The sequence below is a fragment of the Bosea sp. 685 genome, assembly GCF_031884435.1.
GTDB lineage: Bacteria > Pseudomonadota > Alphaproteobacteria > Rhizobiales > Beijerinckiaceae > Allobosea.
The window spans coordinates 5,892,501-5,948,707 of record NZ_CP134779.1; the positions used below are offsets into that span (position 1 = coordinate 5,892,501).

Here is a 56,207-nt window from a genome sequence, read left to right on the forward strand (position 1 = left end):
GTCGGCGTCTCGATGCTCAGCGGGCGCAGATCATTGGGGTCGCGCGCGGCGAGCTCCTCCTCGATCCGAGCCAGCGGCGCCAGAGCGTAGCGGATGGCAAGCCCCCCGGCGAGCAAGGTCAGCACGCTCATCGCGGCGATGATCAGCACGGCTCTCAGCGTCAGATCGCGCGCGAGCGCGATGCGCGCCTCGCGCGTCTGCGCCAGAACGACATAGGCCCAGCCGGTTACGGACGGCGTCGACAGATACCGGCCGATGGCGGCGATCCGGACGGGAGAGCCCTGATAGGAGCCGTCCGACAGGATCGCGCCCTTCTGCGCGGTGGTGACGCTCTCGGGAAAGGCCAGGTCCGGATAGCCGGCGACCACGATGCCGCGCGTATCGGTGACACTATAGAAGACGAGGTCGTAAGCGGAGAGCGAGGCGAGAGCGGCGGCCGGCGGATCCAGCGCGATGACGCCGCCCTGGACGAAGATGTTCTCCGCGAGCTGGATCACCCCTCCGACGAGGAGCCGGTCATAGGCCTCGTCGGCCGCGACGCGGGCATAGGAATAGGCGGCGACGCTCAACGCGACCGCGCCCACTGAGACGCCCGCGACGATGAAGAGCAGGCTGCGCGCATAGAGAGAAGAGCGAAGGCGCTCACGCAACGACAATTTGATACCCCAGCCCGCGCAACGTCCTGATCTCGACGCCGGAGCCGGCAAGCTTCCGGCGCAGGCGGGTCACATATTGCTCGACGGCATTGGGGCTGGGCTCCTGCTCGAAGCCGAAGAGCTGGTCGATCAGCTCTTCCTTGGAGAAGATGCGCTGCGGCCGCCCAGCCAGGATTTCGAGAACAGTGAGCTCCCTGCGCGTGAGATCGAGCGAACGGCCGTCGACGGAGGCGATCCGCGCGCTGCGGTCGACCGTGACCTGGCCGCATTGGATGATGTTCGTCGCCTCGCCGCCGCCCCGCCTCAGGAGCGCGCGGGCGCGCGCCTCGAGCTCGCGATAGTCGAACGGCTTGATCAGATAATCGTCGGCGCCGAGGTCCAGCGCGCTGACCCTATCGTCGACCGCCGAACGCGCGGTGAGGATGAGCACAGGGGTCGCCTTCCGCTTCATGCGCAGATCCTTGAGGATCGCAAAGCCGTCCCGCCCCGGCAGCATCACGTCGAGGACGATGAGGTCATAGGCCTGGACCTCGGCCAGATCGCCGGCCACGGCGCCGTCCTGTTCCCAGTCCACGGCGTGGCCCATCCGCTCGAAGCGCGCGACGATGGCCTCGCCGATATCGACCATGTCCTCGACAACGAGAATGCGCATTCATCGTTTCCTTGCGCCTCCCAGGGAGGGAGCCGCCAGTCAGTTTCGTGTCAGTTCAGCCCTGTAAGGTCCAGCCAAGCATCCCGAAACGTGGATGCAAGGCAACGACTTTCGGAGGAAACATGACGCTTCCCGCGCAATCCGCGCCGCTGCTCGATGTCGACGGCGTCACGCTGCAATACAAGACGCGCGATGCGCTGGTCACGGCGACCTATCGGGTCAGCTTCGAGGTCCATCGATCCGACCGCTTCATCCTGCTCGGACCGTCCGGTTGCGGAAAATCCACCCTGCTCAAGGCGATCGGCGGCTATATGAGCCCGGTCGAGGGCGCGATCCGGCTCAAGGGCCGCGAGGTCAAGGCGCCCGGGCCCGACCGGATGATGGTGTTCCAGGAATTCGACCAGCTCCTGCCCTGGAATAGCGTCATCGAGAATGTCGTCTTCGCTCTTGAGGCCAGCGGTCGCTCCAGCGGCCGCGAAGCGATGGACAAGGCGCGCCACTATGTCGACATGGTCGGCCTGTCGAAATTCGCCGACAGCTATCCCCATACCTTGTCGGGCGGCATGAAGCAGCGCGTCGCGATCGCCCGCGGCATGGCGATGGAGCCCGACGTCCTCTTGATGGACGAGCCTTTTGCGGCGCTCGACGCCCTGACGCGGCGCAAGATGCAGGACGAGTTGCTGCAGCTCTGGGAGGACACGAAGTTCACCGTGCTGTTCGTGACGCACTCCATCGAGGAGGCGATCCGCTGCGGCACACGCATCCTGCTGTTGTCGCCGCATCCCGGCCAGGTCCGCGCCGAGCTGAACAGCCTGACAGCGGAAGAGGTGGGCACGGCCTCGCAAGTCGCGCTCGAGGCCCGCATCAACGACATGCTCTTTGCGCATTGAGGTCGACATGAACGCATCCATCTCCCCGCTTCATATCCGCCCCGAGATCATCCGCGACCAGCAGGCGACGGATGTGCCCGCCGTCGAGAAGGCGCTGACGCCGTTCGAGCGGATCTATCGCATCGGCTTTGTCCGCAAGGCCGCCCTGCTGATCACCCTGGCCGTGATCTGGGAGATCTATGGCCGCTGGCTCGGCAACCCGCTGCTGTTTCCGACCTTCACCGCGACGATCGAGGCGTTCTGGGAGAACCTCGCCAATGGCGTCATCCCGGCGCGGGCTTTGTCGTCGATCGAGACGCTCTTGATCGGCTACGGCATCGGCATCGCGCTGGCCTCGATCCTGACGACGGTCGCCATCGGCTCGCAGATCGGTACGGATCTGCTGGAAACCCTGACATCGATGTTCAACCCGCTGCCGGCGATCGCCCTGCTGCCGCTGGCCTTGATCTGGTTCGGACTCGGACAAGGCAGCGTCCTCTTCGTGCTGGTGCATTCCGTGTTGTGGGCAATCGCGCTCAACACGCATTCCGGCTTCCGCTCGGTGTCGAACACGCTGCGCATGGTCGGGATGAACTATAATCTGCGCGGCCTGCGCCTGGTCGGGAAGATCCTGATCCCGGCCGCCTTCCCCAGTATCCTGACCGGGTTGAAGGTCGGCTGGGCTTTCGCCTGGCGCACACTGATCGCGGCCGAGCTCGTCTTCGGCGTCTCGTCGGGCTCCGGCGGTCTCGGCTGGTTCATCTTCGAGAACCGCAACCAGCTCGAAACCGCCAATGTCTTCGCCGGGCTGTTCACGGTCATCATGATCGGCCTGTTCGTCGAGAACGTCATCTTCGCCGCGATCGAGCGCAACACGGTCCAGCGCTGGGGCATGCAGAGCTGAGGCGGCGGCATCTCCACAAGATCATAAGGCCGGGCCAATCCGGCATCATTCGGGAGGATACATGATGAGCATGACAAGACGGAACATAACAAGACGCCTGGCCACCCTTCTGACGGGCGCGGCCCTCACTCTCGCGATCAGCGCGCCCGGCGCCATGGCCGAGGTCAAGGAGGTCCGGATCTCCAAGGGCTACGGCATTCTCTATTTGCCCCTGATCGTCATGCAGGACCAGAAGCTGCTGGAGAAGCAGGCCGCCAAGGCCGGTCTCGGCGATGTCGCAACCAAATGGCTGGTCCTCGACGGCGGCAACGTCATCAATGACGCGATGATGGCCGGCACGCTGGATTTCGCCGGCACTGGTGCGCCCGGCTTCGTCACGCTCTGGTCGAAGGCCAAGGGCATTCCCAATGTCGAGGTCATCGGCATCGGCGGCATGAGCGCGACATCGCTTTCGCTCAACTCGATCAACCCGAATGTGAAGTCGCTGAAGGATTTCACCGCGAAGGACAAGATCGCGCTTCCCGGCATCAAGACCTCGCTCTCGGCCGTCGTGCTCCAGATGATGGTGGCCAAGGAGTTCGGCCGCGAGAACTTCGCCAAGCTCGACCCGATGACCGTCAGCTTGCCGCATCCCGAGGCGCTGGCGGCGCTGACCTCCGGCAAGACCGAGATCACGGCGCATTTCACCTCGCCGCCCTTCTCCTTCCTCGAGCTCAACAATCCCAAGGTACATCTCGTCGCCGATTCCATCGACGTGATCGGCAACATCACACTCGACGTCGTCTTCGCGCCGAAGAAGTTCGTCGACGCCAATCCGAAGATGACCGACGCCTTCCTCGCCGCCCTCGACGAGGCCTGCGATTTCATTGCCCAGAACAAGGACGCCGCGGCCGAGATCTTCGTGCGGGGTTCGCCGGTCAAGGTCTCCAAGGACGAGGTCCTGACCATGCTCAACGACAAGGGCGCCAGATTCTCGGCCACCCCCAACAAGGTGATGGATTTCGCCGAGTTCATGGGCCTTGCCGGCACGATCAAGGTGAAGCCGGCCAAGTGGACCGACATGTTCATCCCGCAGCTTCACGGCCGCAAGGGCAGCTGACGCAATCCAAAATGCCGGCCTTGGCGGGCCCGGAGGCGACATCGCCGGGGATCATCGAGGCCGCCCTCGCCTCCTTGTCTGTCGATCCGGAAGGTCTCGCCTTCCGGATCCTGGCCGTCGCGCCGTCATCTGCGGCTCGCATGGGGCGACGATAATCGCTAGATTTCCGCGATGCGCCCGACACAGATTCGCAGCTGTGACCTTTCACCCCTTGCAGAACTCGCCGCGTCGCGCGCCTCGTCTTGCCGAACGCTTCGGCAATCGGGCGCTTACGCTCGCGACAGCAAATATGGCGGAAACCGAAACCGTGGTTGCGCGTTCTGGTCGCATCACGGAGACAAAACGATGATCTTTGAGCTTGTGCCGGCCATGGCGGGTTATGACACCGACCATAATCACTCTGAGGGGCTTCAGTCATGAGACCTGTTATCGCGGCCGCCGGCATGCTGAGCCTGGCCCTTCTGGCAACCGGCTGCGTCCAGCCCCCGCGTCAGCGCGTGATCGTGGCGAGCCCCGAGCCCGGCCTCGGACCGGCAACCGCGAAGCGAATTTCGCCCGATGGCGTCGGAGGCCTGTTTCTTCCAGACGGATCGCGTGTCGAGGTGGATCGCGCCGGCGGCTTCACGCTCCCCAATGGCGACTATGTCCGCCGAGATGCGTCCGGTGCGCTGAACCTGCCCAATGGCTCGCGCTGCCTGCCCGACGGGCAAGGCGGATATGGCTGCCCGTAGCGCATCGGCCCGAAAAGTGGGGACCGGTTTTCGGGAGAAGCCGATGCGAGACAAAAACCCGTAGCATTCGACGGGCCACGGCATGCAGGTGGTCCGGGCTCGCCACGCGAGCCGGACCACCTGCATGCCGGACGACGATCAATAGGTCGGATATCTCAGTAAGTCGCCCGGCCGCCTGACAGGTCAAAAATGCCTCCGGTCGAGAAGGAGCATTCGTCGCTGGAGAGCCAGAGCACCAGGCGCGCGACCTCCTCGACCTCGACGAAACGCCCCATCGGGATGCGGCCGAGGATGTCGGCGCGGCGCTCGGCCGAGATCTCCCTGGCCATCGCCGTCTCGGCGGCGGCCGGTGTGACCGCAGTCACGATGATGCCGTCGAGCGCCGTTTCCTTGGCGACGCTTTTGGTCAGCGCGAGCAGCCCTGCCTTCGAGGCCGAATAGGCTGCAGCCTTGGCCATGCCCTCCTTGCCCTGGATCGAGGCGATGTTGACGACATGGCCGCGCAGGGGATGCGGCGTGGTCGCGCAGGCGCGCGCCGGCTGCTGGCGCATCAATCCAATAACGGCGCGGGTGACGAGATAGGAGCCGAACAGGTTGACCTGCAGCACGCGCTGGAAATTCTCCGGCGTCGTCTCCCAGACCGGCTTCACCTCGCCGAGCACGCCGGCATTGTTGACCAGGATATCGATGCGACCATGGTCCGCGAAAGCGGCCTGCGCCGCGGCCTCGACCGCAACGGCGTCGGTGATATCGAGTACGCGCGCGCGGGCGCCTTCGCCCAGTTCCGCCACAGCCTCGGCAAGGGCTGCGCTATTGGCGTCCCAGAGCTCGACGATCGCGCCGGCCTCGATCAGGGCATGCGCGATGCCGCGCCCGAGCCCGCCGGCGCCGCCGGTGACGATGGCGATGCGGCCACCAAGATCATAATGCGCATTCATCAGCCGGCGCTCCAGGCCGTCTTGGTGCGGGTGATCTGATGGCGGTAGAGGCCCAGTGAATAGGGGCCGCTTCCACCGATCGCATCGAGCTTCTCGCCGGCCAGCTCCGCCTTGGCGAGCGCGACGAAACCCGCCTCGTCACCCCAGCCTTCGAGCAGCAGCACCCATCGCGGTACGGCATTGGCGACGCCGCGCGCCTTCTGCTCGGCGGTAGCGACGCCGCTCGCCTCGGCATCGGCGGTGAGCAGGTGCACGCCGGCGACGCCCGGCCTGGCGAGCAGGTCGGGAATGGTCTGGCGCAGCAGCGCAGCCTTATGTGCGGCGGCCTCTGCATCCACCACGTCGTAGCGCAGCGTCGCGATCAGCCCGCCCTGGGCCGGGCCGGTGCTGTGGGCGACGCGGCAGATCGAACGCGCGACGGAGCGGAAATGCTTCACCGCCGCGAGCGTCCAGGGCGTCGGTGCGTTGACGCGGGCGGTGTAGTCCTGGCTCTTCAGGACTTCGACGCTCAAAGCCTCGTAAAGATTGAAGAATTCAAGCTCGGCCTCGATTGCGGCATAGCGCCGCCCGCGCGTGAAACCGGGAATGCCGAGCCGTTCCGGCATGTGCTCCTCGCCATGCCAGGCATAGAAGATCTCGCGGCCTTCTGGCGCGATGTCGTGCCAGATCGCGACCGCGCCTTCTCCAGATAAGCTCACTGACATGCTCCCGGTCGGGTCTCGTTAGGGCGCGTTGACTCCGCCTCTTGTCGTTCGTATATGAAATTCAATTCTGAATTGGAAATCAATTCCAAAATCAAAACGACGAGGGATGGCAAGGAGGCCAAGCGTGACGATCGCAGCGGTGGAGCGGGCGTTGAAGGTACTGGAGGCGTTGTCGGGCGAGCCCGATGGCGTCGATCTCAGCCTGCTCGCAGAGCGCCTCGATCTGCCGGCCAGCGCGACGCACCGGCTTCTGGCGACTCTCGCCGAGCGCGGTTTCGTCGCGCAGGACCCTTCCAGCGGCGCCTATGGGCTGACGCTGAAGCTCTCCCAGCTCGCTTTCCGCAATCTCGATCTGCGCGGCCTGCCCGATGCCGGACAGATTGTGCTCGACGGGCTTGCCGTCGCGACCCGCGAATATTGCCGCCTTGCCGTCGTCGAGGGCGAGAGTCTGGTCTGGATCGCGCGGGCTCAAGGAGCAACCGCCGGCCTGCGCTATGAGCCGCCGATGGGCACCGAGATCGTGCTGCACGCCACCGCGACGGGAAAGGCCTGGCTCGCCTCCTTGCCGGAGGCCGAGGCGCTGCGCATCGTCTGCGCGCGCGGTTTCCGGGCTGATGGCCGCACCGGGCCCAATGCCTTGCAGGATGTCGACGCGCTGCGCGCCCATCTCGACGAGACCCGCCGTCGCGGCGTCGCGCTCGCAGTGGAGGAGGGCGAGATCGGCACCGTCGCCATGGCGACGACCTTCCGCGCCGGCCCCGATAGTGATGCTCCCGTCGCGGGCACGCTCAGCGTCGCCGGCCCGGCTGCGCGCATGAGCGAGAGCCGGCACGGCGAGATCACGGACGCCTTGCGCCAGGCCGCGCGCGCCATGGCGGAGATCTGGCCGCTGCGGCGCCGGCAGATCCAGAGCCTCGTCCCTGCTGTCGCAGGCGGCGAGCCGCGCCACAGTCTTTCCTCGGGCCACAGTCTTTCCTCGGGCCACAGTCTTGCCGCAGGGACAAACGCATGACGGACGAGGTCGCAACCCGGCCGACGCAACAGCCCGCCGAGGCCTCCCAGGCACAGAGCCGGGCCGGCGCATGGACATCTGCTATCGCCTGGCCGCTGGCGAGCTTTGCCGTTCTGCTGCTGGCCTGGCAGTGGCTGGTGCCGCTGGCGGGCATCCCCGAATACATCCTGCCCGTGCCGAGCGCCTTCTTCGAACGGCTCTGGAGCGACCGGGCCCTGATCTTCCAGCACACGCTGGTGACGGGCAATGAGATCGTGCTCGGCTTCCTGATGGCGGCGGTGATCTCGATCCCGCTCGGCTACATCATCGTTTCCGTCAAGATCCTGGAAAAGGCGATCTATCCGGTGATCGTCTTCTTCCAGCTCGTGCCGAAGATCGCCATCGCCCCGCTCTTCGTGGTCTGGTTCGGCTTCGGCCTGTTTCCAAAGGTGCTGCTCACCTTCCTGCTCTGCTTCTTTCCGACGCTGGTCGCCAGCATGACGGGGTTCCGGGCGCTGGATGAGCGCGTGCTTTATCTGACCCGCTCGATGGGCGCTTCCGCCTGGCAGACCTTACGCTATGTCCGGGTGCCGGCCGCGCTGACCTATATCTTCTCCGGCCTCAAGGTCTCGGCAGTGTTCGCCGCGACGGGCGCGATCGTCGGCGAGTTCGTCGGCGCCAATGCCGGGCTCGGCTATCTCCTGCTGCGCGGCACGAGCTTCCTCGACATGCCATTGATCTTCGCCTGCCTCGTGGCGCTGAGCCTGGTCGGAATCCTGTTCAGCTATCTCGTCGACGGGCTCGAGGTCGTGCTGATGCCCTGGCAGCGCAAGGGCTGACGAGGCCGAGGGCTGACGCGCCGACCCATTCTGTTCACGAACGAATCATCAACCCGGACCAACCGGGGCATACGGGAGGACCAAGATCATGAACCGACGCATGTTGATCACGACAGTCGCCATGCTCGCACTCGGCGCAGGCAGCGCCTTCGCACAGAGTGCCGGCAAGCCGATGAAGATCACGCTGAACTTCCTCGCGGCCGCGCCCAATGCCGGCTTCATGATGGCCAAGCAGCTCGGCCTCTACGAGAAGGCCGGCATCAACCTGACGATCGAGGAGGGCAAGGGCTCGGGCACCACGGCGCAGATGGTCGCCACCGGCCAGACCGATATCGGTTTCGCCGATGCACCAGCCGCGATGCAGCTGCGCACCAAGGGCGCTCCGGTCAAGATCATCGCCCCCGTGCTCCAGACCAATGGTTTCGCGATCATCGCGCTGGAAGACAGCAAGATCGATGCGCCCAAGGACCTCGTCGGCAAGAAGCTCGCGGTCCAGCCGGGAACGGCGCAGACGACGCTGCTGGAAGCCATCCTCGCCAGCAACGGGATCGACAAGAGCAAGGTCGATGTCATCGCGATCGATCCCGGTGCCTTCGTCGGCGCGCTGCTCGAGAAGAAGGTCGATGCCATCCTGGGCGGCGCCGATTTCCACTCGATCCAGATTCGCGAGCGCGGCTTCAAGGTCCGCGACATCTTCTACCGCGATGTCGGCGTGCCGACGGTCGGCCTTTCGATCATCGCCCGCGACGACCGGATCAAGGCCGATGCGGAGCTGTTCAAGAGATTCGTCGACGCGAGCCTCCGGGGCTGGGACGCGGCGCGCAAGAATCCCGAAGCGGCGGCGGACGCGGTCGTGGCGCAGTTCCCGGCGGTGAAGAAGGCGCAGGTGCTGGCGCAGTTCGATGTCGTCAACAAGCTGCTCTGCGCGCCGGGAGCAACCGCGCTCGGCAAGGTGCCGGCGACAAACTGGACCGTCAGCTACGACCTGCTGACGCAATATCTCGGCCTGCCCAAGGACAAGCCGATCACCGACTACTACACCACCGAGCTGCTGCCAGCCTCGGCGCCGGCCTGCCCGTGAGGCGATGATGCATCCCAGCTCCGCGCAGCCCGGCACCGGCGCCGCCTCCATCTCCGGACGCGGCGTGATCAAGAGCTTCGGCGGCTTCACCGCCGTCGATGGTCTCACCCTCGATATCAGGAGCGGCGAGTTCGTCAGCCTGATCGGCCCTTCCGGCTGCGGCAAGAGCACCTTCATGCTGATGGCGGCGGGGTTGATTCCGATCAGCTCCGGCGAGCTCCTGGTCAATGGCAAGCCGCTGACCTCGCCGCTGACCGATATCGGCATCGTCTTCCAGGACCATCTCCTGCTCGAATTCCGGACGGCGCTGGAGAACGTCATGCTCCAGGCCGAAATTCGCGGCCTGCCGCTCGCGCCCGCGAAGGAACGGGCGCTGGAGCTCTTCGCCAAGCTCGGCATCAGCCACGCCGTCGACCGTTACCCCAAGCAGCTCTCGGGCGGCATGCGCCAGCGCGTCTCGATCGCGCGCGCGCTGATCCACGATCCCTCCGTCCTGATGATGGACGAGCCTTTTGGGGCGCTCGACGCGATCACACGCACCCAGATCCGCCACGATCTCGAAATGCTCTGGCTGGAGACGGGCAAGACCGTCGTCTTCATCACCCACTCGATCGACGAGGCGATCGGCCTGTCGGACCGCGTGCTGGTGATGTCGCCGACGCCCGGCCGCGTCGTCGACGAGATCGCAATCGAATTGCCCCGCCCGCGCCCCGCGCATCTCGGTGACTATCCGAGCTTCAACGCCTATGCCGACCGTATCCACGACGCATTCCGGCGCTTCGGCGTGATCAAATACTAGGAAACGCGACGCCAGCCGAGCAGCGCACGGCGCTGCCGGGGCCGCCAAAGAATAAAGAAGGGGCGCGGGGAACCCTTCTCCCGTGTGGATTCCTCTGCGAAACGCGGCTGAGGACTGATATTTTGACGGCGGATTGTTCGCCTGTGACGGGCGGTCTTCAGCGGTTGGCTTGGAGAGCTCGCAGTCGACCTGGTTCAGCCGCCTGCGATGATGGTGGCGCGCCGGAGATTGTAGACGGTTGCGAAGGCAATCAGGTCTGCGGTGTTGGCGACGAACGAGTGGCATCGCGTCCGGGCTTTGCCATAGAGGCGCTTCATGGCGCTGAAGACAGCTTCGACGGGAGCGCGGCGGCGCGCGATCAGGGCGTTGCGGCGCTGCAGCCAGCGCGGCAGGACAGCGATGTGCTTGTGCCGGCGATGCATGATCCGGTCCTTGATGCCCAAGGCCTTCAGGGCGGCGCGCTGGGCCTTGCTCTCATAGCCGCGATCGGCATAGACGGCGGCCTCGTCGCCGCTGACGAGCCCTGGGGCCATCTCGACGTCCTGTATCCGCGCCGAGGTCACGAGCGCCGTGCGGATCAGGCCCGAGCCCTCGTCGACGCCGACATGCAGCTTGTAGCCGAAATGGGCCTTGCCGTTCTTCTTGCCCCAGTCGGCGCCGGGTTCACGGGGGTGGCCCTTGCCCAGCCCGGCTTCGCGTGACGGGGCAGCATGCGTCGCCTGAACGATTGTGGCGTCGAGCAATGTGCCCTTCTTCAGGATCAGACCCTTGGCCGAGAGCTGCGCGCCGATCTCGGCAAAGCAGGCCTCGAGCACGCCCGCCTGCGCTGCCGCCAGCCGAAAGCGGCACAAGGTCGTCTCGTCGGGCGTGCCGCCATCGAGCGCAAACCCGCAGAAACGTCGAAACGACAGCCGGTCCAGCAGCGCCTCCTCCAGGCCGGGATCCGACAAATCGTAAAGCGCCTGCAGATAGAGCGCCTTGAGCATCGCAAGCGGCGCGTAAGGCGGCCTGCCCGTCTCAGCCTGGCGCAGCTTGCCGGCCAAGGGCGCCAGCCGATCCCACGCGATCAGCCCATCGATCTTCGCAAGCTTCGCGTTCGCACCCAGGCGTGGGTCCAAAAACGCCTCAGCCAAAGACATCTGATCCGACATGCCGATCACCCCGCCGCACCCGAGCGAAGTGAATCAGCAATCAAACCTCAACGCCAGGGCCCTTTCGCAGAGAAATCCACACGGGAGAAGGGCAGGGATGAGGGCCTGCCGCTGATTGTTGGGGCGCGACTGAGCCGCGGCGCCTTCTACTGAAAGGGCACACCCTCACCCCTGCCCCTCTCCCATCCGGGAGAGGGGTTCCCCGCGCTCAACCGGGTTCCCCGTCGTCCCCATGTTCGAGCCCCCTGATGCGGAGTATTTGACAACGACCGGATCATCTTCCACCTTCATTCTTACATAAAACAAAAATGAACAGGGTGGAGATGTGAAGGGGGCTTGGAGCCGGCAGGAGACGCGTGCCGCGGTTCTCCGCTATCTCTGGCGATCCGGCGGCTCGTTCCGGCCGGATGTGATCGCTCATGTCGGCCTGACCGATGCGAGCATCTCCCGCATCGTGGCCGATCTCAAAGCGGAAGCGCTCGTCGACGAGACCCGCAAACGCGCGCCTTATCGCGGCGGCCCCAGCACTTTTCTGACGCTGAGCGAGAGCCAGTTCGTCGCAACGATCGAACTCTCCAACAACCGCCTGCATGCCGGCATCGGAAACCTCAAAGGCGAGGTGCTGTTCTCAGAACACCACGAGCTGCCCGACGGCATTGCCGCCATGGCGGCGGAAAACATCACGGCTGCAGCCATCGCAAGCATGGCCGATTGGTGCGCGCACCACGACATCGTCTTGCGTCAAATGGCGATCTCGATACCCGGCTACCATTCTGGCAGGGCGAGCAACCCGATTGTGGCGCTGCGGCCAGACTTCATCACCCGGACACTGGACGCGGCACTTCCGGACGTGCCGGTGACTTGCGCCAACTCGATCGTGACGCGCGCGCTCGCCCATCGCCTCCAGCTGGGCGTCACGCGCGATGAAAGACCCTATTTTTACGTGTTCCTCGGGCACGGAGTCGGCGGCGCCTTCGTCGATGAAAGCGCCGGGAGCGACGAGGTGCTCCCCTGCGAAATCGGGCACATGATCATGGACCGGCAGGGCGCGCCGTGCCGCTGCGGCCATTCCGGCTGTCTCGAAGCCTATGTCTCGACAGGAGCCATGGCTCCGCTCATCGGCAAAACGGAGCAGCAGATGCTCGCGCCCCGCGATAGCTGGCGCGAGGGCGTTCGGCTGTCCGGTCATGCCGAGGCCGAGATCGGTATCCGTCTCGCCCAGCTCGGCACGGCGATCGGCAATGCCTTGAACCTCAACCGCGTCAGGCGGGTCGTAGTCGCAGGCTGGCCAAGCGCGCTGCAGGACAAGGCCGGCCCGGCCGTGCTGGCCGGCATCGATCGCAGCCTGTTCGGCGGTGCGGCCGGCGTCGAGCTGTCCTTCTCCGCAATCGAGCTCGGCCGGGAGCCCGCATCCGGCATCGCGCTCGCCACCTTCGCCTTCATCAATCGCGGCGGGCACATGGCCCTGGCGCCCGACCGCAAGCGGGCACACGCCTGACGCCGTAAGCATCATGACAAACGACACAAAAAACGGGAGGACATCATGAAAGCGCATTGGATTATCGGCGCCGCCCTGCTCGCTCTGTCGGCCGGTTCGGCCGCGGCGCAGAGCGTCCTGAAAGTCAGGCCGTCCGGCGACGTCAAGATCCTCGACCCGATGCTGGGCTCGGATTCGATGGCCCGCAACTTCGGCTACATGGTCTACGACACGCTGTTTGCGGTCGACGACACCCTGGCGGTGAAGCCCCAGATGGTGGCGGCGTGGAGCAGTTCGGCCGACGGCAAGACCTGGGACTTCACGCTGCGCGACGGCCTGGCGTTCAGCGATGGCCAGCCCGTCACCCCCGACGATGTCATCGCCTCGCTCAAGCGCTGGAGCGGCAATGACAGCATGGGCCAGCAGCTCAACGCGCGCGGCGCGGTCTGGAGCGCGACCGACGCCAAGAGCTTCAGGCTGACGCTGTCCCAACCCTGGGGCTTCGTGCTCGACGCGCTCGGCAAGCCCGGAGCGCCCGTGCCCTTCATCATGCCGGCGCGGATCGCCACGGCGACGCCCGCCAATCAAGGCGTGACCGACCAGACCGGCTCCGGCCCCTTCATCTTCAAGAAGGAGGAATGGCTCTCGGGCTCGAAACTGGTCTTCGTCCGGAACCCGAACTATGTGCCGCGCACGGAGGCGCCGAGCGGCTTCGCTGGTGGCAAGATCGCGCGCGTGGACCGCGTGGAATGGCAGATCATCCCCGATCAGCAGACGGCGATGAACGCCGTGCTGAAGGGCGAGATCGACATCAGCGAAGACCTCTCCGCCGATCTGATCGGGCTCGCCAAACCGGCAAAGGACGTCGTCATCGCCCGCCAGGATGAACTTGGCGTGGCGCAGCAGATCCGCATCAACTCGCTGCAGCCGCCATTCAACAATCCCAAGGTGAGGCAGGCCCTGCTCCATGCCGTCAACGGCTCCGAGTTCCTGGAGGCCGTGATCGAGGATCCGAGCCTCGGCAAGACCTGCCGCTCCTTCTATATCTGCTCCTCGCCCTATTTCACGGAGGAGGGCTTTCCCAAACCGGACCTCGACAAGGCCAAGGCGCTGGTGAAGGAAAGCGGCTATGACGGCACGCCGGTCGTGCTGCTCGACGCCACCGAGAACACCAATATCCACGCCTTCACCATGGTCGCGGATCAACTGCTGCGCAGCATCGGCCTCAAGACGGACGTCCAGGCGATGGATTGGGCCACGGTCGTGAGCCGCCGCGCGAGCAAGGAGCCGGTCGGCAAGGGCGGCTGGTCCATCTTCATTTCGGGACCTGGAGGGCTCGACATGATGGAGCCCCTCAGCCATCTCGGCCTGCGCTCGAACTGCGACAAGGCCTGGTTCGGCTGGCCTTGCGACGCCGAGATCGAGGCCATGCGGTCCGCCTTCGCCGACCTCTCCGACCTTGGCGCGCGCAAGGCGCTCGCCACGAAGATCCAGCGCCGGGCGGTTGAGACGGTGCCCTATATTCCGATCGGCCTGCAATATCAGATCCGGGCCCACCGGGCGAACCTGACCGGAATCCTGACGCCGCCGGCGCCGGTCTACTGGAATATCGCGCGGAAGTAAGCGGCCGCCGAAACATCGAGAGGCGGAAGTCCGTCGGCGGGTCGCCGAGCGCCCGGCAGGCCGGATCTGGATCACAGTCAATCCAGACAGGGTGCATGTTTTCGACGTGAAGACGGGAGCAAGGCTGGGGCGGGTATAACGCGCTCGCCGGCGGGATTTGGGTGGGTTCTTCCCCTCCCCCTGGCGGGGGAAGGGAGAGATGGGAAGGGCGCGGGGAACCCTTCTCCCGCGTCGAAGCCGGGTCTACCCGACTTCGACACTCTGGGTGCCGAATTCGAGACGCTGCTCTCACTCTTTGATGAGAGCCCGTTTGGAAATCTCTTGAACCCATTTTCCAAACGCTCTGCGAGGCCCGCGACATCCATGTCCCGGCACGCCATGACCGCCCCTTCCTTTTGGCACGCCAGGGCGCGCACAAAACTTCGTTAAGACAGCGCCTGTAAGGGTTCCGAGCATTGGATCGGATCACAAAACCGGAATGCCGCAGGCCTTCATCTCAGGCCCGACGCGGCGCACCCGGCCGGGGCTGCCAGCGCCCCATGATCTGACGACGAGGAAACGGCCGAACCGATTGCCTCGATCGTCACGATCGAACCGAGCCCATCCCCGTCGTCGCGCCGCCCCACAGAACCCCGCCGCCGAAAGCTGACCATAGCCATGCTCAAGCACGCCTCCATCGTGTCGAAATCCATCGGCGTCGTCGCCGTGATGAGCGTCGTCGCCATCGTCATCGCCCTTGTCGGCTGGACGGGGCTGACGCAGCTCAAGCGCTCGATGCTCGATGTCGAGCAGACCGGCGGCGTCGCGCGCGAAGCGATGGATTTGCGCATCGACATCATCGCGATCAGCCGGATGACCTATCAGCTCGCGCGCCAGCCTGAGAAATATGCCGAGTTCGCGACCGAATCCGAGCGACGCATGAAGGAGATGCTGGCCCGGCTGCCGATCCTGGAAGCGCTGGCCGATACCGAGGAGAAGCGCCTGATCGGCGATGTCCGCGCCAAGCTCGGCAGTTATTTCGATCAGATCCGCGCCATGGTTGCCGCCTCCCGGAACACCACGGCCGATCGCTCGGCGGTCGAGGCCGCGCTGGCTGCCTGCCTTGACGGGCAGAAGGCCGTGACCGATGCAGTCAAGGCCTACACCACCTATTCCGGCAAGACGATCGAGGCGACCCGCGACACCGCCTTTGCGGCCGTCGACCGCTTCCTTCTGGTGCAGATCGTCGTCGCCGTGCTCGGCATCCTCGGCGGGCTGCTGCTGAGCCTGTTCGTGGCGCGCCGCGGCATCCTGCTGCCTCTGCGTGGTCTCAACCGCACGATGCACTCCATCGCCGACGGCGATCTCGATAGCGCCGTCGAAGGCACTGATCGCCGCGACGAAATCGGCCAGATGGCCGCCTCGCTGCAGATCCTGCGCGACAATCTCCAGAAGATCCGCGCGCTCGAGGAACAGGAGCGCGAGGCCTCGTCGCGCCGTCTGCGTGCGGCGGAAAACATGGCCTCTGTCGTCTCGGATGTCGGCGAGGTCGTTGCCGCTGCGGCTGCGGGCGATTTCTCGGCGCGGCTGCAGATCGACCAGGCCGACGAGCAGATGCAGAAGCTCGTCGCCGGCATCAACGAGATCAATGCGGTGGTTGATTCAGCCACATCCGAGTTCGCAGCCGCCCTGCAGGCGGTGGCGGGCGGGGACCTGACCGCCCGGATCGAGACCGCCTATCGCGGCAAATTCGCCGAGCTCAAGGGCGCGATCAACGAGACGGTGGACCGCCTGTCCTCGACGGTGCGGACGATCCAGGTAACCTCTGCGGATGTGGGCTTGGCCGCCCGCGAGATCACCATGGGCGCCGATGATCTGTCGAAGCGCACGGAAGAGCAGGCGAGTTCGCTGGAGGAGACCGCAGCCACGACCGAGGAGCTCGCTGCTTCCGTGAAGGCCTCGGCCCAGGCCTCGAAGGACGCAGCCGGCATCGCCAATGACGCGATGCAGGCGGCCCAGTCGGGCGGCGTGATCGCCGGCCAGGCGGTCGACGCGATGGCGCGCATCGAGAGTGCCTCGCAGAAGATCTCCGACATCATCCGGGTGATCGACGATATCGCCTTCCAGACCAATCTGCTGGCGCTGAACGCGGCGGTGGAGGCGGCGCGTGCCGGCGATGCCGGCAAGGGCTTTGCCGTGGTGGCGTCCGAAGTGCGCACGCTGGCGCAGCGTTCGAGCGCCGCCGCCAAGGACATTTCGGGCCTGATCTCCTCGTCCAACATGGAGGTCGGCGCGGGCGTCAAGCTGGTCCGCCAGGCCGGCGACCAGCTCGACCAGATCCTCAGCCATTCCCGCAAGGTCGCCGCCACCATCGCCGACATCTCCTCGGCCGCCAGCGAACAGGCCAACGGCATCGACGAGATGAGCCAGGCCGTCGCCCATCTCGACGAGATGACGCAGGCTAATGCCGCGCTCTCCGAACAGAGCGCAGCTTCGGCCACCTCGCTGTCCTCGCGCATCGTCGAGCTCAACGACCTCGTCGCCGCCTTCAGGACCGGCCCTGAGGGTGCAGCTGCCTCATCGGCCAGTCATGGCTCGGAGCCCGAGCGCCTGCGCAAGCTCGCCGCGGCCGCCTTCGGCCAGAGCAGGGCATCGGCGCCGACAGCTCGGGCCCAGGCCCAGGCCCAAGCCATTGCGCCTGCGCCGCGCGCCCCGGCCAGGAAGGTCGCCAACAGCCGCGCCGGCGATGCCGGATGGGAAGAGTTCTGAGACCCCATCTGTTTGGAAAGGTGAGCCCTCATCCTGAGGAGCAGCCGTCAGGCTGCGTCTCGAAGGATGCTCCAGCTTGCAGGGGAGCCTCCTGGAGTATGCCGTTCATCCTCGGAACCACGCGGTCATCCCGGACAAGCGGCAAAGCCGCGCCGATCCGGGATCCATTCCTGAACCTAACCAGGCAACGCTCCGTCATCCCGGGTCTCCTTGCAGTCGCCCGGGATGACGGCGCGTGGGCGGCCAGGACAGAGCCACCACCGGAGCCTCCTGGAGCATCCTTCGAGACGCGGGCTATGCCCGCTCCTCAGGATGAGGGCTCCGGGGCCCCAAACAGACTCTCAGCAAATCCGAGCCGGCCGTTCAGCCAGTCGCAGGCCTGATGATCTCGTCGATCTCGTCGCGATCGATCCGCCGCCGTTCAACCAGCGTTTTGGCGATGGCCTTCTGGGCCGCGAGCCTAGCGGGCTGATACAGGATTGCAGCGGCTGCCCTGGCGCAGCGCGCCCGCAAAGCGAGCTCATCGGCAGGCCGCAGAAAGGCGATATAGGGCCGCATCTGTTCCAGATCATCCGCGTGGGACTGGGTCTCGCCCGGATACCATTGGAGTCCGTCTCCCTCATTCCAATAGATCATCTCACCGCAATGGCCGGCGGACAGGATGGTGATCTCGACCTCGGCGCGCCGGAGGTCCGCCTGCCGCTCGGTCTGAAAGCCTTTCCGGTAAGGCTCGAAACAGGTCTCGCCGGTGAAGCCATAAGGCGGCCGGAGCCAGGCATGGGTGACATATCGCTCGTGATGCCAGCCGACGATGATGTGGCCGGCCTCATGAAATGCACAGGCCGCGCGCCGGATCTCGGCAGGGATGGCGCTGAGCTCGTGATGCCGTCTCACCCTCATCTCCTGCGCCTCTCGCGTCTGCTGACTGAGGCCAATCGCAGCGAAAAGCCAGCCACAGCCGCGGCGCGCCCGGCAAGCTCGCAGGTTTGACCTTAGCCTGCCGGGCTCTGGCTCGATCGCAAAATCCCTCGTTGCCGAGCCGACGGCAATCAGCTATCCACCATCCACGGATTGCGCCCGTAGCTCAGCTGGATAGAGCGCTGCCCTCCGAAGGCAGAGGTCACACGTTCGAATCGTGTCGGGCGCGCCATTTCCGTCTTTTGGCCACTCCAATCCACCGTTTTCAACGTCAGTATGCCTTCGGGCTGCCTTGCGCCTCGAACGCATGCATAACACCGCGCATGATGCGGCCGACGATGAAATGAGCGTTCTGATTACCTGACAATCCGAAACGGCGGGGATCAATACGGGCGCCGGGCGCTCGAAGATTTGCTCGAATCGTCTCCGTTCGCTCGAATCCAGAAATCTCTTCGCAGGCGTTGGCCTGCCTCCCGTTTCCTGGACTCCCAAAAGCTGGAAAATTCCGGTTTGTCGGCATGGGCTGCGATACGGATTGACGTCACGACGCGGCGGCAAACTCCTGCGAGGTCGCAAAGACCGCGATCTCGTCTGCGAGCACGTCCTCGAGCGAGGGGCCGATCTCCTCGCAGATTGTCGGCCGCAGGCGCGTCTCGACGAGCGAGAGATGCGCCGTCATCGCCTTCACCGCCTTGCCCCGCTCCTGCGCCGCCAGAGCCCGGAAAATCGCGCGGTGCTCCTCGCAACCGCAGGCCGAGCCCGCTGTCGTCTCGTAGCGCTTGACCAGCATCAGCGTGCGGCTGATCAGCTCATGCGCCTGGCGCTGAACAAGCGGATTGCCCGTCATCTCCGCCAGCAGGAAGTGGAATTCGGCCGAGAGCCGCTGCCACGTTGCCTGGTCGCCCAGCCGCAGCGCCTTCGCTTCCGCGTCGACATGCTCGCGCAGGCGCGCGATCTGCGCATCGGTGAGATTGTCGGCGAGATGGGCGGCCATGCCGCTCTCCAGGATTCGCCGCGCCTCGTAGACCATATGGCTCTCGCGCAGGTCCGGCTCGACGGTGAACGCACCCCGGTTCCTGACGATGTCGAGCAGCCGCTCATGCCCAAGCCGGTGCAGCACCTTGCGGATGCGCTCCCGGCTCACGCCGAAGATTTCCGCCAGCCGATGCTCGCCGAGCTTGACTCCGCCCGGCAGCCGTCCACCCCGCAGGACGGAGGTCAAAATCGTATGGATGCCCTGCTCGTTCATGCTCCGACTATCGCCGCTGCACGCATGGGCGGCAACTCCGACGCTGCCACGCGCTTCGGCAAGCCAGCCTTTATAATGAGCACAATCATATCAATATTGTGCACAATAATCTCTGCATTCGAGCGAGACCGGATGCGAGATATTCGCCTAAGTATTTGATCGAATTGAACCACAGCGGATTCCGCGCAAGACCGCGCGGCTTGGCATGGGGGTTGCTGAGGACAGGTGCGTTTTCCGCAACGAAAAGGAACCCGACCATGGACGTCCTCTCTGCCCGGCCGACCCGTCGCTCCCTGCTCTCCGGCGCCGCAGGCGCCGTGAGCCTCATTGCCGCCCCGTCGATCCTGCGCGCCCAGACGAAGGAATTGGTCGTCGGCGGGGCGGCCGGCCACAAGCCCTGGGTCGAGCAGGTCGTGGTTCCCGCCTTCGAGAAGAAGTACAATTGCAAGGTGCTATTCGAAGGCACCCGCTCTCTCGTCAACCTCGAGAAGATGCAGAAGAACAAGGGCAAGCAGTACATGTCCGTCGTCCAGATGGACGATCCCGTCATGATACTGGCGGTGAAGGAGGACCTTCTCGATCCGCTGACACCCGGCAAGGCGCCGAACCTGTCGCAGCTCGTGCCCGGCTCCAGCCATATGGAGGGCATGTGGGCCAACTATCTCCAGCCCTGGCTCGGCGTGGCCTACAGCAAGGGCGCGATGAAGACCCCGCCCTCATCCTGGGCCGATCTGTTCGATGCGAAGTATAAGGGACGGATCATCATCCCCTCGCTGCAGAACACGGAAGGGCTGCCGGTGCTTTTCGCCGCGGGCATGCTGGCGGGCGGGACGCTCGAGGCGATCCAGAAGGACACCGACGCCGGCTTCAAGAAGCTGGTCTCGCTGAAGCCGAACCTGCTGACGATCTACACCCAGCAGCCGCAGGCCTATAACCTGCTGGAGCAGGGCGAAGCCTATATGATCGGACCGGCGATGTCGTCCTATGCGCTCGAGCGCAAGGCGGCGGGCGCGCCGATCGACCTCGTCGCGCCCAAGGAAGGCGTGTTCGCCATGCCCTCGGGGATCGCCGTGATCAAGGGCGCGCCGCAAGCCGAGCTCGCCTTCGCCTATGTCAACGAATTGCTCGGTGCCGAGCTGCAGGAGAAACTCGCCGGCCCGACCTTCTCGCTCGCGACCAACAAGGCGGTGCCGAGGCCGGCTGGCCTTAGCGCCGATGTGACGATCCACCAGATCGACTGGGCCAATGTCGCGGCGCAGCGCAATGACTGGATCAAGCGCTGGGACCGCGAGATGGCGATCTGAGCCCGGGACCGCCTCGGTGAACCCGGCCTTTCTCGACATTACCGGCGCCAGCAGGAGCTTCGGCGCCGCCACCGTCCTCGACGGTGTCGATCTCGCCGTCGGCAAGGGCGAGTTCATCTCGCTGCTCGGCCCGTCCGGATGCGGCAAGACCACTCTGCTGCGGATCGTAGCCGGGCTGATGACGCCCGACACCGGCCGGGTCGTTCTGGACACGCACGAGATCACGCGCAAGCCGCCGCATCGGCGCGACATCGGCGTGGTCTTCCAGAACTACGCGCTGTTCCCGCATCTCAGCGTGGCGGAGAACGTCGCATTCGGCCTCAAGGCCCGCGGCACTGCACGGGAGACGATCGCGCTGACGGTCGCGCGTTATCTTGGCCTCGTCCAGATGACGGCCTTTGCCGACCGCTCGATCAAGGCGCTCTCGGGCGGCCAGCAGCAGCGTGTCGCAGTGGCGCGCGCTCTCGCCGTCGGGCCCAAGCTCATGCTTCTGGACGAGCCCTTCTCGGCGCTCGACCGCAAGCTGCGCGAGGCGATGCAGATCGATCTCAAGCGGATCCTGCGCGAGGTCGGCACCACCGCGATCTTCGTCACCCACGACCAGGACGAAGCGCTGACCATGTCCGACCGCATCGCCGTGATGTATCGCGGCCAGATCGAACAGCTGGACACGCCGACCGCGATCTACCATCGCCCGGCGACGCCCTTCGCGCTCGATTTCGTCGGCCTGTCGAGCCGGCTCGCCGGCACGGTCGTCGCAAGCCACGACAGGATGCTGACGATCGAGACCGCAGCGGGAATGCTGTGTGCGCCGGGACAATTCATCCCCGGCAGCCCGGTCGTCCTCGGCATTCGCCCCGAGCGCGTGACGGTCGGGGCGGGAGGCGAGAACAGCATCGAGGCGACGCTGATCGACGTCGTGTTCCAGGGCGCTCGGGTCCAGCTCCATTTCGAGGCACCGGCGGGCGGGCGCCTGCTCGTCGAGGCGCATGAGGCGCCGGCGGGCGCAGCGCCTGGCGCCCGGTTGCCTCTGAGCTGGCGCCAGGCCGACACGCTGGTCTATCCCGCCCCCGCAGAGGGAGGCGCGGCATGAGCACGGCGCGCCGATTCGATCCGATCCTGCTGCTGGCCGCTCCAGCCGTCGCCTATCTCACCGTCGTGTATGGCCTGCCATTGCTGTTCCTGCTCGGTCGCAGCCTGCTTGGCGCCGGCGGCGTTTCGGCCTTCGCCGGGTTCTTCGCCGATCCGTTCAGCTGGACCGTTCTCGGCAATACCGTTCGCAGCGCGGCGCTGGTGACGCTGGTCTGCCTCGTCATCGGCTATCCGACAGCGCTCGTGCTGGCGCGCGCCGGCGGCTTCGTCCAGGCGGCGATCCTTGTTGCGATCATCCTGCCGCTTTCGGTCGGCGTCGTGGTCAAGGCCTTCGCCTGGCAGATCGTGCTGCGGCGCGACGGCGTCGTATCGCAGATCTTCACCGGGCTCGGCATCTGGGACGAGCCGCAGCGCCTGCTCTTCACCGAGACCGGCCTCGTCATCGGGGCGGCCAATATTTTCGTGCCCTTCATGATCCTGCCGATCTATTCCGTGCTGAAGCTCGTCGATCCGCGGCTGGGCGAGGCGGCGGCAACGCTCGGCGCCTCGCCGGTCTATCGCTTCTTCAAGGTGGCGATACCGCTGTCGCTACCCGGCATCATCACGGGCATAGCCTTCGTCTTCTCGATGGCCGCCTCGATGTATGTGATTCCAAGCCTCGTGATCGGCGACCGCTTCCAGACGCTGGCGACGCTGACGGGACGCTCCTTCCTGTTCATGCGTAACGAACAGCTCGGCTCGACGACCGCCGTCGTGCTGCTCGCGCTGACGATCGGCATCGTCGTGGCGAGTTCCAGGCTGTCGCGCCGGCTGGGAGGCGCCGCATGACCGCAATCGAAAAAATCGCCGGCTGGCTGGCCGGGTTGCTTGCGACCTTCACCGTCGTGTTTCTGCTCACCCCGCTCGTGGTGACGGTCGCGGTCTCCTTCGGTTCGAGCGCGGTCTTCACCTTGCCGCCGCCATCATGGTCGCTGCGTTGGTACGAGGCGCTGGCCCGCTCGCGCGATCTCTGGCCGCCGGTCTTCGCCTCGGTGAAGCTCGCCGCATTCTCGACCGCGGTCGCGCTGGTTCTCGGCACGCTCTGCGCCATCGGCCTGCTGCGCGGCCAGTTCCGCGGACGTGAGGCCGTGGTCACCTTCCTGGTCTCGCCGCTGATGCTGCCCGGCCTCGTCATCGGCATCGCCATGCTGGAGAGCTTCCGCGCGGCAGGCCTGCGCGACGTCTGGGTGAGCCTCGTGCTCGCCCATGTCGTGATCACGCTGCCCTATGTGGTGCGCACCGTCTTTGCTGCGCTCTCGCTCTTCGACTTCACCCTGATCGACGCCGCCCGCACGCTCGGCCTGACCTATCCGAAAGCCGTGTTCAAAGTGCTGGTCCCCTCGCTCGCACCCGCCTTCCTGACCTCTGGCATGTTCGCCTTTCTCGCCTCCATGGACAATTATCCGATCTCGATCTTCTTCACCGATGCCTGGACCAAGACGCTGCCGATCCAGATGCTGCAATATGTCGAGGAAAGCCCCGATCCCACCATCGCCGCGATCTCGACGCTGCTGATCCTGCTGTCGATCGGCGTCCTCGTGCTCGGCGACCGCCTCGTCGGCCTGCGCCGCATGGCCGATCTGTGATGAGCGGGATCATCGGCAGCGATCGCGATTTCCGCGGCTATGGCAGCGCGCCTCCAGCCGTGCGCTGGCCCGGCGATGCGCAACTCGCCGTCTCGGTCGTCATCAATATCGAGGAAGGCGCGGAACTCTCGCTCGGCCAGGGCGATGAGCGCAACGAGTCCGTCTATGAGGTCGTCGAGGAGATTTCCGGTGTCCGCGACCTGTGCATGGAGTCGCATTTCGAATACGGCCCGCGCGCCGGCTGGCCACGCATTCGCAAGCTGCTGCAGGACTATGGCGTGCGCGGAACGATGAACGCCAATGGCCGCAGCCTGGCGATATCGCCCTGGCTCGCACAGGAAGGTGTCACTGATGGCCATGAGGTCGCGGCCCATGGCTGGCGCTGGGAGCGCCACGCCAATATGAGCGAGGATGAAGAGCGCCTCGCCATCGCCCGCACGGTCGAGGCCATCACGGCCGCGGCCGGGATGCCGCCGCGCGGCTGGCACACGCGCTCGGCAACCTCCCCGAACACCCGGCGGCTCCTCCTGGAACAAGGCGGATTTCTCTACGATTCCAATGCCTATAACGACGACCTGCCCTATCTCGTGGGAGTCGAGGGCCATGACCACCTGGTGCTGCCCTATGCCTTCGACACCAACGACATGCGTTTCCAGCGCGGCGGCGGCTTTGTCTTCGGCGATGACTTCGCCCGCTACTGCATCGATGCCTTCGACCGGCTCCATGAGGAGGGCGCGGACGCACCGCGCATGATGACGGTCGGCCTGCATCTGCGCATCATCGGCCGTCCCGGGCGGATTGGCGGCCTGGAGCGCTTTCTCGCCCATGCGGCGTCAAAGCCGGGAACCTGGTTCGCGCGGCGCGACGAGATCGCCCGGCACTGGCTGCGCGAGACCGGGCGCGGGGAGCTGATCGGCGGGCGCTGAGGCGCCCACGCCGCAGCGTCCGGGACAACTCCCATCAACGATGCTCGATGCGCGCCGCCAATGCCTCCGAGAGCCCCAGCGTCGGTTTCGCCGGCGGCCTGCGGAAGGTTCCGGCGCTCGCCTTGCGCGGCCGCAGGGCGACCAGAGCCTCGGCCTGCTTCAATGCCGCGCCGATCTGGTCGATGACGGGCACCGGGATGCGGTGGGCCACCTTGGCCGCCAGCCCGGCCAGCGGCGCCCCTGCGAGGATCACGCAATCGGCCCCATCCTCGGCCACGGCCCGGTTGGCCAGTGCCACGATGACCTCCTCCTTCTCCTCCTGCACGTCGCCGATATCGGCGAAGGTTTCGTCGAGCATGCGGATCCCGGCGCAGCGGCCGCCGAGCCCATGCATGGCGACGCATTCCTCGTACCAGGGCCCGAGCGCCCGCGCGAAGGTGACGATGGAAAAGCGCTTGCCGAGCATGCAGGCGGTCAGCATGGCTGCCTCGGCCATGCCCACGACAGGGATATCGAAGAGCTCGCGCGCGCCCATCAGCCCGGGGTCGCCAAACGCGGCGATGATTGCGGCGTCAACCGCGTGGTGATGCTCGGCCAGCATGTCGAGCGCGATGGCTCCGCCAATCTGAGCCTCGGCACGGCTGGCGATATAGGGCACGCCACGCGGCGCCGTCAGCGGCACGATCTCGGTCCCCGGCGTCGCCACCGCCTTGGCCGCGACCAGGAGGCGCTGGGTAATCGCTTCGGTGGTATTGGGATTCAGCAGAAGGATGCGCATGGATCTCCGTCCTCATGGGCGCGCTCAGACGCGTCCGCCAGGCAGATAGTGAAGCGCGTCGCCGCGTCCGTCGATCTCGCATGGGGCAAAGCGCCCGACATGCAGGATCATCGCGTTGGCCACCGCGATCCCCGTGTATCCCGGCAGTTCGTCGGGGATCGCGACTTGATTGGCGAATGACGGCATGAAAGGCACGACAGGGCGTTTTCGAACGACGTGGATACCGGCTCGCGTGAAGACAACGCGTCAGGACAAAGGGCTCGGGCAATCGAACGATTCAATCGGATCGGACATCGCTCTCGTCAGGCATTCCGGTCGGAAGAGCCTGGCGAGGCCGTCCGTTACAAGCTTATCTGGCTTGGCCAACAAGCTGCAGGTGGCGGGCGTAAAGCGTCAGGGGCCGGCAGATGACGAAGTAGATCAGCCCCACCAGGCCATAGACCGTGAGCGGCTCGAAGGTCGCATTCGCGATGGCGTTGGAGGTCCGCATCAATTCGTCGAAACCGATGATCGAGGTCAACGCCGTGCTTTTGACCAGCTGAACAAGGTAGCCGACCACCGGGGCCCGTGTGATCGCAAAGGCCTGCGGCAGGATGACGAGCCGCATCTGGTTGGGATAATGCAGGCCGAGGCTCTTGGCGGCATCCCATTGGCCCTTCGGCAGGGCCTCGACCCCGCCGCGCCAGATCTCCGCCAGATAGGCGCTGGCGCAAAGCGTCAAGGCGAGGGCGGCTGCGGACCAGGGTTCGATGCGGAAGCCGATCAGCGGCAGGCCGAAGAAGACCAGGAATAGCTGCATCAGCAGGGGCGTGCCCTGGAACAGGCCGATATAGAGCTCGGCGAAGCGGCGCAGCCAGTGGCGAGCCGAGACGCGGGCCAGCAGGATCGCCATACCCACGATACCGCCGCCGATGAAGGCCACGATCGAGAGCAGGATCGTCCAGCGTGTCGCGAGCAGCAGATTGCGCAGGATATCCCAGAAGGTGAAGTCCATCAGGGCGCCGCCCCGATCAAATATTTCCGTCCGGTGAAGCCGAGCAGCCGGCGCAGGCAAAAGCTCAGCGCCAGATAGACCATTGTGATGATGAAATAGGTCTCGAAGGCACGGAAACTGCGTGCCTGCAGCATGTCGGCCTCATAGGTCAGTTCGCGCACGGAGATCTGCGAGACCGCAGCCGATTCCAGCATCATAATGATGATCTGGCTTTGCAGGGCCGGGAAGATCACCTTCAGCGCCTGCGGCAGGACGATCTTGATGAAGACCTGCGCGGAGCGCAGGCCCAGCGCGCGGCCAGCTTCCTTCTGCCCGTTGGGGACGGCATCGAGACCGGCCGCGACGATCTCGGTGCCATAGGCCGAGAGGTTGATCGTCATCGCCAGGGTCGCGGCGATGGCCGGATCGAGCCGCAAACCGAGGCTGGGCAGGCCGAAGAAGATGAAGAAGAGCTGGAGCAGGAACGGCGTGTTCCTGATCAGCTCGACATAGCTGCCGACCGCGCGGCGCAGCAAGGGAGAGCGGCTGCGCACGGCCGCCGCTCCCAGAATGCTGCAGGCCGTGCCGAGCACCGCCGTGACGGCGATCAAACCCACCGTCGCCACCGCGCCGCGCGCGATGGGTTCGGCGGCCTGGCTCAACCAGTCGAAGTTGAGATTATAGGCCAAGCCTCAGAGATCCTTGGGATCGAGCGGCTTGCCGAGCCACTTGACCGAGACCTTGTTGAGCGTGCCGTCGGCGAGCAGCTTCGCGACGATCTCGTCGAGAGCCTGCTTGAGGCGCGGTTCGTTCTTGTTCAGCGCGATATGGTCCGGCGAGGTCATCAGCTGGAATTTCTGCTCGGGCTTCAGCGCGGTCTGGCGCGACAGCACCTGGGCGCCGACATCGTTGCCGACGACCATCAATTGGGCCTGGCCGGAGATGAAGGCCTGGATGACCGAATTATAGCTGTCGAAGCGCTTGATGTCGGCGGAAGGCGGTGCGGCCTCCGTCAGCGACGTGTCCTCCAGCGTGCCGCGGCTCACCGCGATCGACTTGCCGGCGAGATCCGCCTTGCCTTCGACCTTCACGGCCTGCGGACCGATGACGGCGATGTAATAGGGTGCGTAGGCGGCGGTGAAATCGAGCACCTTTTCGCGCTCGGCGCTGTGGCCGACGCTGAGCAGGATGTCGACGCGGCGTTCGGTCAGGAAGGGGATGCGGTTCTGGCCGGTGACGCTGACGAGATTAAGCTTCACCTTCAGCGTGCTGGCGATGATCTCGGCGATGTCGATGTCGTAGCCCTTCAGGCTCATATCGGCGCTGGCCGACGAGAAGGGCGGGAAGTCGGAGAAGACGCCGACCTTGAGGGTGCCGGATTTGGTGATGTCGTCGAGCGCGTCGGCACGGGCAGGCGCGGTCGCGAGGCTGAAGCCGGTCAGCAGGCTCAGCGCCAGCAGCGATGTCTTGATCTTGGTGTAGGTGGTCACGTGGTTCATCCTTCCCTGGGAACGTTAGATCGAGGCGTTGAGTGCGGCGCGGTTGCTGGCCGGCATGGTGATGCAGGCAGCGACGGGAAAGCCGATCCGCACCGCCTTGCCGGGATCGAGGCCGTCGCCGACGCGATTGGCCTGCATGACGAGCAGCTGCTCGCCGCCAGGCATCTCGACCAGGATCTGGCGTGTGGCGCCGAGCAGGGCGACGTTGAGGATCCGGCCCTTGGCGCTGTTGGCCATGCCATCGGGATCGGCCGCATCGGCGGCGGAGAGCACGATGTTCTCGGGCCGGACGCAGATATCGATCGCGTCCGACGCGCAGTCGGGCACCATCAGGGACAGGCCCGACCGGCTGGTCGCCCGGGCGAAGCCCATTTCACGGCGCGTAACCTGGGCTTCGATCCAGTTGGTGCGCCCCATGAAATCCGCGGCGAAACGCGTGTCCGGGCGACCATAGACATCCGACGGCGTGCCGACCTGGACGATACGGCCCGATTGCATCAGGAAGACGCGTTCTCCGAGGCTCATGGCCTCTTCCTGGTCGTGCGTGACCACCATCGCGGTCGAATTCACCGCGGCCAGAACCTGCTTGAGCTCGGCGCGCAGGTCCTGACGCAGCTTGGCGTCGAGCGCCGACAGCGGCTCGTCCAACAAGATCAGGCTGGGGCGTGTCGCCAAAGCGCGGGCCAGCGCGACGCGCTGCTGCTGACCGCCGCTGAGCTGATGCGGGCGGCGGGCACCGAAGCCCTGCAACCGCACCAGCGCCAGCATCGCCTCGACGCGATCGGGAATCTCGCGCTTGTCGGCGCCGCGATGCCGCAGCCCATAGGCGATGTTCTCCGCCACGGTCATATGCGGGAACAGGGCGTAATGCTGGAACAACAGCCCGACATTGCGTTCATAGGGCTTGAGTGCGGTGACGTCGCGGCCGCCGATGCTGACCGTGCCGGCATCGGGTCGCTCAAAGCCGGCGATCACACGCAAAATGGTTGTCTTACCGCAGCCGCTGGGGCCCAGCAGCGCGACGGTCTCGCCGGCGGCGATCGAGAAGGAGACGTCATCGACGGCTGTGACCCCGCCGAAGCGGCGGCTGATTCCGTGAAACTCGACCGCGTTGTTCAACGTCTTGACCCCTATGAACGAAACAGCCCCTGGCCCAACAGACGGTCGAAACCGACGAAGCGCTCGAGAACCAGGATGAGAAGGGCGCTGACCGCCATCAGCAGCACGGCGGCGGCGGCAATGGTGAGATCGAAGGAGGCGCGCATGTTGCTGACGAGCGCGACCGGCAAGGTGTAGGTCGAGGGGTCGGTCAGGAACATGCTGACCGCGACGTCATCCAGCGACACGGCGAAGGCGAAGACGGCGCCCGTGACCATGCCGCTGCGGATCAGCGGCAGGGTGATGTTCCAGAAGGCCTGGCTTTCGGTCGCGCCCAGCACCAGGGCCGCCTCGGTCAGGCGCCGGTCACGGCCCGTGAGGCTGGCGAGCACGGTGCGCACGACATAGGGCAAGGTGATCACGACATGGCCGCAGAGCAGCCGGATGAAGCCATCGGCGATGCCGATCCGCGACAGGAACAGCAGGAGCGCAAAGCCGATCACCACGGCCGGCACGATGAGCGGCGAGAGGAAGGCGGCCATCAGCAGGCCGCGACCGCGGAAACTGCCGCGATCAAGCGCGACCGCGGCAGCTGTTCCGACCAGCACATCGATCACGGTCGTCAGGACGGCGATCTTCAGGCTGGTCGCCAGGCCGGTCGCGACATAGTCCAGCGAGACCAGCTTCTCGAACCAGCGCAGGGACAGGGCCGGCGGCGGCAGCGGCCCGAGAAAGCCGCGCGCATCGAAGGCGAGCAGGCAAGTGACCAGGAGCGGCGTCACAAGGAAGGCGAGCACCAGCGCCAGCATCGCGATCATCGCGCCACTGAGGAACTGGTCGCTGCGACGTTTTGCGGTGCCGTTCATGAGCCTGCGCCCTTGCGTGGCTGCACCAGCGAAACCAGCGACAGCGCGAGCAGCGAGATGACCAGCATCGCAATCGAGACGGCGGCTCCGCTGGGATAGTTCGCGACGTCGCTGAAGCGCGTGTAGATCGTGTTCGACAGGAACAGCACCCGTCCCTTGCCGAGCACCATCGGAATGACGAAGGCGCTGATCGCGAAGGTCATGGCGATCAGAAAGGCCGAAACCAGTCCCGGCAAAGCGAGCGGCACGGTGATGCCGAGATGCGCCTTCCAGGCGGGAGCGCCGAGCGATTGCGCGGCGTCGCACAGCCGGGGATCGATGTTCTGGATCGTTCCCAGCAGGGTCAGGGTGCAGATCGGCACGATCGCATGCAGCAGGCCCGCACCCACCAGCGTCTCGATATACCAGCGGCTCGTCGGCGAGATTCCCAGCACCAGGAGCAGCGGGCGAGCGATTCCGACCGAACCGAAGGCGAGTTCCAGCGCATAGGTGCGCACCAGCATGCTGAGCAGCACCAGCATCACCAGCAGGCCGATGCAGGCGGCACGCTGGCGCGGCGAGAACCGCCGCACGATGCAATAGGCCAGCGGAAAGGCCGCCAGCAGCCCGGTCAGCGCCGCCGCCACGCTCAGCTTGAAGGTCTCATACAGCACGCCGGCGAAGGAGGGCGTCGCGAGCTCGCGATAATTCTCCAGCGTCAGCGGCGCATCAGCGGCCGAGCCGACCCGGCCCGGCACATATTGCTTGAGGCTTTCCAGCGCGAGCCCGAGCAATGGCAGGGCGAAGATGACGAAGAGGAGCAGCAGGCCCGGCGCGAGCAACGGCAGCGTCGTGCGCCCCAGTGCCGGCACCGCGCTCGCCGGCTTCCGCAGTGGGATGGCGGTCACGGCGCTCATAGCAGCGGTGCGATGTCGGCTTCCCAGCGCTTGGCCCAGGCGTCCTGCTGACCCAGCACCACCTTGTAGTCCGGCACGTGCACGAAGCTCTCGAACTCCTTCGGCGTGAAGGTGAGATGGGCCAGTTCCGGCGGTGTCGTGGCCTTGCCGTTCAGGGGCGCCTCGCCGGCGACCTTCGCATAGAGCGCGCTCATCTCGGGGCTGATGGCGAAGTTGATGAAATCGCAGGTCGCCTTGCGGTTTGGCCGGTTCTTCATGACGGCGAAGCCGCTCTGATAGAGGAAGGTCGCCATGCCGGCCTGCTTGGTCAGGCGGGTGATCTTGAAGTTCTTGGCGACGGCGGCCCAACTCGGCTCGGCGAAGAAGCCGACCGAGGTCTCGCCGGAGGTGAAAGAGTTGGTGAAATCGACATCGGTCACGGCGATGCGGCCGATATTGCCGGATTTCGCCAAGTCTTTCATCAGCTTCCAGCCTGGCTCCATATTGGATTCATTGCCGCCACCCTGCAAAGCGAGCGCGACGATCTGCAGCATCATGCTCTGGGTCGGGCCGGGCCAGCAGATCGCGCCCTTGAGGCGCTTGTCGAAGAGATCGTCGACCTTGCCGATGGCGAAGGGGGCGGTGTCGGTCCGATAGCCGAAATACATGCCGCCGACGGCGCGCGGCACCGCTTTCACATTGCCCTTGGCATCCCGCATCATGATCTTCTCGGGGATGTCGGCGAGATTGGGGACATCGGCTGCCGTAATGGTCTCGACCCAATCCTCCGCGATCATGCTGTTGAAGGAGCCTTCCCAGCCGGCGATGTAGTCGTAATCGACCTTGGGCCAGCCCGCCTTGATCTTGGGCAGGATGGCGCCGGCGCCGCCCTGATGCAGCACCCAGTTGAACTGAGCCGCATCCTGCTTGGCGGCGATCTGCTTCATCGCCTCGACGACATCACCGCCCCATTCGGCGGCCGTGAGGCCAGTCGCTGCCCGAGCTCTGCCCAGGAACGGACCGGCGAGCCCGACCGTGCCGGTCGCGCCGATCAGGGAGAGAAGGTTCCGGCGTGTCATCGTCATGGTGTCAGGTCCTTCGCGCCACAGGTCGAGGGGCCACAGGCTGTGCCTGTCGCCAGCGGCGACCAGGCTCCCGAGCCGTCCAGAGCCGTGATTGCACCCGCTAGGAGGGCGCCGCGGTAGGGTGAAAATGCTTGCCCGGCTATAAGCGGGCGTGAATGCCGCTGCCGGCTCATGGCCGGCTCATGGCCGGCTCAGGTCGCTCTGTCGGGAAATGAAGTCCACGAGAAAACTCGCCTCGGTCGGTGCGCCGGTCCGCGAATAGAGCCCGATGCTGATCTCGACCGGCTCGGGCAGCCCGGCGACATGGTCGAGGATCCGGCAATCCTCAGGGATAGTCGCCGCGATCATCGGACCGATGCCGATGCCGACGCGCACCGCGGTCGCCATGGCGACCAGCGTCGAGGCCTCGCAGACGATGTTCCACTGCATGTCGTGCCCCGCCAGCGCCTTCAGCGCCGGCGTGCGCCAGGGGCAGGATTCCTCGAACATGATGATCGGCAGCGGGACTTGCGTCGAAACCACCATGTCCGCGCGCACCACCCAGAGCAGCCGCTCGGACCAGACCAGGGTCGGCTTCCGGTTGAGCCGGGTCGTGTCGCAGACGGCAATGTCGAGCTTGTCGTTCTCGAGCATCGCGGCCAGGCGCTTGTTGGGCTCGACGATGATGTCGATATCGACCTTCGGATTCTGGTCGCGGAAGGCCTTCAGGATATCGATCAATCGGGTCGCGGCGAAATCCTCGACGACGCCGAGGCGGACCCGGCCTTCGATCGTCTTGCCGTTGAGGCGCTTGCCGATCTCGCTGTTGAGCCGCAGGATTTCGCGGGCATAGGGCACGAGCAGCACGCCATTGGTCGTGAGCTCCAGCCCTTTGGACGAGCGCTCGAACAGCTCGCCACCGAGCAGATCCTCAAGCTTGCGGATCTGCATGCTGACGGCGGCCTGGGTGCGATTGAGCGACAAAGCAGCGCCATTGACCGTTCCGACCTCGGCGACGGTCAGGAAGGCGCGCAGCAGATAGGGGTCGAGCTCGAGCATTCAGCTCTCGTTATAGCGCTAGAGCGTTTTCGAGCGAAGGGGACACCGGTTCGCGCGAAAACGCGTTGAAACAAAGAGCTGGAGCTGTTGAACGATCCAATGGAAACGGAAACGGATCTAGAGGCGACTTGACGCAGGCATCGCTGCAAAACTGCTGCCAACCGGTCCGATCGTCCCGTGTTTTGGCTTCGCCGCGGCCGGAATCGGAGCCCTATTCAGTTTCGTTTATAGGGCAGCGTGCTTTTTCGCCCTACCGAGCGCCACCGCCCGGTGCCAGCCTGCAGCGCTCCGCACCATTTGCTTGCAGGTTGCCATGCCCTTCAATGATGCCGCCCTCGACCGTCTGCGCCAGCGCTACGCTTCCGCTGGAGGCGGCGAGATGCATGATCCGCATTTCAAGGCGGTCGCCGACACGATCTTTCAGGGCTCGGACCGGCGCAAATGGCCGTTCGCCGACCCGGCGACCTTCCTCGACGCGCCTTTCGTGCCGGATGGACTTTCGCTGGACACGCTCGCCGGGCTCGATGTCGCCCTGATCGGCGTGCCGATGGATCTGGGCGTCACCAACCGCGCCGGTGCGCGACTGGGGCCGCGGGCCGTGCGCGCCGTCGAGCGGATCGGACCTTACGAGCACGTCCTGCGCGTCGCGCCACTGGGCAGGCTGCGTGTCGCCGATGTCGGCGATGTCGCGCTGAGCAGCCGCTACAGCCTGGCCGATTGCCATGCCGATATCGAGGCCTGCTACCGCATGATCGCCAGGACGACGACGATACCGCTCTCGGTCGGCGGCGACCACTCGATCACCGGCTCGATCCTGAAGGGGCTGGGCGCCAAACGCCCGGTCGGCATGATCCATATCGACGCGCATTGCGACACGGCCGGCCCCTATGAAGGTTCGAAATTCCATCATGGCGGCCCGTTCCGGGAGGCGGTCCTGGCCGGGGTGCTCGACCCGACCAGGACGATCCAGATCGGGATTCGCGGCGGCGGCGAATATCTCTGGGAGTTCTCGTTCGATTCCGGAATGACCGTGATCCACGCCGAGGAGGTCGGCGCGCTGGGGCTTGCGGCCGTGATCGAGAAGGCGAAGGCCGTCGTCGGCTCCGGACCTGTCTATGTCTCCTTCGACGTCGACAGCCTCGACCCGGGCTTCGCGCCGGGTACCGGCACGCCCGAGGTCGGGGGCCTGTTGCCGCGCGAAGTGCTGGAGATCCTGCGTGGCGTCGCAGGCATCGACATCATCGGCGGCGACGTCGTCGAGGTCGCTCCGCAATATGACCCGACCACGAATACGGCGCAGGTAGCGGCGCAGGTCCTGTTCCAGCTGCTCTGCCTCGTGGCCTGCAAGGGTAATCCTGTAAGAGCAGGATAGCCGCCCAAATAGCCTTCCGGCGAACCCGGAGCGATCCCGTACCTGACCATCCGCCGAGCCATCCAAATCTCTGCAGCGACCTCAATCGGGGCGACTTCGCAGCTTGCTGGAGGGTGGGATCAAGTCACTCATCCCGCCTCGTCAGCGCCCAGGCCGCGCGTTCCATCGGCCGTGGCCTGATTGGCTCGTCTCATTCCGCCCGTGCAGCAACGCACCTGTCCATGACCTCGGAGATTTCGGCAGCGGACAGGGCCGCCAGCTCGGCAATGAACACGATCCTCGCGCGCGGCGGCCCCGATGCCGGCGCACCAGCCGGGACCAGGGTCGCCCGGCCGCCAGCGAGTTGAAACACAAACTGCTGGCCCGGTTGCTCCACCGTCTCGAACAGCCCCTTGGCGCGGGCGAGCTTCGGGGCAAGCCGAGCGATCGCCTGCTGCAGGAGCGGCAGCGAGACCGGCCGGTCGGAGGTCCAGCTCAGGCTCTCGAACCGCTCGAAGCTCGGACGGCGGCCGCCGGAAGCGCGCGGTATGGGTGGCCGGTCCGGGCTGTCAGGGAAAACCAGCTCCAGCGGCACCTGGCCGTGCGGGGCCTCGATCTGGAGCACGCCCAGGCGGATCGCCGCGACGGCGTCACGTACCCGCTGCCGCTGCGCCTCGTCGACGAGATCGACCTTGCTCAGCGCCACCATGGTGGCGGCGCGAAGCTGCGCGCGCAGCAGGGGATCGTCCAGCCCTGCGGGAGACATCGTCGCATCCACCACGCACAGCACCGTCTCGAGCGGCGCCTCCTGGAAGGTCACGGGATCCAGGAGATTGCGGACGATGTCCTCGGGGTCGGCGACGCCGCTCGTCTCGATCAGGATGGCGTCCGGCCTGGGCTTGCGCCGCAGGATCGTCGCCAGCGTGCGCAGCAGGTCGCCCTCCAGCGAGCAGCAGATGCAGCCATTGGCCAGGCTGACGACCCCGTCGCTGGCCCCGGTGATGAGTTCGGCGTCGATATTGATGGCACCGAAATCATTGACCACGGCGGCGATGCGCCGCCCCCGGCGTGGGCCAGGATGTGGTTCACCACCGTCGTCTTGCCGGCCCCCAGAAAGCCGGCCACGAGCAGGATCGGGACGGACATGCCGGCTCAGGCGACGGAGGCGACGGGCCGGCGCACGGGCTGGCCGGGGCGCGCCGCCACCTCCATGACACCGTTGCCGATCACGGCATGCCCATTGACCAGGAGATGCTTCACGCCCTCGGCCGGGCGGTTCATCGCCGTGAATTCGGCCCGGTCGGTCAGCGTCTCGAAATCGAAGACGACGATATCGGCATCGGCGCCGCGCCGTAGCCGCCCCTTGTCGCGCATGGCGGGCGTGCTCGCCGCCAGGATCTGCGCCGGGATCAGCGTGCATTTGGCGATGCCGTCCAGCAGCGAAACCGCCTGGCGCTCCCGCACCCAGTGGCGCAGGAAGCGCGTGAAGGTTCCAGCCGAGCGCGGATGCGAGGTCGCGTCCTCGGGCAGGGGCCAGGCATCGCCGGTATAGATCGAGGCATCCGGCAAGCTCCAGGGCATGGCGTCGGAGGCGATCGCGCCGCCGGGATAGAGCACGGAGAGATCGAGCATGCGGCGGTGCTGTTCGTTGTTCTCGGTGTCGAGGATGTGCCAGAGCACCAGCGTGGAGGGCTCCTCGGCTTGCGCCGCCAGGAGTTCCTGCCGGTCGCGGAAGCGGCGCCCATCGGCCACGCGCTGCACGGAATCATAGCCGGTACCGTTGCGCGTCTCGAATTCGGGATCGCTGAAGAAGGCGGCCGCCAGCACGGTGGAGCCGGTGCCATAGGGATAGGCCTCGACCGTGATCGGCAGGCCCTGTGCCTGCGCCTTCATCACCAGCTCGGCGCAGCGGTCCACATCGGTTTTGCTGGAGCTGTTGAAATGGCAGATATGCATATGCGCGCCGGTCGCGCCGGCATAGCCGATCAGGCGGATATAGGCCTCGACCGCGCTTTTGGGATCGATGCGCGACATATAGGCGATGTGGGTGAATGTCGGCACGCCCTGCGCCGCCGCGAGCTGGCAGACCGCCGTCAATTCCTGCACGCCGGCGCCCGGCGCATAGGCATTCAGAATGCCGATGCCGATGCCACCCTCGTCCAGGCCCTGCGCGATGCGCGCGATGATCCCGGCCTGCTCGCCGTCGCTGGCGATGTTGTCCATCCAGCGCGGGTCGCGCATGGCGCGGCCGAACGCCTCCAGGGACGATTCCTCGTTGATGCCGACCATGGCGCCGATCCGGGCGAAGGCCCAGTTGGTGGAGGCGCCATAGTTCAGGATCCGACCCTGCTCGGCCTGGCGCCGATACCAGGAGGCAACCGGCATCACGCCGGCTTCCAGATCGAGCGTCGTGGTGACGCCGTCGAAGGCCTGCATGCGGTCGGCGGGGATGGACTGGCCATGCGCGTGCAGGTCGATGAAGCCGGGCGCCACGACCAGCCCCGTCGCGTCGATGACCCGCTCGGCCTCGCCGAGCCCGGTTCCAACAGCGGCGATCTTGCCGTCGAGCACCGCTATCTCGGCCACCGCATCGATCCCGCTTTCAGGATCCACCACCCGGCCGCCCCGGATCACCAAACCGCTCATATCGCCGCTCCGCCTGCCAAAACCCTGCGCTTCGGGCCGGCGACGCATTCGACCGGCCATGGGCGAACAGGGCCGGCAGTAGAGGCAGATTCTCCGGCGGCCGCAATCGGCTGCGGCGCATGACATGGCCGCGGATTTGCTTTCGCATCGTGACGCAGCAGCGCTCACGCTGACGAGACTGGCCTCACAGCCAACAGTTCAGCCGCTTTGGGCACATGCCGCAGGAATCAGGAGCACAGATCAGCATGAAACGCCGTCACTTCCTTCTGGGCGCAGGAGCCGCCCTGGCCGGCAGCCGCCTCACGGCTCCCAGCATCGTCCGCGCGCAGGACGCCAAGGTGCTTCGCTTCGTGCCCCAGGCCGACCTGCCCAATCTCGACGCCGTCGCCGGCACGCAGCTCGTGGTTCGCAATGCGAGCCTGCTGGTTTTCGACATGCTCTACGGCATCGGCGCCGACCTCACCCCGAAGCCGCAGATGTGCGAGGGCCATGAGGTCTCGGCCGACGGCAAGGTTTGGACGCTGAAGCTGCGTGCCGGGCTGAAGTTCCACGATGGCGAGCCGGTGCTGACCAGGGACGTCATCGCCAGCATCAACCGCTGGATGCCGCGCGACGGCATGGGACAGATGATCCAGTCACGCCTGGATGCGCTGGAGGCGGTCGATGACCGCAGCTTCCGCTTCCGCCTGAAAGCGCCGTTCCCGAAGCTGCTTTACGCACTCGGCAAGAGCAACACGCCGCTCCTGGTGATCATGCCGGAGCGGATCGCCAGGACCGACCCCTTTACCCAGATCAAGGAATATATCGGCTCCGGCCCGATGGCCTTCAAGCGCGACGAATGGGTCTCAGGCTCCCGCGCCATCTTCCAGCGCTTTGCCGGCTATCAACCCCGGCCGGAGAAGAGCGACTGGCTCGCCGGCGGCAAGGTCATGAAGGTCGACCGCGTGGAATGGATGACCATGCCAGACCCCGGCACGGCCGCGAGCGCGCTCCAGAACGGCGAGATCGACTGGTGGGAAAACCCCATCGCCGATCTCGTTCCGCTGCTCGCCAAGAACCGCGCCATCAAGGTCGGCATCGCCGATCCGCTGGGCAATGTCGGCGCCATGCGCATCAACCACCTGCTGCCGCCCTTCAACAACAAACTCTGCCGCCAGGCGCTGCAATGGGCCGTCAGCCAGGCCGACTACATGCAGGCCATCGTCGGCGAGGACACCGCGCTGTGGAAGGAGATGCCGAGCTTCTTTACGCCCGGCACGCCGCTCTACAGCGAGGCCGGCGCCGAGCGCCTGAAGGGCCCGCGCCAATACGACAAGGCGAAGGAGCTCCTGAAGCAGGGCGGCTACAACGGCGAGAAGGTGGTGATGCTGGTCGCCGCTGATGTGCCGATCACCAAGGCCCAGGGCGACGTCACCGCCGACATGCTCGGCCGCATCGGCGTCAATGTCGACTACCAGTCGCTGGACTGGGGCACGGTCGGCTCCCGCCGCACCAGCAAGAAAGCGGTCACCGAGGGCGGCTGGAACATCTTCTTCAGCTGGCATTCCGGCGTCGATTGCATCAACCCCGCCCCTTACAAGGGCGTCAGCGCCAGCGGCGACAAGGCCTGGTTCGGCTGGCCAAGCAATGACGAGGTCGAGCAGAACATCGCCACCTGGTACGATGCGCCCGACCTCGCCGCCGAGAAGAAGGCGATCGACGCCGTCAATCGCGCCGGCATGGACGATGTCACCTTCGTGCCGACCGGCTTCTTCCTCGGCCATTCCGCCTGGCGCAATGCGCTCTCGGGCGTGGCGCAGGCGCCGTTTCCGCTGTTCTGGGACGTCAGCAAGGGCTGAGCGGACCGTCTCGCCAGATGTCTGTTCCGGAACCGCGATCTCGTGTCCGCGGTCTCCGGAATGGACGCCTCTGCAACGCGAGGCAGCGGCTTCCGTTCAGGCAACGCTGTCCGCGTCTTGCCGATAGCCAAAGCTTTGAAAACGGCCATGGCGTTGCCTGCCTGCGCTGGCGCGAATAGGCCTCGTGATGTCATCGATCACGCAAGCCATTCCTATCTCCCCTGACCTGACGGGCTGACCCAAGCGATGTCTTCAGACGAGGCACGGCCGGCGGCCGACAGTTCCGATGCTCCGCCGCAATGGATCTCGGCGCTCGTGACCATGACCGCCGTCCAGGCGGCAACCGCGTTCCTGACACGCATCCCGCCGACGCTCGCGCCGGCCTTCACGGCGGAAAGGGGCTGGTCGGATGCGATCATCGGCTATCTGGCGAGCCTGGGCACGCTCGGCTCGATCATCTTCCTGACGCTCGGCGCTCCGATGCTGCGCCGGCTGGGCTCGGTACGCGCGCTGCAATGCGGGCTCTGCCTCGGCGTCATCGGATTGCTGCTGCTCCTGCCGCCGTTCTGGCCGGCGGCCGCCGCGGCCTCCCTGCTGATCGGGCTCGGCTACGGCCCGTCCTCGCCGGCGGGCAATGATGTGCTGCACCGGACAGCGCCCGCGCGCCACCGCGCGATGATCTTCTCGATCAAGCAGGCCGGCGTGCCGGCGGGCGGCATCGTCGCCGGCCTGATCCTGCCGCCGGTCGTGGAAGCCTTCGGCTGGCGCGCCTCGCTGCTGGTATCGGCTGTTCTGGTCATGCTCGTGCTTCTCGCCGTGCAGCCCATGCGCGAAAGGCTGGACGCCGCCAGGACGCGCGACCAGGCGGTGACGCTGCGGGCCTTCCTGTCACCGGCCAATATCCGGGCGCCGCTTGCGGCGCTGACCAGCTCGGCCTCCATCGTCAGGCTCGCCATGGCCGGGGCCTGTCTCGCGCTCGGCCAGGGCATCTGGTTTGCCTATCTGATGACGTTCTCGGTCTCCGCCATGGGGCATGATCTCCGCGCAGCCGGCATCGCCTTCGCGATCATGCAGGCGAGCAGCGTCGTCGGCCGCATGCTGCTCGGCTGGCTGGCGGACCGGCTCGGTTCGCCGCGGCAGCTTCTCGGATTGATGGGGCTGGCCTCCGGCCTGACCTCGCTCGCCATGGCCTTCGCCGGGCCGGAATGGTCCTACGGGCTGTTCTGCACGCTCGCAGTGGTGGCGGGCGTCACCGTGTCGAGCTGGAACGGCGTCCAGTTGTCGGAGGTCGCCCGGGCCTGCCCGCCTCATCTCGTCAGGGAAGCCTCCGCCGGTGCGACCTTGATCATCTTTCTGGGCTATGTCGTGGGCCCATCCGTCTTCGCGGTTCTGCTGATGCTCACGCATCGTTTCGATATCGGCTTCCTCCTCTGCGCCCTCTTCGGCGTCATCTGCTTCGCAATCATGCCGCGTCGCGCTTCGAGCCCGCCTGGCGGCCACGGCTAGGCTCAAGTAACCCGCTCTCCTGTTCTCGATGGTCAGCGTCTGGCTCCGGGAGAACCCTGAGCCTAGATTGCGGCTCGATCACATTGGAGTTGGCTGCGATGAGGATGGACGTCCTGGGCCTGCAGGCTTTCGTCAGCATTGCCGAACGCGGCAGCTTCCGGGCGGCAGCCTCGCATCTCAACCTGTCGCAGACCGCGCTCAGCCATCGCATCCGCAAGCTCGAGGAATCGCTTGCGACGCCGCTCCTGCTGCGCACGACCCGGCAGGTCTCGCTCACCCCCGCCGGCCTCGCTTTGCTGCCGCGGGCGCGGAAGATCTTCGAGGAGCTCGGCTCCGCGATCGACGAAGTCCGGGCCGATGCGAAGGACAGCGGCGAGCAGGTCGTCATGGGGTGCCTGCCAACGGTGGCGATGCATTGCATGCCAGGCGTGATCGCCGAATTCGAGAAGCGCTATGACGGCTTCCGGGTCAGGGTCCATGACAATTCGGCCTCCGAGATCGCCAGCAAGGTGCAGTCGGGCGAGGCGGAGTTCGGCGTGACCATCGTCGCGGCCAATCGCTGGGACCTCGAGCTCAAGCCGGTGGTCAAGGAGCCCTTCCTGCTCGTCTGCCATAGCAGCATGCCCCTCGCCCAGTCCGAATCCCTGACCTGGGCGCAATTGCAGGGGCTGCCGCTGGTGCGGATCAGCGCCGAGACCGGCAACCGCATCCTGATCGACGATGCGCTCGGATCGCGCCGCGAGACGCTCACCTGGCGCTATGAGGTGCAGCGCGTCATCACCGCCGTCAGCCTGGTTCGCTCGGCCATCGGCTATGCGATCGTGCCGCAGCTCGCACTCGACATCGTCGATGCCGGCGAGCTCGTCGCGATTCCGCTGCGCTCGCCCACGGTCACGCGCACGCTCGGCATCATCACCCGCAAGAACCTGCCGTTGAAGCCGCCCGCCCGCTATCTCCTGAAGCTGATCAGCGAGGCCCTCAAACGCAGCGTCTCGGCGCGGTGACCGCCATCATTGCTGCATGAAAATCATCAATCGCTGCAAAGTGATCATTTGAAGTAAGAATAGCCTGGCCCCAGGCTTGTCGCGGGACATGGAAACGCACAAGCAAGGGGTCGACGGATGGCTGAAGCCACACCGGCAACGATCGCATTCATCGGATTTGGCGAGGTCGGGCAGACCTTCTCGCACGGCCTGCTCGCCAGCGGCCGCGTGCGCATTCGCGCCTATGACGTGCTGTTCGGATCAGGAGCGGGACACAAGCTCGAGACGGCGGCGAGCACTATTGGCGTCGCGACGGCGGCCTCGCTTGAAGAGGCCTGCGCCGGCGCCGACATCCTGTTCTCGGCCGTGACCGCCGACAAGGCGGAAGCGGTCGCGACCCAGGCCGCGCTGTGGCTGAAGCCCGGCCAGGTCGTCGTCGACGTCAACTCGGCCGCACCATCGACCAAGCAGCGCGCGGCGAAGGCCGTCGAGGCCGGCGGAGCGGATTATGTCGAGGGCGCCGTCATGGCGCCCGTGCTCAAGCCCGGCATCAAGGTGCCGATCCTGGCCGGCGGCCCGCTTGCCGAGCCGATTTCGGCCTCGCTCAACAACCTGGGCATGAACCTGACGCCCGTCTCGGAGGTCCATGGCCGCGCCTCGGCGATGAAGCTGTGCCGCAGCATCATGATCAAGGGCCTGGAAGCGCTGATGGTCGATTGCACGGCAGCCAGCGAAGCCTGGGATGTGAAGGACGCGGTCTTCGCGAGCCTCCACGCGACATTCCCCTCGATCGATTTTCACGCGCTGTCTGCCGACATGCGCGAGCGCGTCGCGACCCATGGCGTCCGTCGGGCAGCGGAAATGCGTGAAGCCGCCGAGATGCTCGCCGCGCTCGGGTTGGATCCCGAACTCGCCCGCGCCGTCGCCGACAGCCAGCAGCGGGGTGCCCGTCGCAGCTAGCCGGAGGCTCCACCAACCAACTCAAAAACAAAACAAGAGGGAAACGCACCATGTCGCTCAATCGCCGTTCGCTGCTCGCAGGAGCGAGCCTTTCGATGGTTGCCGCCGCCGCGCCGCGCGCTTTCGCGCAGGCCGACACGATCAAGATCGGGCTCATCGCGCCGATGACCGGGCCCTTCACCTCGACGGGGCGCATGCTCGATGCCGGCACGCGGCTCTATATGCGGCAGAAGGGCGAGACGGTCGCCGGCAAGCGCATCCAGCTCATCCTGCGCGACGACACCGGCGTCGCCGATGTGACTCGCCGCATTGCCCAGGAGATGGTCGCCAATGACGGCGTCCATGTGCTGGCGGGCTTTGGCCTGACGCCGCTGGCGCTGGCCGTCGCGCCGCTCGCGACGCAGGCAAAGGTGCCCCAGATCGTGATGATGTCGGCGACCTCCGTGGTCACCGAGCGCTCGCCCTTCATCATCCGCACCGCCTTCACCCAGGCCCAGACCACGGTTCCGCTGGCCGAATGGGCCTATGCCAATGGCGTGCGCAAGGTGGTGAGCCTCGTCGCCGACTATGCGCCCGGCATCGATGCGGAAGCCGGCTTCAACAACCGCTTCAAGGCGCTCGGCGGCGACATCGCCCAAACCATCCGCGCGCCGCTCGCCAACCGCGACTTCGCGCCCTTCCTGCAGCGCGCCGCCGACGCCAAGCCCGATGCGCTCTTCGTCTTCGTTCCGACCGGGCTGGGTGCTGCGCTGATGAAGCAGTTCGTCGAGCGCGGCCTCGACAAGGCCGGTATCCGCGTCCTCGGCGAAGGCAGCGTCACCGAGGACGACATCATCACGCAGATGGACGATTCCGTACTCGGCATGGTGACCTCGCACCACTACTCCGCCGCCCATCCCGGGCCTGAGAACGAAGCCTTCTGCAAGGCTTTCCGGGCGGACGCCGGCACGCGGCCCAACCACATCGCCGTCCACGCCTATGACGGCATGCACCTGATCTACGAGGCCCTGAAGAAGACCGGCGGCGCGACCAGTGGCGAAGCCCTCGTCGAGGCGATGAAGGGCCTCTCCTGGCAGAGCCCGCGCGGCCCCCTGAGCATCGACCCCGAAACCCGCGAGCCGATCCAGAACATCTACATCCGGCGCGTCGAGCGGGTGAATGGCGAGCTCTTCAATGTCGAGTTCGCGACGGTGCCCAACGTCAAGGACCCCGCGAAGGTCAAGGCCTGAGCGGTCGGCGCCGGCACGGAGGGACAGGATCATGATCAACCGACGCAGCGTTCTGGCCGGGCTCGGCCTTGGCGGCTTCTGCAACTCAGGGCAGCTGATGGCGCAATCGCCCTGGCCATCGCAGATCATCAGGCTCGTCGTGCCGTTCACGCCCGGCGGCAGCACGGATGTGCTGGCGCGCCTGATCGCCAACAAGCTCGAGCGCACGATCCCGGGCAAGGGCTTCGTGATCGAGAACCGTCCGGGCGCGGGCGGCATGAACGCCGCCGGCCAGGTCGCGAAGGCGGAAGCCGACGGATACACGCTGATGATGGGCCATATCGGCACGCTGGCCTTCTCGCCCTCGCTCTATCCCAACGTGCCCTACGACCCGGTCAAGGATTTCCAGCCGGTCGCGCTGGTCGCGATGCTGCCCAATGTGCTGGCGATCAATCCCAAGCTCCCGGTGAACAGCTTCCAGGAGTTCGTTGCCTATGCGAAGGCCAATCCCGGCAAGCTGAACTACAGCTCCGGCGGCCAGGGCAGCGCCGCTCATATCGCCGGCGCCTATCTCTGCTTCCGCGCGGGGATCGAGGCGGTGCATGTGCCCTATCGCGGCACCGCTCCCTCCGTGAACGATCTCGTCGCCGGCTCGGTCGATTTCACGCTGACGGGCGGGCCGGCGGTGCTGCCCCTCGCGGAAGGCGGCCAGTTGAAGGTTCTGGCCGTCGCCAATCGCGACCGCGTCCCCTTCGCCCCGAACCTGCCCACCATCGCGGAGAGCGGCCTGCCCGGTTTCGAGGCGGTCCAGTGGTATGGCGTCGTCGCGCCGCGGCGCACGCCGATGGAGATCGTCGCCCGGCTCAACCGCGAGATCAACGTCCTGCTCGGCGAACCGGAATTCTCCGCCGCGCTCATCCGCGACGGTGCGATCGCCCGGCCGGAAACGCCCGACGGCTTCGGCAAGCTGATCGCGTCCGAGCTCGTGCTGTGGCGCGACGTCATCACCAAAGCCCACATCACGGCCGGAGGTTGAAGCGATGCAACGCCCGACCCCCTGCATGCTGATCCGCGGCGGCACCTCGAAGGGCGCCTATTTCCTCAGCGACGACCTGCCCACCGACCCGGCCGCGCGCGATGCGTTCCTGCTCGCGGTGATGGGCTCGCCGGACAAGCGCCAGATCGACGGGCTCGGCGGCGCGCATCCGCTGACCAGCAAGGTCGCGATCGTCTCGCGCTCGACCGAGCCCGGCTGCGACATCGACTTTCTGTTCGCGCAGGTCGGGATCGAAACCGCCAAGGTCGACACGACGCCCAATTGCGGCAACATCCTCGCCGGGATCGGCCCCTTCGCCATCGCGCGTGGGCTCGTCACTGCTACGGGCGCATCCACGACCGTGCGGGTCAGGACGCTGAACACCGGCACCATCGCCGATCTGGTGCTGGAGACCGCTGACGGCCACGCGAATGCCGATGGCGATGCGCGCATCGACGGCGTGCCCGGCACCTCGGCGCCGATCAAGATCAGCTTCCTCGGCACCGAAGGCTCCGTCTGCGGCGCCTTGCTTCCGACCGGAAACGCCGTCGACATCGTCGATGGCGTCGAGGTCACGCTGATCGACAACGGCATGCCGGTCATCGTGCTGCGTGCGGCCGATGTCGGGCGCAGCGGCTATGAGCCGCGCGAGGTGCTGGACAAGGACACCGAGCTCAAAGCCCGGCTCGAGCGCATTCGCCTCGCTGCCGGTCCCTTGATGAATCTCGGCGATGTCTCGGCGAAGGTCGTGCCCAAGATCGCGCTGGTCGCGCCGCCGCGCGAAGGCGGCGCCATCGCGACGCGCAGCTTCATTCCCCATGAATGCCATGCCTCGATCGGCGTTTTTGCGGCCGTCACGGTCGCGACCGCCGCGGCCTTGCCGGGTTCGCCTGCGGCCTCGGTCGTCGCCATGCCGGCGGGGCGCGAACGCTCGATCTCGGTCGAGCACCCCACCGGTGAGTTCACCGTCCACCTGACCATGGGCGGAACCCCGGAGCGACCGGTGGTCGAGCGGGCCGGGCTTTTGCGCACCGCGCGCATCCTGATGGAGGGCATGGCTTTCGTGCCGGGGCGCGCCCTCGAGCACAACGCAAGTGGTGCTCTCCGCGCCGCCGAATGAACCCGAGACGAGAGGATATTCGAGATATGTCGAGCCTGCAGAAGACAGGTCTGGTGATCACCGCCCATCCCGGCGATTTCGTCTGGCGGGCCGGCGGTGCGATCGCGCTCCATGCCAAGCGCGGCTTCCGCGTAAAAATCCTCTGCCTCTCCTATGGCGAGCGCGGCGAGAGCCAGTTCGCCTGGAAGAAGGCGGGCGTGAAGATGGAAGACGTCAAGGCGCAGCGCCGCGACGAGGCCGAGCGCGCCGCCGCGATCCTCGGCGCCGAGATCGAGTTCATGGATGCCGGCGATTATCCGCTGCGCACCACGGAAGCCATGCTCGACCGTGCGATCGACATCTTCCACGAGCTTGGGCCGAGCTTCGTTCTGACCCACGCGCTCGAAGACCCCTATAATGTCGACCATCCCGAGGCGACGCGCTTTGCCCAGGAGGCGCGGATCATCGCCCAGGCGGCCGGCCACAAGCCCGATCCGGAGCGGGCCTATGCCGCCCCGCCCCTCTTCCTGTTCGAGCCGCACCAGCCCGAGCAGTGCAATTTCAAGCCGAACGTGATCCTCAACATCGACGAAGTCTGGGAGGCGAAGCGCCAGGCCTTCGAGATCCTCGCCGCCCAGAAGCACCTCTGGGAGTACTACACCCGCGTGGCGCTGAACCGCGGCATGCAGGGCGGGCGCAATTCCGGCAAGGCCATGACCTATGGCGAAGCCTATCAGCGGCTCTTCCCCGAAGCGCTGGAGGCGCTGGCATGACCCCCGTCGTCATTCGCACCAACAAGCGCGCCGCCACCTCCGACATCGCTGCTCTCGCCGAGCTCGGCGTCTCCACAACCCATGAGGCGATGGGGCGCAGCGGGCTGCTGAAGCCCTATATGCGGCCGATCTATCCAGGAGCCTTCATCGCCGGCTCCGCCGTCACCGTGCTGGCGCAGCCCGGCGACAACTGGATGATCCATGTCGCGATCGAGCAGGTGAAGCCGGGCGATGTCCTCGTCGTCGCCTGCACCACCGACAACACCGACGGCATGTTCGGCGACCTGCTCGCGACCTCGCTCAAGGCCCGGGGCGGCGTCGGTCTCGTCATCGATGCCGGCGTGCGCGATGTCCGCGTGCTCACCGAAATGGGCTTCCCGGTCTGGTCGCGGGCGATCTCGGCCAAGGGCACGGTCAAGGCGACGCCGGGCAGCGTCAATATTCCCGTCATCTGCGCCGGCGCGCTCATCCATCCCGGCGACGTGATCGTCGCCGATGATGACGGCGTCGTCGTGGTGCCGCGCCTGGATGCAGCGACGGTCGCTGCCGCCGCCCGCAAGCGCGAGGCGAATGAGGAAGAGAAGCGGCGGCGCCTGGCGGCGGGCGAGCTCGGCCTCGACATGTATGCGATGCGCGAGGGGTTGGCGAAGGCGGGCCTCGTCTATCGCGACGATCCGGAAGGGTGAGGCGATGCTGACGATCCTGTTCGACGGCGTGGCTTATGGGATGCTGCTGTTCATCCTGGCTTCGGGCCTGGCCGTGACGCTCGGCCTGATGAACTTCGTCAACCTGGCCCATGGCGCCTTCGCCATGGCTGGCGGCTATGTCACGGTCGTGCTGATGCAGCGCTACGATGTACCCTTCGTCGCGACGCTACCTTTCGCTTTCCTGGTGCCGGCCGCCATCGGCGCTGTGCTGGAGCGGACGATCTACCGGCCGATGTATGCCAAGAGCCATCTCGACCAGGTGCTGTTCTCGATCGGCCTCGTCTTCATGGTGGTGGCGGCGGTCGACTACGTCATGGGCTCGCAGCAGCAGCTCATCCGCCTGCCGGCCTGGCTGCAGGGCCGCTTCGACATCGCCGGCATCGGCATCGGCCGTTACCGCAGCTTCGTGATCGCGATCTGCATCGTCCTGACCATCGCACTCCAATATGTGCTGGTGCGGACGCGCTTCGGCAGCCGCTTGCGCGCGGCGGTGGACGACCAGCAGGTGGCGCGCGGGCTCGGCATCAATGTCGGCGTGATCTTCTCGCTGACCTTCGCCGTCGGCTCGGGCCTTGCCGGGCTTGGCGGGGCGCTCGGGGTCGAGATGCTCGGGCTCGACCCGACCTTCCCACTCAAATTCATGATCTACTTCCTGATCGTCGTGACCGTGGGCGGCCGCTCGGGCCTGACCGGGCCGTTCACTGCTGCGCTGCTGATCGGCGTCGTCGATGTCGCCGGCAAATATTACGTGCCCCAGCTCGGCGCCTTCCTGATCTACGCCTTGATGGTCGCGGTGCTGTTCCTGCGCCCGCAAGGCCTGTTCGCGGTGGCGCGATGACCATGGCTCTCGATACGCCGCGTCCGGCGCTGAGCGATCTGGTCGGCAAGACCCTGTTGCGGCGGCGGCGCTGGAAACTCGGCGAGGTCGTCTTCTGGAGCCTCACAGCTGCGGCCCCCTTCATGCTCCCGCGCGGCATGCTGCTCCTGAACGAGGTTGCGATCCTGGCGCTGTTTGCCCTGTCGCTCGACCTGATCCTCGGCTTCGCCGGCATCGTCTCGCTCGGCCATGCCGCCTTCCTCGGCGCGGGCGCCTATGCGGCTGGGCTCTTCGCCCTGCATGTCAATGCCGACCCGCTCACGGGGCTCGTCGTGGCCGTGCTCGCAGCGGCGCTGCTCGGCTTTCTCACCAGCTTCCTCGTCCTGCGAGGGACCGATCTGACACGGCTGATGGTGACGCTGGGCATAGCCCTGCTGCTGTTCGAGCTCGCCAACAGCTTCAGTGCGATCACCGGCGGTGCCGACGGCCTGCAGGGCATCAGCATGGGCCCGCTGCTCGGGCTGTTCCCCTTCGACCTGCAGGGGCGGACGGCCTATCTCTACTCGCTGTCGGTCCTGTTCGTCCTGTTCCTGGTGGCGCGGCGGATGATGGCCTCCCCTTTGGCCTGTCGCTGCGTGCGATCCGCGACAACCCGCTGCGCGCCTCGGCGACGGGCGTCGCGATCAACGGCCGGATCGTGATAGTCTATACGATCGCCGCTGCCTATGCGGGCGCTGCCGGCGCGCTGATGGCCCAGACGACGCAGTTCGTTTCGCTCGACGTGCTGGAGTTCCATCGCTCGGCCGATCTGATGCTCGTCGTCATCATCGGCGGCGCTGGCTGGCTCTATGGCGGCATCATCGGCGCCATCCTGTTCAAGGTGCTGCAGGACGCGATTTCGCTGGCGACACCGCAATACTGGCAGTTCTGGATCGGTCTCCTGCTCGTCGTCTTCGTGCTCGGCGGTCGGGAGATCCTCCACGGCCTGCTGGCCAGGTCGCGCGCGGCACTAGCGAAGCTCATCTCACGGAGAGCGCCATGAGCGCACCGGCGCTTCAGACCATCGGGCTGGTCAAGCGTTTCGGCGGGATCGTCGCGACCAACGACGTCTCGCTCACGATCGAACGCGGCGCCCGCCACGCGCTGATCGGCCCCAACGGCGCCGGCAAGACGACGCTCGTCAACCAGCTCACCGGCGTGCTCAAACCCAGCGAAGGCAGGATCCTGCTGGAGGGGCGCGACATCACCACGGCCAAGCCGGAAGCGCGCGTGCGCCTCGGCATGAGCCGGACTTTCCAGATCAACCAGCTCTTCCAGTCGATGACGCCGCTCGACATGCTGCTGCTCGTCCTCTGCGAGCAGCAGCATGTCGGGCTGAAGCTCTGGCAGAAGCTGGACAAGAGCGGCGATCTGGCGCGGGAGGCGGCTGCGATCGCCGAGCGCTTCCGGCTCGACGACGTGATCGAGGAGCGGATCGCGACCTTGCCCTATGGCAAGCAGCGGCAGCTCGAGATCGCCGCCGCCTTCGCCGCCCGGCCGCGCCTGCTCCTGCTCGACGAGCCGGCAGCCGGCGTGCCGGAGGCCGAACGCCGCGACCTGCTCGCAACCGTCGCCGATCTTCCCGCCGATGTCAGCGTGCTCCTGATCGAGCACGACATGGACCTCGTCTTCCGCTTCGCGACCCGCATCACCGTGCTCGTCAACGGCACGGTCATCGCTGAGGGAACACCGTCCGCCATCGCGGCCGATCCTGCCGTACGCGCTGCCTATCTCGGGGAGAGCCTCGATGCCTGACCTCTTCTCCATCACCGGCCTGTGCGCGGGCTATGGCGAGGCGGCGATCCTGCATGATGTCAGCCTCTCGCTCGGAGAGGGCCGCTCGCTCGCGCTGCTCGGCCGCAACGGCGTCGGCAAGACCACGCTGATCAACAGCATCGTCGGCGTCACCCGCCGGACGGCAGGCGAGATCAATCTCGGCGGCGTCGCGCTGACGCGGCTCAAGCCCGAGCGCCGGGCGCTCGCCGGCATCGGCTGGGTGCCGCAGGAGCGCAACATCTTCCGCTCGCTGACGGTGACCGAGAACCTGACGGCCGTCGCCCTGCCCGGCCCTTGGACGCCGGAGCGCGTCTTCGCGATGTTTCCGCGCCTGGCCGAGCGCAAGCGCAATCTCGGCCATCAGCTGTCCGGCGGCGAGCAGCAGATGCTGGCGATCGGCCGCGCGCTCGTGCTGAACCCAAAACTCCTCCTGCTCGACGAGCCGACCGAAGGCCTGGCGCCAATCATCGTCGAGGAACTGCTCAGGGCGTTGAAGCGGATCTTCATGGAAGAGAGGATTTCAGGGATCATCGTCGAGCAGCACGCCCAGAAGATCCTGAAGATGACCGACGACGCCATCATCATCGAGCGCGGACGGGTGGTGCATGCGGCGCCCAGTGCGACGCTGCTCGCCGACCCCGCTACGCTGCAACGCTATCTCGGCGTGACGCATCAGGCCGGGCCGCCATCCGACCGCGCCGCCTAGGCGCTTCCAATCGCAACCACCGGCTCGAACGAGCACGATCAAAAGCAGGCCGCAGCGATGGCCAAAGACCAGCGGGAGCAGATGCCATGAAGCCGGAACCGATCCACGACATCGCCCATCTCGCGCATGTCGAACTCCTGACCGACAAGCCCGAGGCCAGCCTCGACTTCTTCGTCAATATCTACGGCCTGACCGAAGCTGGCCGCGAGGGCGACAGCGTCTATCTGCGGGCCTGGGACGATTACGAGTTCCACACGCTGAAGCTGACGGCGGCGAATACCACCGGCGTCGGCCATATCGGCTACCGCGCGACGAGCGAGCAGGCCCTCCTGCGGCGGGTCGCAGCGATCGAGGCGCTCAGTGCCGGCATCGGCTGGGTCGAAGGCGATCTCGGCCATGGCCGCGCCTTCCGCTTCCGCGACCCGGACGACCACATCTTCGAGATCTATTTCGACACCCACAAATACGTCGCGCCGCCCCAGGAAAAGCCGGCCCTGAAGAACCAGCCGCAGCGCAACCATGGCCGGGGCTGCGCCGTGCGCCGCCTCGACCATCTCAACCTGCTGGCGCGCGATGTCGCGGCGATCCGCGATTTCCTGCCGAAAGCGCTGGGCAGCCGCGTCACCGAGCAGATCGTGCTCGATTCAGGCGAGGTCGGCGGCTGCTGGTTCACGGTCAACAACAAGAGCTACGACATCGCCTATACGCGCGACCACACCGACAGCCTGGGCCGCTTCCACCATGTCACCTATGCGGTCGACCAGCGCGAGCATGTGCTGGAAGCCGCCGATATTTTCCTCGAGAACGGCGTCTTCATCGAGACCGGGCCGCATAAGCATGCGGTGCAGCAGACCTTCTTCCTCTACGCCTATGAGCCGGCGGGCAACCGCGTCGAGATCGCCAATGCCGGCGCACGCCTGATCCTCGATCCCGACTGGCAGACCGTGACCTGGACCGAAACCGAACGGAAGAAGGGGCAGGCCTGGGGGCTGAAGACGATCGAGAGCTTCCACACCCATGGCACCCCACCCGTGCCGACAGCGGGACATTGAGCCGGTCTGGCCGATCTCAGGAACGTCGCCCCGGGATGCCGCGCCCCTGCCTTGTTTGAGTGGCTTTTCCGCGGGTGACAGCGGTTCCACCGAGTGCGGTGGTTCGGGCTGCCTGGCTTTGCTCTTCACATCTTTGCGCTTCACTTGGATCGATCGATGGACGAGGCCGTCACCACCGTACTCGACGCCTATCATGCACGGATGCAGGAGGAGGTCGGGACGAGGCAGGCCGCAGCGCAGGCCGGCCTCAAGGATGCCCTGCGCGATCAGTTCCTGCTGTCCGTGGGGCCGGAGAGCGGGCAACTCATCAACATCCTGGCGCGCAGCCTGAAGACGCCCAACATCCTCGAACTGGGAACGTCCTATGGCTATTCGACCATCTGGCTGGCGGAAGCTGCGCGCTCGGCCGGCGGGCGGCTGACGACGATGGAGCTGCACGACTACAAAGCCGCCCATGCGCGCGACATGGCGGGAAAGGCCGGGCTGGCCGAGCATGTCGACTTCAAGGTCGGCGATGCCGTGCAGATGATCGCTGAGCTTCCCCACGGGATCGATTTCGTGCTGATCGACCTCTGGAAGGAGTTCTACCTGCCCTGCCTGGAGGCGTTTTATCCCAAGCTCAATCCCGGCGCGATCATCGTCGCCGACAATATCATCCGGCCGGGCAAGGACGGCGCCCTGCGCTATGTCGAGGCTGTGCGCGCCAAGCCCGGCATGAGCAGCATCCTGCTGCCGGTCGGAGCGGGGCTGGAGGTCAGTCGCTTCGACAGGCCGTAGCCGCCAGGCACGCGTCGATGATCGGGTGACGCGCGGCTGCCTCTCAACCTTGGCCCTCAATCCTGCCACTCGAAGCGCAGCGGCGCCTCGCGGAAGGCGAAGCGGTCGAGATGGCTTGCGACGACGCCTTTCAGCGCCGCGAGCTGCTCGGGCACGCTGGCTTCGATGCGGCATTCGAGATTGTCGTCATGGGCCAGCAGATCGAGCGTGGCGTCGCCGGGCCAATCCGCGCCGCGCACGTCTCGCGGAAAGGTCACCCGCCCCATTTGGGGCGTGAACGTGACCTTGAGATTATGGCTCCAATGCTTGCAAAGCTGCTGGAGATAGCGGCTGCTATTTTCGGTCGGCACGCGCGCGATGCTGGAAACGGTCATGGTCTCTCCTGAGTGCGATGGGCCGCGGGCGGGATGGGCAGCCCGCCCGACCTGTTCTCTTCAAAGCCGTTCGATCCGCTGCGCAGCCTCGTCGAGGATCGCGGCGATGTCATGGACGATGGCCTGGTCGGAATCGCGGCCGCCGAGACGGCCGCGTAGCGCGACCTTGAGATTCTCCATGGCGCGGCGAACCGGCCCGCCATCGGTGCGCTCGTGCATGGTGGCGATCGCAGCCAAGCGCGTCATTTGCGCCTCGACCTTGTCCGCGTTGGCGGCGAGATCGGCCTTGCCCGTCTCGGTGACGGCGAAGGCCTTGCGCGCGCCTTCCGATGCGACTTCGCCGATATGTCCGAGATCCTGCAGCATCGACAGCGCGGGATAAATGACGCCGGGGCTGGGGACGTAGCTGCCGCCCGAGGCCTCCTCGATCGCGCGGATCAGGTCGTAGCCATGGCGCGGTTGATCGGCGATCAGCTTGAGCAGGACAAGGCGCAGATCGCCGGAATCGAAGACGCGCCTGCGGCCGCCGCCGCGCTCTCCACGCTCCCGGCCCCATTCATGGCCGAAATGATGGGAATCGCGCGAGCGATGCTGGGCGAATTCGCGGGAATGCGGATGCCCGCGGTGGTTTCGATGTGAGTGACGAGTGAAATCCATCTTGATGTTCTCCATTTTAAGATGCGTCTACGATATATCGCAGAATATCTGAATTGCAAGAGGCCCGTTCCATCGCGACCACCGGAGAGCGTGTTCCAGAGCTGACGGGCGGGCGACGCCGGGCTTGCTGCACGCGCACCGAGGGCGGAAGAAACCCGAGCGGCGGCGGCTTCCCGCGCGGCAAGGCGGAATGCTATGGGGTGCGGCGTTCGGTCGATTTCGGTTCAGGCTTTCAGCCTGCTCTGAGCGCATGCATTCGCAGCCGAATGACGATTTTTCCGATAGCAAGCGCCAGCGAGAGGCGAGACCACGCACCATGGATGACGATGCCGCCCCGCCTTCGCGAGAACGCCAGCCGCTGGTCCTGATCCCCGGCCTCCTCAACGACGCCGACCTCTGGCGCGATCAGATCGCCGCGCTCGGCGATGTCGCCTTGTGCCAGGTGGCGGACATCTCCCAGGGCGAGACGCTGGAGGTCCTGGCCGAGAGCGTGCTGGCGGCAGCGCCGCCGCGCTTCTCACTGGCCGGATTTTCGATGGGCGGCTATGTCGCCCAGGAAATCATGCGCCGCGCGCCCGACCGGGTCGCGCGGCTTGCGCTGCTCGACACCTCGCTGCGCGCCGACACGCCCGAGCGCCTCGCAGCGCGACGCAGCCTCGACAAGACCGCGATCCTGCCCGGCAAGTTCCATGGTTTCGGCGACCGGCTGCTGGGAGCCTATCTCGCCCCCTCGCATCTGAAGGACGAGGTGATCATCGGCCGCATCCGAGCCATGACCGCGCGGCTCGGCGCGGAAACCTTCCTGCGGCAGAACGGGATCGAGCGAAAGGACGGGGTCGCCGTGCTGCGCGCACTGTCATGCCCGCTCCTGATCCTGTGCGGCGAGCACGACAGCTTGACGCCGGTCGCGGACCATCGGGCCATGGCGGCGCTGGCGCCACATGCGACGCTCGTCATCATCCCCGATAGCGGCCACATGACACCGCTGGAAAACCCGCAGGCGGTGACGCAGGCCTTGCGGAGCTGGCTGGAGATGCCGGTCGTTTAGCCCCCTCAAGCGTCGAGGACGAGATCGGTCAATGGCACCGCCTGGCAGGTCAGGCATTGCCCGTCCTCCAGATCCGAACAGTCGACGAGATGGCGGACCTGCCCCTGCTTGATCGACACGAGACAGCTCTCGCATTGCCCGACGCGGCAGCCGCTAGGCACGGTCAAGCCAGCCCCCTCGGCCAGCGCCAGGATGCTGCCGAGCGGCGCATCCGGCGACCAGGTCACGGTCTTGCCCGAGCGGGCGAAGGCTATGCTCCGCGGCTTGAGCCCGTCCAGGGCCGGCGGCTCGGGAGAGCGGAAGCGCTCGGTGAAGATCTCGAAGGCGGGGACGCCGCGGGCCTTCAGCCCGGCGCCGACCTCCGCCATCATCGCATCGGACGCGCAGATATAGACTCGCGCACGCTGCGAAAGCAGCTCCGCATCGATATCGGCTGCGGTGAAACGGCCTTGCCGATCGAAACGGTCGCCATCCACCGGCCGGCTGAGATGCGACATCAGCTTCAGGTTCGGCAGACGCTGCCGCAGCACCTCCAATCGCTCCCGGAAGGGCTGGCTGTCGCCATCGCGGCAACCGTAATGCAGCGTGATCTCAGGCTCGTCCGCCCCGCCTTCCAGCGTTTCGAGATAGGACAGGAACGGCGTGATGCCGATGCCGCCGGCAATCAGCACGATCGGGAATTCGTTGCGTATGGGCAGGACGAAGCCGCCCTTCGGCGCCTGCAATTCGACCGTATCGCCGGGAGCAAGCTCGCGCCGGATCGCCCCCGAAACCTGCCCGCCCTCGATATGGCGGACCGCGATCCGATAGGCCTCCGGCTGCGCCACCGCCGGTCCGATCAGGGAATAGGAGCGCGTCGCGCCGGCCACGCGCAGCCCGACATATTGGCCAGGCCGGAAGCCAGGCAAAGGACGGGCGTCGACGGGGTTAAGCGTCAGCGCCACGACCTCGCCGGCCTCCTCGCGACGCTCAGTGACGACGAAGGACCGCCATCCCGACCAGGGGGCGGCCTCGTGGCGCTCGACATCGCAGGCGAAGGAGCGCAGCGCCAGGGAGCCGCTGAGCGGGTCGCGCTCGCTTTCGGAAATGATCGCATTGAAGCTCCCGCCGATCGGGCTCGCCGCATCCGGCAGATAGCCGGGCAAACCGAGATCGGGCGCCGGCTGCCACCAGCCATAGTCGCTGGCGACCACATCCTCGGCGAGCGCATCGTTCAGCGCCACGCGCAGCCTGATCTGGCCCTTGCGCGTGCGCACCAGCATCCAGTCGCCCTCTCTGATGCCTTTGCGGCGCGCGAGTTCGGGATGGATCTCGGCCGTCGGCTCCTGGCGCTTGCGACGGAGTGCCGTGATGCCGCGATGCTGGCTATGGCAGAAATAGCCGCTATTGGCGGAGAAGAGCGTGAGCGGGAACGCCTCGCTGCGCTGTTCGGCCGGTGCGACGAAGCGGGGCACCGCCGGGTAGCCATGGCGGTACAGCAGCTCCGAATAGAGCTCCGCCTTGCCGGTCTGCGTCGCGAAACCGGTCTTGCGATATTTCCGGTGGCTATGCGGCAGCGGGATGCGGATGCCCTCGGGCTTGGCGCGCAAGGTCGCGAGATCGAGGCCGAGCGGGGCGAGGAGATGGGCAAAGCCCTTCTCGATATCGCCGTCGAAGAACAATTCGCCCATGCCCAAACGCTTGGCGAGCTGGAAGACGATCCACATGTCGGAGCGCGCCTCGCCCTGGCGCGGGATCATCTGTGGGCGAAGCTGGACCAGCTCCTGCGCCTCGGGCGAGATCTCGAAGCCGAGCCTGAGCGCCTCATGCTCCCACGGGCTCGAGACCGGCAGCACGATATCGGCCATCTCGGCGGTGGGGTTGAGGAAGAGGTCGCAATGGACCTGGAAGTCGAGCGCCTTCAGCGCCTCGCGCCCACGCTCCGGCGCCGGATGCGAAACCAGGAGATTGGAGCCGAAGGTGAGGAGCGCGCGAATGCGATAGGGCTTCGCCGAGAGGGCCGCATCGTAGAAATCGCTGGAGGTGATCCAGCCATCGGCAGGCGGGCCGATTGGACGCTCGCTCAGGCCGAGCGCCTTCGCCCTGGTCTCGGGCGGGATCATTGCCATCGCATGCAGCGCCGGCACCGGCAGGGCCGGCATCCGGACATTGCCGCCGGGCGCATCGAAATGGCCGGTCAGCGCGTAGAGCGTCGCGATCGCGCGCTCGGTCTGCGCGGCGTTGGTATGCTGCCCGATGCCGGTCCAGCCGTGATAGCTGATCGAGC

At 66.2% G+C, this 56,207-nt stretch carries 53 protein-coding genes, 1 tRNA gene and 2 pseudogenes (2 of these 56 cut by a window edge); 34 read left to right on the top strand and 22 right to left on the bottom strand.

Going from position 1 to position 56,207, the window contains the following annotated elements; all coding sequences use genetic code 11:
- Positions 1-650: the start of a sensor histidine kinase gene (locus tag RMR04_RS28700; RefSeq protein ID WP_311911914.1), read on the bottom strand. 724 nt of this gene lie to the left of the window's left edge; the window shows 650 of its 1,374 coding nt (coding positions 1-650); its start codon is at positions 648-650; its stop codon lies off the left edge, out of view.
- The gene (locus tag RMR04_RS28705; RefSeq protein WP_311911915.1) at positions 643-1,308 is read right to left on the bottom strand and encodes a response regulator transcription factor; all 666 of its coding nucleotides are present in this window, start codon (positions 1,306-1,308) and stop codon (positions 643-645) included. Before RMR04_RS28705 ends, RMR04_RS28700 begins: the two co-directional genes overlap by 8 nt.
- A 122-nt stretch (positions 1,309-1,430) precedes the next feature.
- Between RMR04_RS28705 and RMR04_RS28710 the strand changes: the two genes are divergently transcribed.
- From RMR04_RS28710 to RMR04_RS28725, 4 genes are all read left to right on the top strand, one after another.
- Positions 1,431-2,198: an ABC transporter ATP-binding protein gene (locus tag RMR04_RS28710; protein ID WP_311911916.1), complete on the top strand. Its 768-nt coding sequence runs from the start codon at positions 1,431-1,433 to the stop codon at positions 2,196-2,198.
- Between the two features lie 7 nt (positions 2,199-2,205).
- The gene (locus RMR04_RS28715; RefSeq protein ID WP_311911917.1) at positions 2,206-3,081 is read left to right on the top strand and encodes an ABC transporter permease; all 876 of its coding nucleotides are present in this window, start codon (positions 2,206-2,208) and stop codon (positions 3,079-3,081) included.
- Between the two features lie 70 nt (positions 3,082-3,151).
- Positions 3,152-4,180, top strand: coding sequence for an ABC transporter substrate-binding protein (locus RMR04_RS28720; protein WP_311911918.1), 1,029 nt, complete (start codon positions 3,152-3,154; stop codon positions 4,178-4,180).
- A gap of 416 nt (positions 4,181-4,596) precedes the next feature.
- Positions 4,597-4,911: a hypothetical protein gene (locus tag RMR04_RS28725; RefSeq protein ID WP_311911919.1), complete on the top strand. Its 315-nt coding sequence runs from the start codon at positions 4,597-4,599 to the stop codon at positions 4,909-4,911.
- Between the two features lie 155 nt (positions 4,912-5,066).
- Here the strand turns inward: RMR04_RS28725 and RMR04_RS28730 are convergent, their stop codons facing one another.
- Positions 5,067-5,849, bottom strand: a complete 783-nt coding sequence (locus RMR04_RS28730) for an SDR family NAD(P)-dependent oxidoreductase (RefSeq protein ID WP_311911920.1) — start codon at positions 5,847-5,849, stop codon at positions 5,067-5,069.
- Positions 5,849-6,547: a hypothetical protein gene (locus RMR04_RS28735; protein ID WP_311911921.1), complete on the bottom strand. Its 699-nt coding sequence runs from the start codon at positions 6,545-6,547 to the stop codon at positions 5,849-5,851. Before RMR04_RS28735 ends, RMR04_RS28730 begins: the two co-directional genes overlap by 1 nt.
- 130 nt (positions 6,548-6,677) lie before the next feature.
- Between RMR04_RS28735 and RMR04_RS28740 the strand changes: the two genes are divergently transcribed.
- The 4 genes from RMR04_RS28740 (at position 6,678) to RMR04_RS28755 (ending at position 10,263) form a co-directional block, all read left to right on the top strand.
- Positions 6,678-7,565 (top strand): IclR family transcriptional regulator, encoded by an 888-nt coding sequence (locus RMR04_RS28740; RefSeq protein WP_311911922.1) that lies wholly within the window; start codon positions 6,678-6,680, stop codon positions 7,563-7,565.
- Positions 7,562-8,383 carry an ABC transporter permease gene (locus RMR04_RS28745; protein WP_311911923.1) on the top strand — a complete coding sequence of 274 codons (822 nt, stop codon included), beginning with the start codon at positions 7,562-7,564 and terminating at the stop codon, positions 8,381-8,383. The genes RMR04_RS28740 and RMR04_RS28745 overlap by 4 nt, the downstream gene beginning before the upstream one ends.
- Positions 8,384-8,471: 88 nt before the next feature.
- The gene (locus tag RMR04_RS28750; RefSeq protein WP_311911924.1) at positions 8,472-9,464 is read left to right on the top strand and encodes an ABC transporter substrate-binding protein; all 993 of its coding nucleotides are present in this window, start codon (positions 8,472-8,474) and stop codon (positions 9,462-9,464) included.
- A 7-nt stretch (positions 9,465-9,471) separates the two neighbouring features.
- A complete protein-coding gene (locus RMR04_RS28755) occupies positions 9,472-10,263 on the top strand; it encodes an ABC transporter ATP-binding protein (RefSeq protein WP_244546662.1) in 792 nt (263 codons plus the stop codon).
- A gap of 194 nt (positions 10,264-10,457) precedes the next feature.
- Here the strand turns inward: RMR04_RS28755 and RMR04_RS28760 are convergent, their stop codons facing one another.
- Positions 10,458-11,381 carry an IS5 family transposase gene (locus RMR04_RS28760; protein ID WP_311909523.1) on the bottom strand — a complete coding sequence of 308 codons (924 nt, stop codon included), beginning with the start codon at positions 11,379-11,381 and terminating at the stop codon, positions 10,458-10,460.
- Positions 11,382-11,739: 358 nt separating this feature from the next.
- On the opposite strand from RMR04_RS28760, the gene RMR04_RS28765 reads away from it, so the two are divergent.
- The 3 genes from RMR04_RS28765 to RMR04_RS28775 all read left to right on the top strand — a co-directional run bounded on the left by RMR04_RS28765 (position 11,740) and on the right by RMR04_RS28775 (position 17,262).
- Positions 11,740-12,912, top strand: coding sequence for an ROK family protein (locus RMR04_RS28765; protein ID WP_311911925.1), 1,173 nt, complete (start codon positions 11,740-11,742; stop codon positions 12,910-12,912).
- 45 nt (positions 12,913-12,957) lie between these two features.
- Positions 12,958-14,514, top strand: a complete 1,557-nt coding sequence (locus tag RMR04_RS28770) for an ABC transporter substrate-binding protein (RefSeq protein WP_311911926.1) — start codon at positions 12,958-12,960, stop codon at positions 14,512-14,514.
- A gap of 657 nt (positions 14,515-15,171) precedes the next feature.
- Positions 15,172-17,262 carry a HAMP domain-containing methyl-accepting chemotaxis protein gene (locus tag RMR04_RS28775; protein WP_311911928.1) on the top strand — a complete coding sequence of 697 codons (2,091 nt, stop codon included), beginning with the start codon at positions 15,172-15,174 and terminating at the stop codon, positions 17,260-17,262.
- 363 nt (positions 17,263-17,625) lie between these two features.
- Here RMR04_RS28775 and RMR04_RS28780 read toward each other — a convergent pair whose 3' ends face one another.
- A complete protein-coding gene (locus RMR04_RS28780; RefSeq protein ID WP_311911929.1) occupies positions 17,626-18,156 on the bottom strand; it encodes a hypothetical protein in 531 nt (176 codons plus the stop codon).
- A gap of 179 nt (positions 18,157-18,335) precedes the next feature.
- Between RMR04_RS28780 and RMR04_RS28785 the strand changes: the two genes are divergently transcribed.
- Positions 18,336-18,412: transfer RNA gene (locus RMR04_RS28785), tRNA-Arg, on the top strand.
- 309 nt (positions 18,413-18,721) lie between these two features.
- On the opposite strand, the gene RMR04_RS28790 is transcribed toward RMR04_RS28785, so the two are convergent.
- Positions 18,722-19,429, bottom strand: a complete 708-nt coding sequence (locus tag RMR04_RS28790; protein WP_311911930.1) for a GntR family transcriptional regulator — start codon at positions 19,427-19,429, stop codon at positions 18,722-18,724.
- 257 nt (positions 19,430-19,686) lie between these two features.
- Here RMR04_RS28790 and RMR04_RS28795 point away from each other — a divergent pair, with 257 nt between their 5' ends.
- The 5 genes from RMR04_RS28795 to RMR04_RS28815 are packed head-to-tail and all read left to right on the top strand — an operon-like array spanning position 19,687 to position 24,376.
- The gene (locus RMR04_RS28795) at positions 19,687-20,733 is read left to right on the top strand and encodes an ABC transporter substrate-binding protein (RefSeq protein ID WP_311911932.1); all 1,047 of its coding nucleotides are present in this window, start codon (positions 19,687-19,689) and stop codon (positions 20,731-20,733) included.
- Between the two features lie 16 nt (positions 20,734-20,749).
- Entirely contained in the window at positions 20,750-21,826 is a 1,077-nt protein-coding gene (locus RMR04_RS28800; protein WP_311911933.1) for an ABC transporter ATP-binding protein, read from the top strand.
- Entirely contained in the window at positions 21,823-22,653 is an 831-nt protein-coding gene (locus RMR04_RS28805; RefSeq protein ID WP_311911935.1) for an ABC transporter permease, read from the top strand. The genes RMR04_RS28800 and RMR04_RS28805 overlap by 4 nt, the downstream gene beginning before the upstream one ends.
- The gene (locus tag RMR04_RS28810) at positions 22,650-23,450 is read left to right on the top strand and encodes an ABC transporter permease (RefSeq protein WP_311911936.1); all 801 of its coding nucleotides are present in this window, start codon (positions 22,650-22,652) and stop codon (positions 23,448-23,450) included. The genes RMR04_RS28805 and RMR04_RS28810 overlap by 4 nt, the downstream gene beginning before the upstream one ends.
- The gene (locus tag RMR04_RS28815) at positions 23,450-24,376 is read left to right on the top strand and encodes a polysaccharide deacetylase family protein (RefSeq protein WP_311911937.1); all 927 of its coding nucleotides are present in this window, start codon (positions 23,450-23,452) and stop codon (positions 24,374-24,376) included. The genes RMR04_RS28810 and RMR04_RS28815 overlap by 1 nt, the downstream gene beginning before the upstream one ends.
- 34 nt (positions 24,377-24,410) lie before the next feature.
- Here RMR04_RS28815 and RMR04_RS28820 read toward each other — a convergent pair whose 3' ends face one another.
- The 10 genes from RMR04_RS28820 to RMR04_RS28865 form a co-directional block, all read right to left on the bottom strand.
- The gene (locus RMR04_RS28820) at positions 24,411-25,154 is read right to left on the bottom strand and encodes an aspartate/glutamate racemase family protein (protein ID WP_311911938.1); all 744 of its coding nucleotides are present in this window, start codon (positions 25,152-25,154) and stop codon (positions 24,411-24,413) included.
- A 24-nt stretch (positions 25,155-25,178) separates the two neighbouring features.
- On the bottom strand, positions 25,179-25,340 hold the full coding sequence (locus RMR04_RS28825; RefSeq protein ID WP_311911939.1) for a hypothetical protein: 162 nt from the start codon (positions 25,338-25,340) through the stop codon (positions 25,179-25,181).
- 163 nt (positions 25,341-25,503) lie between these two features.
- Positions 25,504-26,151, bottom strand: coding sequence for an amino acid ABC transporter permease (locus RMR04_RS28830; protein ID WP_311915976.1), 648 nt, complete (start codon positions 26,149-26,151; stop codon positions 25,504-25,506).
- A complete protein-coding gene (locus tag RMR04_RS28835) occupies positions 26,148-26,816 on the bottom strand; it encodes an amino acid ABC transporter permease (RefSeq protein WP_311911940.1) in 669 nt (222 codons plus the stop codon). Before RMR04_RS28835 ends, RMR04_RS28830 begins: the two co-directional genes overlap by 4 nt.
- A 3-nt stretch (positions 26,817-26,819) precedes the next feature.
- The gene (locus RMR04_RS28840) at positions 26,820-27,617 is read right to left on the bottom strand and encodes a transporter substrate-binding domain-containing protein (RefSeq protein ID WP_311911941.1); all 798 of its coding nucleotides are present in this window, start codon (positions 27,615-27,617) and stop codon (positions 26,820-26,822) included.
- Between the two features lie 24 nt (positions 27,618-27,641).
- The gene (locus RMR04_RS28845) at positions 27,642-28,745 is read right to left on the bottom strand and encodes an ABC transporter ATP-binding protein (protein WP_311911942.1); all 1,104 of its coding nucleotides are present in this window, start codon (positions 28,743-28,745) and stop codon (positions 27,642-27,644) included.
- An 11-nt stretch (positions 28,746-28,756) separates the two neighbouring features.
- Positions 28,757-29,590: an ABC transporter permease gene (locus RMR04_RS28850; protein ID WP_311911943.1), complete on the bottom strand. Its 834-nt coding sequence runs from the start codon at positions 29,588-29,590 to the stop codon at positions 28,757-28,759.
- Positions 29,587-30,477 carry an ABC transporter permease gene (locus tag RMR04_RS28855; protein ID WP_311911944.1) on the bottom strand — a complete coding sequence of 297 codons (891 nt, stop codon included), beginning with the start codon at positions 30,475-30,477 and terminating at the stop codon, positions 29,587-29,589. The genes RMR04_RS28850 and RMR04_RS28855 overlap by 4 nt, the downstream gene beginning before the upstream one ends.
- Positions 30,478-30,482: 5 nt before the next feature.
- A complete protein-coding gene (locus RMR04_RS28860) occupies positions 30,483-31,550 on the bottom strand; it encodes an ABC transporter substrate-binding protein (protein WP_311911945.1) in 1,068 nt (355 codons plus the stop codon).
- A gap of 180 nt (positions 31,551-31,730) precedes the next feature.
- Positions 31,731-32,588, bottom strand: coding sequence for a LysR substrate-binding domain-containing protein (locus tag RMR04_RS28865; RefSeq protein ID WP_311911946.1), 858 nt, complete (start codon positions 32,586-32,588; stop codon positions 31,731-31,733).
- Between the two features lie 313 nt (positions 32,589-32,901).
- On the opposite strand from RMR04_RS28865, the gene RMR04_RS28870 reads away from it, so the two are divergent.
- Positions 32,902-33,960 (top strand): agmatinase, encoded by a 1,059-nt coding sequence (locus RMR04_RS28870; protein ID WP_311911947.1) that lies wholly within the window; start codon positions 32,902-32,904, stop codon positions 33,958-33,960.
- Positions 33,961-34,150: 190 nt separating this feature from the next.
- Here the strand turns inward: RMR04_RS28870 and RMR04_RS28875 are convergent.
- Together RMR04_RS28875 and RMR04_RS28880 are read right to left on the bottom strand one after the other, a co-directional pair.
- Positions 34,151-35,156: pseudogene (locus RMR04_RS28875) on the bottom strand (CobW family GTP-binding protein).
- The gene (locus RMR04_RS28880; RefSeq protein ID WP_311911948.1) at positions 35,092-36,585 is read right to left on the bottom strand and encodes an amidohydrolase family protein; all 1,494 of its coding nucleotides are present in this window, start codon (positions 36,583-36,585) and stop codon (positions 35,092-35,094) included. Before RMR04_RS28880 ends, RMR04_RS28875 begins: the two are co-directional and overlap by 65 nt.
- 245 nt (positions 36,586-36,830) lie before the next feature.
- Here RMR04_RS28880 and RMR04_RS28885 point away from each other — a divergent pair, with 245 nt between their 5' ends.
- From RMR04_RS28885 to RMR04_RS28955, 15 genes and pseudogenes are all read left to right on the top strand, one after another.
- Positions 36,831-38,423, top strand: a complete 1,593-nt coding sequence (locus tag RMR04_RS28885) for an ABC transporter substrate-binding protein (protein WP_311911949.1) — start codon at positions 36,831-36,833, stop codon at positions 38,421-38,423.
- A 246-nt stretch (positions 38,424-38,669) separates the two neighbouring features.
- The gene (locus RMR04_RS28890) at positions 38,670-39,929 is read left to right on the top strand and encodes an MFS transporter (protein ID WP_311911950.1); all 1,260 of its coding nucleotides are present in this window, start codon (positions 38,670-38,672) and stop codon (positions 39,927-39,929) included.
- 98 nt (positions 39,930-40,027) lie between these two features.
- Positions 40,028-40,933: a LysR family transcriptional regulator gene (locus RMR04_RS28895; RefSeq protein WP_311911951.1), complete on the top strand. Its 906-nt coding sequence runs from the start codon at positions 40,028-40,030 to the stop codon at positions 40,931-40,933.
- Positions 40,934-41,050: 117 nt separating this feature from the next.
- Complete coding sequence (locus RMR04_RS28900; RefSeq protein WP_311911952.1) at positions 41,051-41,872, top strand: NAD(P)-dependent oxidoreductase; 822 nt, start codon at positions 41,051-41,053, stop codon at positions 41,870-41,872.
- 50 nt (positions 41,873-41,922) lie between these two features.
- The gene (locus RMR04_RS28905) at positions 41,923-43,101 is read left to right on the top strand and encodes an ABC transporter substrate-binding protein (RefSeq protein WP_311911953.1); all 1,179 of its coding nucleotides are present in this window, start codon (positions 41,923-41,925) and stop codon (positions 43,099-43,101) included.
- A gap of 31 nt (positions 43,102-43,132) precedes the next feature.
- Positions 43,133-44,116 (top strand): Bug family tripartite tricarboxylate transporter substrate binding protein, encoded by a 984-nt coding sequence (locus RMR04_RS28910; protein ID WP_311911954.1) that lies wholly within the window; start codon positions 43,133-43,135, stop codon positions 44,114-44,116.
- Positions 44,117-44,120: 4 nt separating this feature from the next.
- Positions 44,121-45,236 (top strand): 4-oxalomesaconate tautomerase, encoded by a 1,116-nt coding sequence (locus tag RMR04_RS28915; protein WP_311911955.1) that lies wholly within the window; start codon positions 44,121-44,123, stop codon positions 45,234-45,236.
- Positions 45,237-45,262: 26 nt separating this feature from the next.
- Positions 45,263-45,988 (top strand): PIG-L deacetylase family protein, encoded by a 726-nt coding sequence (locus RMR04_RS28920; RefSeq protein ID WP_311911956.1) that lies wholly within the window; start codon positions 45,263-45,265, stop codon positions 45,986-45,988.
- The gene (locus RMR04_RS28925) at positions 45,985-46,674 is read left to right on the top strand and encodes a 4-carboxy-4-hydroxy-2-oxoadipate aldolase/oxaloacetate decarboxylase (protein ID WP_311911957.1); all 690 of its coding nucleotides are present in this window, start codon (positions 45,985-45,987) and stop codon (positions 46,672-46,674) included. Before RMR04_RS28920 ends, RMR04_RS28925 begins: the two co-directional genes overlap by 4 nt.
- Positions 46,675-46,678: 4 nt before the next feature.
- Complete coding sequence (locus tag RMR04_RS28930) at positions 46,679-47,533, top strand: branched-chain amino acid ABC transporter permease (protein WP_311911958.1); 855 nt, start codon at positions 46,679-46,681, stop codon at positions 47,531-47,533.
- 2 nt (positions 47,534-47,535) lie between these two features.
- A pseudogene (locus tag RMR04_RS28935) lies at positions 47,536-48,554 on the top strand (branched-chain amino acid ABC transporter permease).
- Complete coding sequence (locus RMR04_RS28940) at positions 48,551-49,306, top strand: ABC transporter ATP-binding protein (protein WP_311911959.1); 756 nt, start codon at positions 48,551-48,553, stop codon at positions 49,304-49,306. The pseudogene RMR04_RS28935 and the gene RMR04_RS28940 overlap by 4 nt, the downstream one beginning before the upstream one ends.
- Positions 49,299-50,033, top strand: a complete 735-nt coding sequence (locus tag RMR04_RS28945; RefSeq protein WP_311911960.1) for an ABC transporter ATP-binding protein — start codon at positions 49,299-49,301, stop codon at positions 50,031-50,033. The genes RMR04_RS28940 and RMR04_RS28945 overlap by 8 nt, the downstream gene beginning before the upstream one ends.
- An 86-nt stretch (positions 50,034-50,119) precedes the next feature.
- Positions 50,120-51,085 carry a VOC family protein gene (locus tag RMR04_RS28950; protein WP_311911961.1) on the top strand — a complete coding sequence of 322 codons (966 nt, stop codon included), beginning with the start codon at positions 50,120-50,122 and terminating at the stop codon, positions 51,083-51,085.
- A 156-nt stretch (positions 51,086-51,241) separates the two neighbouring features.
- Positions 51,242-51,862, top strand: a complete 621-nt coding sequence (locus tag RMR04_RS28955) for an O-methyltransferase (protein WP_311911962.1) — start codon at positions 51,242-51,244, stop codon at positions 51,860-51,862.
- Positions 51,863-51,918: 56 nt separating this feature from the next.
- Here RMR04_RS28955 and RMR04_RS28960 read toward each other — a convergent pair whose 3' ends face one another.
- Together RMR04_RS28960 and RMR04_RS28965 are read right to left on the bottom strand one after the other, a co-directional pair.
- Entirely contained in the window at positions 51,919-52,236 is a 318-nt protein-coding gene (locus RMR04_RS28960) for a DUF2218 domain-containing protein (protein WP_311911963.1), read from the bottom strand.
- 60 nt (positions 52,237-52,296) lie between these two features.
- On the bottom strand, positions 52,297-52,893 hold the full coding sequence (locus RMR04_RS28965) for a PadR family transcriptional regulator (protein WP_311911964.1): 597 nt from the start codon (positions 52,891-52,893) through the stop codon (positions 52,297-52,299).
- Between the two features lie 316 nt (positions 52,894-53,209).
- Here RMR04_RS28965 and RMR04_RS28970 point away from each other — a divergent pair, with 316 nt between their 5' ends.
- Entirely contained in the window at positions 53,210-53,941 is a 732-nt protein-coding gene (locus RMR04_RS28970) for an alpha/beta fold hydrolase (protein ID WP_311911965.1), read from the top strand.
- A 5-nt stretch (positions 53,942-53,946) separates the two neighbouring features.
- On the opposite strand, the gene RMR04_RS28975 is transcribed toward RMR04_RS28970, so the two are convergent.
- Positions 53,947-56,207 carry the 3' portion of a molybdopterin-dependent oxidoreductase gene (locus RMR04_RS28975; RefSeq protein WP_311911966.1) on the bottom strand. 1,057 nt of this gene lie beyond the right edge of the window, so 2,261 of the gene's 3,318 nt are visible here — the last part of the coding sequence; its start codon lies off the right edge, out of view; the stop codon is at positions 53,947-53,949.

What these genes read in the sequence shown, in the direction of transcription:
- RMR04_RS28900 (WP_311911952.1), top strand. Translation starts at nt 41,051, where the DNA reads ATGGCTGAAGCCACACCGGCAACGATCGCATTCATCGGATTTGGCGAG.
- RMR04_RS28745 (WP_311911923.1), top strand. Translation starts at nt 7,562, where the DNA reads ATGACGGACGAGGTCGCAACCCGGCCGACGCAACAGCCCGCCGAGGCC.
- RMR04_RS28815 (WP_311911937.1), top strand. Translation starts at nt 23,450, where the DNA reads ATGAGCGGGATCATCGGCAGCGATCGCGATTTCCGCGGCTATGGCAGC.
- RMR04_RS28850 (WP_311911943.1), bottom strand. Translation starts at nt 29,590, where the DNA reads ATGAACGGCACCGCAAAACGTCGCAGCGACCAGTTCCTCAGTGGCGCG.
- RMR04_RS28720 (WP_311911918.1), top strand. Translation starts at nt 3,152, where the DNA reads ATGACAAGACGGAACATAACAAGACGCCTGGCCACCCTTCTGACGGGC.
- RMR04_RS28925 (WP_311911957.1), top strand. Translation starts at nt 45,985, where the DNA reads ATGACCCCCGTCGTCATTCGCACCAACAAGCGCGCCGCCACCTCCGAC.
- RMR04_RS28890 (WP_311911950.1), top strand. Translation starts at nt 38,670, where the DNA reads ATGTCTTCAGACGAGGCACGGCCGGCGGCCGACAGTTCCGATGCTCCG.
- RMR04_RS28790 (WP_311911930.1), bottom strand. Translation starts at nt 19,429, where the DNA reads ATGAACGAGCAGGGCATCCATACGATTTTGACCTCCGTCCTGCGGGGT.
- RMR04_RS28960 (WP_311911963.1), bottom strand. Translation starts at nt 52,236, where the DNA reads ATGACCGTTTCCAGCATCGCGCGCGTGCCGACCGAAAATAGCAGCCGC.
- RMR04_RS28755 (WP_244546662.1), top strand. Translation starts at nt 9,472, where the DNA reads ATGCATCCCAGCTCCGCGCAGCCCGGCACCGGCGCCGCCTCCATCTCC.
- RMR04_RS28945 (WP_311911960.1), top strand. Translation starts at nt 49,299, where the DNA reads ATGCCTGACCTCTTCTCCATCACCGGCCTGTGCGCGGGCTATGGCGAG.
- RMR04_RS28930 (WP_311911958.1), top strand. Translation starts at nt 46,679, where the DNA reads ATGCTGACGATCCTGTTCGACGGCGTGGCTTATGGGATGCTGCTGTTC.
- RMR04_RS28820 (WP_311911938.1), bottom strand. Translation starts at nt 25,154, where the DNA reads ATGCGCATCCTTCTGCTGAATCCCAATACCACCGAAGCGATTACCCAG.
- RMR04_RS28825 (WP_311911939.1), bottom strand. Translation starts at nt 25,340, where the DNA reads ATGCCGTCATTCGCCAATCAAGTCGCGATCCCCGACGAACTGCCGGGA.
- RMR04_RS28860 (WP_311911945.1), bottom strand. Translation starts at nt 31,550, where the DNA reads ATGACGATGACACGCCGGAACCTTCTCTCCCTGATCGGCGCGACCGGC.
- RMR04_RS28715 (WP_311911917.1), top strand. Translation starts at nt 2,206, where the DNA reads ATGAACGCATCCATCTCCCCGCTTCATATCCGCCCCGAGATCATCCGC.
- RMR04_RS28965 (WP_311911964.1), bottom strand. Translation starts at nt 52,893, where the DNA reads ATGGATTTCACTCGTCACTCACATCGAAACCACCGCGGGCATCCGCAT.
- RMR04_RS28950 (WP_311911961.1), top strand. Translation starts at nt 50,120, where the DNA reads ATGAAGCCGGAACCGATCCACGACATCGCCCATCTCGCGCATGTCGAA.
- RMR04_RS28910 (WP_311911954.1), top strand. Translation starts at nt 43,133, where the DNA reads ATGATCAACCGACGCAGCGTTCTGGCCGGGCTCGGCCTTGGCGGCTTC.
- RMR04_RS28795 (WP_311911932.1), top strand. Translation starts at nt 19,687, where the DNA reads ATGGACGTCCTCTCTGCCCGGCCGACCCGTCGCTCCCTGCTCTCCGGC.
- RMR04_RS28865 (WP_311911946.1), bottom strand. Translation starts at nt 32,588, where the DNA reads ATGCTCGAGCTCGACCCCTATCTGCTGCGCGCCTTCCTGACCGTCGCC.
- RMR04_RS28730 (WP_311911920.1), bottom strand. Translation starts at nt 5,849, where the DNA reads ATGAATGCGCATTATGATCTTGGTGGCCGCATCGCCATCGTCACCGGC.
- RMR04_RS28920 (WP_311911956.1), top strand. Translation starts at nt 45,263, where the DNA reads ATGTCGAGCCTGCAGAAGACAGGTCTGGTGATCACCGCCCATCCCGGC.
- RMR04_RS28870 (WP_311911947.1), top strand. Translation starts at nt 32,902, where the DNA reads ATGCCCTTCAATGATGCCGCCCTCGACCGTCTGCGCCAGCGCTACGCT.
- RMR04_RS28705 (WP_311911915.1), bottom strand. Translation starts at nt 1,308, where the DNA reads ATGCGCATTCTCGTTGTCGAGGACATGGTCGATATCGGCGAGGCCATC.
- RMR04_RS28895 (WP_311911951.1), top strand. Translation starts at nt 40,028, where the DNA reads ATGAGGATGGACGTCCTGGGCCTGCAGGCTTTCGTCAGCATTGCCGAA.
- RMR04_RS28775 (WP_311911928.1), top strand. Translation starts at nt 15,172, where the DNA reads ATGCTCAAGCACGCCTCCATCGTGTCGAAATCCATCGGCGTCGTCGCC.
- RMR04_RS28710 (WP_311911916.1), top strand. Translation starts at nt 1,431, where the DNA reads ATGACGCTTCCCGCGCAATCCGCGCCGCTGCTCGATGTCGACGGCGTC.
- RMR04_RS28750 (WP_311911924.1), top strand. Translation starts at nt 8,472, where the DNA reads ATGAACCGACGCATGTTGATCACGACAGTCGCCATGCTCGCACTCGGC.
- RMR04_RS28810 (WP_311911936.1), top strand. Translation starts at nt 22,650, where the DNA reads ATGACCGCAATCGAAAAAATCGCCGGCTGGCTGGCCGGGTTGCTTGCG.
- RMR04_RS28940 (WP_311911959.1), top strand. Translation starts at nt 48,551, where the DNA reads ATGAGCGCACCGGCGCTTCAGACCATCGGGCTGGTCAAGCGTTTCGGC.
- RMR04_RS28970 (WP_311911965.1), top strand. Translation starts at nt 53,210, where the DNA reads ATGGATGACGATGCCGCCCCGCCTTCGCGAGAACGCCAGCCGCTGGTC.
- RMR04_RS28885 (WP_311911949.1), top strand. Translation starts at nt 36,831, where the DNA reads ATGAAACGCCGTCACTTCCTTCTGGGCGCAGGAGCCGCCCTGGCCGGC.
- RMR04_RS28770 (WP_311911926.1), top strand. Translation starts at nt 12,958, where the DNA reads ATGAAAGCGCATTGGATTATCGGCGCCGCCCTGCTCGCTCTGTCGGCC.
- RMR04_RS28955 (WP_311911962.1), top strand. Translation starts at nt 51,242, where the DNA reads ATGGACGAGGCCGTCACCACCGTACTCGACGCCTATCATGCACGGATG.
- RMR04_RS28880 (WP_311911948.1), bottom strand. Translation starts at nt 36,585, where the DNA reads ATGAGCGGTTTGGTGATCCGGGGCGGCCGGGTGGTGGATCCTGAAAGC.
- RMR04_RS28725 (WP_311911919.1), top strand. Translation starts at nt 4,597, where the DNA reads ATGAGACCTGTTATCGCGGCCGCCGGCATGCTGAGCCTGGCCCTTCTG.
- RMR04_RS28905 (WP_311911953.1), top strand. Translation starts at nt 41,923, where the DNA reads ATGTCGCTCAATCGCCGTTCGCTGCTCGCAGGAGCGAGCCTTTCGATG.
- RMR04_RS28915 (WP_311911955.1), top strand. Translation starts at nt 44,121, where the DNA reads ATGCAACGCCCGACCCCCTGCATGCTGATCCGCGGCGGCACCTCGAAG.
- RMR04_RS28805 (WP_311911935.1), top strand. Translation starts at nt 21,823, where the DNA reads ATGAGCACGGCGCGCCGATTCGATCCGATCCTGCTGCTGGCCGCTCCA.